The 52,744-nt window shown below is 65.3% G+C and carries 63 protein-coding genes and 1 tRNA gene (2 of these 64 running past the window's edge); 25 read left to right on the forward strand and 39 right to left on the reverse strand.

Annotation, left to right across the window (positions count from 1 at the left end; all coding sequences use genetic code 11):
• Positions 1 to 203, forward strand: partial view of a histidine kinase N-terminal 7TM domain-containing protein gene (locus tag SM753_RS13540; protein WP_323191991.1) — the 3' portion only. 1,510 nt of this gene lie to the left of the window's left edge; the window shows 203 of its 1,713 coding nt (coding positions 1,511–1,713); its start codon lies beyond the left edge, outside the window; it ends in the stop codon at positions 201 to 203.
• Positions 204 to 229: 26 nt separating this feature from the next.
• Here the strand turns inward: SM753_RS13540 and SM753_RS13545 are convergent, their stop codons facing one another.
• Positions 230 to 394: a hypothetical protein gene (locus tag SM753_RS13545; protein ID WP_168192901.1), complete on the reverse strand. Its 165-nt coding sequence runs from the start codon at positions 392 to 394 to the stop codon at positions 230 to 232.
• Positions 395 to 507: 113 nt separating this feature from the next.
• Here SM753_RS13545 and SM753_RS13550 point away from each other — a divergent pair, with 113 nt between their 5' ends.
• A complete protein-coding gene (locus SM753_RS13550; protein ID WP_138797028.1) occupies positions 508 to 717 on the forward strand; it encodes a DUF2892 domain-containing protein in 210 nt (69 codons plus the stop codon).
• Positions 718 to 784: 67 nt separating this feature from the next.
• Here SM753_RS13550 and SM753_RS13555 read toward each other — a convergent pair whose 3' ends face one another.
• Entirely contained in the window at positions 785 to 1,315 is a 531-nt protein-coding gene (locus SM753_RS13555; protein WP_138797029.1) for an inorganic diphosphatase, read from the reverse strand.
• 244 nt (positions 1,316 to 1,559) lie between these two features.
• Here SM753_RS13555 and SM753_RS13560 point away from each other — a divergent pair, with 244 nt between their 5' ends.
• A complete protein-coding gene (locus SM753_RS13560; RefSeq protein ID WP_135533352.1) occupies positions 1,560 to 1,919 on the forward strand; it encodes a PadR family transcriptional regulator in 360 nt (119 codons plus the stop codon).
• Here the strand turns inward: SM753_RS13560 and SM753_RS13565 are convergent.
• Positions 1,916 to 2,476 carry a rnhA operon protein gene (locus SM753_RS13565; protein WP_323191992.1) on the reverse strand — a complete coding sequence of 187 codons (561 nt, stop codon included), beginning with the start codon at positions 2,474 to 2,476 and terminating at the stop codon, positions 1,916 to 1,918. The genes SM753_RS13560 and SM753_RS13565 overlap by 4 nt on opposite strands.
• On the reverse strand, positions 2,469 to 3,062 hold the full coding sequence (rnhA, locus tag SM753_RS13570; RefSeq protein WP_323191993.1) for a ribonuclease HI: 594 nt from the start codon (positions 3,060 to 3,062) through the stop codon (positions 2,469 to 2,471). Before rnhA ends, SM753_RS13565 begins: the two co-directional genes overlap by 8 nt.
• A 172-nt stretch (positions 3,063 to 3,234) precedes the next feature.
• Here rnhA and SM753_RS13575 point away from each other — a divergent pair, with 172 nt between their 5' ends.
• The 3 genes from SM753_RS13575 to SM753_RS13585 all read left to right on the forward strand — a co-directional run bounded on the left by SM753_RS13575 (position 3,235) and on the right by SM753_RS13585 (position 7,364).
• On the forward strand, positions 3,235 to 4,197 hold the full coding sequence (locus SM753_RS13575) for a transcription initiation factor IIB family protein (protein ID WP_121817701.1): 963 nt from the start codon (positions 3,235 to 3,237) through the stop codon (positions 4,195 to 4,197).
• 315 nt (positions 4,198 to 4,512) lie between these two features.
• A complete protein-coding gene (nreA, locus tag SM753_RS13580; RefSeq protein ID WP_135533349.1) occupies positions 4,513 to 5,769 on the forward strand; it encodes a DNA repair protein NreA in 1,257 nt (418 codons plus the stop codon).
• A 50-nt stretch (positions 5,770 to 5,819) separates the two neighbouring features.
• A complete protein-coding gene (locus SM753_RS13585; RefSeq protein ID WP_323191994.1) occupies positions 5,820 to 7,364 on the forward strand; it encodes an FAD-dependent oxidoreductase in 1,545 nt (514 codons plus the stop codon).
• 95 nt (positions 7,365 to 7,459) lie between these two features.
• Here SM753_RS13585 and SM753_RS13590 read toward each other — a convergent pair whose 3' ends face one another.
• From SM753_RS13590 to SM753_RS13600, 3 genes are all read right to left on the reverse strand, one after another.
• A complete protein-coding gene (locus SM753_RS13590; protein WP_323191995.1) occupies positions 7,460 to 7,897 on the reverse strand; it encodes a DUF302 domain-containing protein in 438 nt (145 codons plus the stop codon).
• Between the two features lie 56 nt (positions 7,898 to 7,953).
• Positions 7,954 to 8,541 (reverse strand): CPBP family intramembrane glutamic endopeptidase, encoded by a 588-nt coding sequence (locus tag SM753_RS13595; RefSeq protein ID WP_369335363.1) that lies wholly within the window; start codon positions 8,539 to 8,541, stop codon positions 7,954 to 7,956.
• Positions 8,542 to 8,632: 91 nt separating this feature from the next.
• Positions 8,633 to 8,926 carry a DUF5789 family protein gene (locus tag SM753_RS13600; protein WP_323191997.1) on the reverse strand — a complete coding sequence of 98 codons (294 nt, stop codon included), beginning with the start codon at positions 8,924 to 8,926 and terminating at the stop codon, positions 8,633 to 8,635.
• Between the two features lie 94 nt (positions 8,927 to 9,020).
• Here SM753_RS13600 and SM753_RS13605 point away from each other — a divergent pair, with 94 nt between their 5' ends.
• Positions 9,021 to 9,977, forward strand: coding sequence for a hypothetical protein (locus tag SM753_RS13605; RefSeq protein WP_323191998.1), 957 nt, complete (start codon positions 9,021 to 9,023; stop codon positions 9,975 to 9,977).
• A gap of 10 nt (positions 9,978 to 9,987) precedes the next feature.
• Here SM753_RS13605 and SM753_RS13610 read toward each other — a convergent pair whose 3' ends face one another.
• Genes SM753_RS13610 through SM753_RS13620 form a run of 3 tightly spaced genes read right to left on the reverse strand, consistent with a single transcriptional unit; the run spans position 9,988 to position 12,628 of the window.
• On the reverse strand, positions 9,988 to 10,425 hold the full coding sequence (locus tag SM753_RS13610; RefSeq protein WP_323191999.1) for a Mut7-C RNAse domain-containing protein: 438 nt from the start codon (positions 10,423 to 10,425) through the stop codon (positions 9,988 to 9,990).
• Positions 10,426 to 10,448: 23 nt separating this feature from the next.
• Positions 10,449 to 12,191 (reverse strand): DNA polymerase/3'-5' exonuclease PolX, encoded by a 1,743-nt coding sequence (gene polX / locus SM753_RS13615; protein ID WP_323192000.1) that lies wholly within the window; start codon positions 12,189 to 12,191, stop codon positions 10,449 to 10,451.
• On the reverse strand, positions 12,188 to 12,628 hold the full coding sequence (locus SM753_RS13620) for a DUF5788 family protein (RefSeq protein ID WP_323192001.1): 441 nt from the start codon (positions 12,626 to 12,628) through the stop codon (positions 12,188 to 12,190). Before SM753_RS13620 ends, polX begins: the two co-directional genes overlap by 4 nt.
• 87 nt (positions 12,629 to 12,715) lie before the next feature.
• Between SM753_RS13620 and SM753_RS13625 the strand changes: the two genes are divergently transcribed.
• The 4 genes from SM753_RS13625 to SM753_RS13640 all read left to right on the forward strand — a co-directional run bounded on the left by SM753_RS13625 (position 12,716) and on the right by SM753_RS13640 (position 16,828).
• A complete protein-coding gene (locus SM753_RS13625; RefSeq protein ID WP_323192002.1) occupies positions 12,716 to 13,666 on the forward strand; it encodes a rhomboid family intramembrane serine protease in 951 nt (316 codons plus the stop codon).
• Between the two features lie 6 nt (positions 13,667 to 13,672).
• Positions 13,673 to 14,440 carry an endonuclease V gene (locus tag SM753_RS13630; RefSeq protein ID WP_138797039.1) on the forward strand — a complete coding sequence of 256 codons (768 nt, stop codon included), beginning with the start codon at positions 13,673 to 13,675 and terminating at the stop codon, positions 14,438 to 14,440.
• 136 nt (positions 14,441 to 14,576) lie between these two features.
• Complete coding sequence (locus tag SM753_RS13635; RefSeq protein ID WP_323192003.1) at positions 14,577 to 15,464, forward strand: SDR family oxidoreductase; 888 nt, start codon at positions 14,577 to 14,579, stop codon at positions 15,462 to 15,464.
• Positions 15,461 to 16,828 carry a DUF4147 domain-containing protein gene (locus tag SM753_RS13640; RefSeq protein WP_323192004.1) on the forward strand — a complete coding sequence of 456 codons (1,368 nt, stop codon included), beginning with the start codon at positions 15,461 to 15,463 and terminating at the stop codon, positions 16,826 to 16,828. The genes SM753_RS13635 and SM753_RS13640 overlap by 4 nt, the downstream gene beginning before the upstream one ends.
• 25 nt (positions 16,829 to 16,853) lie before the next feature.
• On the opposite strand, the gene SM753_RS13645 is transcribed toward SM753_RS13640, so the two are convergent.
• Together SM753_RS13645 and SM753_RS13650 are read right to left on the reverse strand one after the other, a co-directional pair.
• The gene (locus SM753_RS13645; protein WP_323192005.1) at positions 16,854 to 17,948 is read right to left on the reverse strand and encodes a TRC40/GET3/ArsA family transport-energizing ATPase; all 1,095 of its coding nucleotides are present in this window, start codon (positions 17,946 to 17,948) and stop codon (positions 16,854 to 16,856) included.
• Positions 17,949 to 17,986: 38 nt separating this feature from the next.
• Positions 17,987 to 19,729, reverse strand: a complete 1,743-nt coding sequence (locus SM753_RS13650; RefSeq protein ID WP_323192006.1) for a septation ring formation regulator EzrA — start codon at positions 19,727 to 19,729, stop codon at positions 17,987 to 17,989.
• Between the two features lie 131 nt (positions 19,730 to 19,860).
• On the opposite strand from SM753_RS13650, the gene SM753_RS13655 reads away from it, so the two are divergent.
• The gene (locus SM753_RS13655) at positions 19,861 to 20,541 is read left to right on the forward strand and encodes a DUF47 family protein (RefSeq protein WP_323192007.1); all 681 of its coding nucleotides are present in this window, start codon (positions 19,861 to 19,863) and stop codon (positions 20,539 to 20,541) included.
• Between the two features lie 95 nt (positions 20,542 to 20,636).
• Here SM753_RS13655 and SM753_RS13660 read toward each other — a convergent pair whose 3' ends face one another.
• Positions 20,637 to 21,779 carry a pyridoxal phosphate-dependent aminotransferase gene (locus SM753_RS13660; protein ID WP_323192008.1) on the reverse strand — a complete coding sequence of 381 codons (1,143 nt, stop codon included), beginning with the start codon at positions 21,777 to 21,779 and terminating at the stop codon, positions 20,637 to 20,639.
• 153 nt (positions 21,780 to 21,932) lie between these two features.
• Between SM753_RS13660 and SM753_RS13665 the strand changes: the two genes are divergently transcribed.
• The 4 genes from SM753_RS13665 (at position 21,933) to SM753_RS13680 (ending at position 24,494) form a co-directional block, all read left to right on the forward strand.
• A complete protein-coding gene (locus SM753_RS13665) occupies positions 21,933 to 22,991 on the forward strand; it encodes a Glu/Leu/Phe/Val dehydrogenase dimerization domain-containing protein (protein WP_323192009.1) in 1,059 nt (352 codons plus the stop codon).
• Positions 22,992 to 23,062: 71 nt separating this feature from the next.
• On the forward strand, positions 23,063 to 23,419 hold the full coding sequence (locus tag SM753_RS13670; RefSeq protein ID WP_135533333.1) for a nuclear transport factor 2 family protein: 357 nt from the start codon (positions 23,063 to 23,065) through the stop codon (positions 23,417 to 23,419).
• 25 nt (positions 23,420 to 23,444) lie between these two features.
• On the forward strand, positions 23,445 to 23,966 hold the full coding sequence (locus SM753_RS13675) for a CinA family protein (RefSeq protein WP_323192010.1): 522 nt from the start codon (positions 23,445 to 23,447) through the stop codon (positions 23,964 to 23,966).
• 45 nt (positions 23,967 to 24,011) lie between these two features.
• The gene (locus tag SM753_RS13680) at positions 24,012 to 24,494 is read left to right on the forward strand and encodes a metal-dependent hydrolase (protein WP_323192011.1); all 483 of its coding nucleotides are present in this window, start codon (positions 24,012 to 24,014) and stop codon (positions 24,492 to 24,494) included.
• Positions 24,495 to 24,527: 33 nt separating this feature from the next.
• Here SM753_RS13680 and SM753_RS13685 read toward each other — a convergent pair whose 3' ends face one another.
• The 5 genes from SM753_RS13685 to SM753_RS13705 are packed head-to-tail and all read right to left on the reverse strand — an operon-like array spanning position 24,528 to position 26,819.
• Positions 24,528 to 25,334: a proteasome assembly chaperone family protein gene (locus tag SM753_RS13685; protein WP_135533330.1), complete on the reverse strand. Its 807-nt coding sequence runs from the start codon at positions 25,332 to 25,334 to the stop codon at positions 24,528 to 24,530.
• Positions 25,335 to 25,339: 5 nt separating this feature from the next.
• Entirely contained in the window at positions 25,340 to 25,522 is a 183-nt protein-coding gene (locus SM753_RS13690; RefSeq protein ID WP_135533329.1) for an RNA-protein complex protein Nop10, read from the reverse strand.
• Entirely contained in the window at positions 25,519 to 26,319 is an 801-nt protein-coding gene (locus SM753_RS13695) for a translation initiation factor IF-2 subunit alpha (protein WP_135533328.1), read from the reverse strand. Before SM753_RS13695 ends, SM753_RS13690 begins: the two co-directional genes overlap by 4 nt.
• On the reverse strand, positions 26,316 to 26,534 hold the full coding sequence (locus tag SM753_RS13700; protein WP_138797047.1) for a 30S ribosomal protein S27e: 219 nt from the start codon (positions 26,532 to 26,534) through the stop codon (positions 26,316 to 26,318). Before SM753_RS13700 ends, SM753_RS13695 begins: the two co-directional genes overlap by 4 nt.
• A gap of 3 nt (positions 26,535 to 26,537) precedes the next feature.
• Positions 26,538 to 26,819 carry a 50S ribosomal protein L44e gene (locus tag SM753_RS13705; protein ID WP_135533326.1) on the reverse strand — a complete coding sequence of 94 codons (282 nt, stop codon included), beginning with the start codon at positions 26,817 to 26,819 and terminating at the stop codon, positions 26,538 to 26,540.
• A 228-nt stretch (positions 26,820 to 27,047) separates the two neighbouring features.
• Between SM753_RS13705 and SM753_RS13710 the strand changes: the two genes are divergently transcribed.
• Positions 27,048 to 27,314 carry an HAH_0734 family protein gene (locus SM753_RS13710; protein WP_135533325.1) on the forward strand — a complete coding sequence of 89 codons (267 nt, stop codon included), beginning with the start codon at positions 27,048 to 27,050 and terminating at the stop codon, positions 27,312 to 27,314.
• A 32-nt stretch (positions 27,315 to 27,346) separates the two neighbouring features.
• Here SM753_RS13710 and SM753_RS13715 read toward each other — a convergent pair whose 3' ends face one another.
• The 5 genes from SM753_RS13715 to SM753_RS13735 all read right to left on the reverse strand — a co-directional run bounded on the left by SM753_RS13715 (position 27,347) and on the right by SM753_RS13735 (position 32,679).
• Positions 27,347 to 30,088: a DUF2298 domain-containing protein gene (locus tag SM753_RS13715; protein ID WP_323192012.1), complete on the reverse strand. Its 2,742-nt coding sequence runs from the start codon at positions 30,086 to 30,088 to the stop codon at positions 27,347 to 27,349.
• Positions 30,089 to 30,227: 139 nt separating this feature from the next.
• Entirely contained in the window at positions 30,228 to 30,797 is a 570-nt protein-coding gene (locus SM753_RS13720; RefSeq protein ID WP_323192013.1) for a cysteine hydrolase family protein, read from the reverse strand.
• Positions 30,797 to 31,639 carry a YqcI/YcgG family protein gene (locus SM753_RS13725; RefSeq protein ID WP_323192014.1) on the reverse strand — a complete coding sequence of 281 codons (843 nt, stop codon included), beginning with the start codon at positions 31,637 to 31,639 and terminating at the stop codon, positions 30,797 to 30,799. The genes SM753_RS13720 and SM753_RS13725 overlap by 1 nt, the downstream gene beginning before the upstream one ends.
• A 47-nt stretch (positions 31,640 to 31,686) precedes the next feature.
• The gene (locus SM753_RS13730; RefSeq protein ID WP_323192015.1) at positions 31,687 to 32,151 is read right to left on the reverse strand and encodes an MOSC domain-containing protein; all 465 of its coding nucleotides are present in this window, start codon (positions 32,149 to 32,151) and stop codon (positions 31,687 to 31,689) included.
• A gap of 135 nt (positions 32,152 to 32,286) precedes the next feature.
• Positions 32,287 to 32,679 carry a methylglyoxal synthase gene (locus tag SM753_RS13735; RefSeq protein WP_323192016.1) on the reverse strand — a complete coding sequence of 131 codons (393 nt, stop codon included), beginning with the start codon at positions 32,677 to 32,679 and terminating at the stop codon, positions 32,287 to 32,289.
• A 90-nt stretch (positions 32,680 to 32,769) separates the two neighbouring features.
• Between SM753_RS13735 and SM753_RS13740 the strand changes: the two genes are divergently transcribed.
• The 4 genes from SM753_RS13740 to SM753_RS13755 all read left to right on the forward strand — a co-directional run bounded on the left by SM753_RS13740 (position 32,770) and on the right by SM753_RS13755 (position 34,578).
• Positions 32,770 to 33,549: a glycosyltransferase gene (locus tag SM753_RS13740; protein ID WP_138797053.1), complete on the forward strand. Its 780-nt coding sequence runs from the start codon at positions 32,770 to 32,772 to the stop codon at positions 33,547 to 33,549.
• A gap of 4 nt (positions 33,550 to 33,553) precedes the next feature.
• Positions 33,554 to 34,018 carry a GtrA family protein gene (locus tag SM753_RS13745; protein WP_323192017.1) on the forward strand — a complete coding sequence of 155 codons (465 nt, stop codon included), beginning with the start codon at positions 33,554 to 33,556 and terminating at the stop codon, positions 34,016 to 34,018.
• 60 nt (positions 34,019 to 34,078) lie between these two features.
• Positions 34,079 to 34,153: transfer RNA gene (locus SM753_RS13750), tRNA-Met, on the forward strand.
• Between the two features lie 101 nt (positions 34,154 to 34,254).
• Positions 34,255 to 34,578, forward strand: a complete 324-nt coding sequence (locus tag SM753_RS13755; RefSeq protein WP_323192018.1) for a hypothetical protein — start codon at positions 34,255 to 34,257, stop codon at positions 34,576 to 34,578.
• A 75-nt stretch (positions 34,579 to 34,653) separates the two neighbouring features.
• Here the strand turns inward: SM753_RS13755 and SM753_RS13760 are convergent, their stop codons facing one another.
• The 13 genes from SM753_RS13760 to SM753_RS13820 all read right to left on the reverse strand — a co-directional run bounded on the left by SM753_RS13760 (position 34,654) and on the right by SM753_RS13820 (position 45,583).
• Positions 34,654 to 35,340, reverse strand: coding sequence for a type 1 glutamine amidotransferase domain-containing protein (locus SM753_RS13760; RefSeq protein WP_135533316.1), 687 nt, complete (start codon positions 35,338 to 35,340; stop codon positions 34,654 to 34,656).
• Between the two features lie 70 nt (positions 35,341 to 35,410).
• Positions 35,411 to 35,977, reverse strand: coding sequence for a hypoxanthine/guanine phosphoribosyltransferase (hpt, locus tag SM753_RS13765; RefSeq protein WP_135533315.1), 567 nt, complete (start codon positions 35,975 to 35,977; stop codon positions 35,411 to 35,413).
• 256 nt (positions 35,978 to 36,233) lie between these two features.
• Entirely contained in the window at positions 36,234 to 36,836 is a 603-nt protein-coding gene (locus tag SM753_RS13770; RefSeq protein ID WP_135534008.1) for a hypothetical protein, read from the reverse strand.
• Positions 36,837 to 37,006: 170 nt separating this feature from the next.
• Entirely contained in the window at positions 37,007 to 37,357 is a 351-nt protein-coding gene (locus SM753_RS13775; RefSeq protein ID WP_323192019.1) for a hypothetical protein, read from the reverse strand.
• A 78-nt stretch (positions 37,358 to 37,435) separates the two neighbouring features.
• Complete coding sequence (locus tag SM753_RS13780) at positions 37,436 to 39,196, reverse strand: Na(+)/H(+) antiporter subunit D (RefSeq protein ID WP_323192020.1); 1,761 nt, start codon at positions 39,194 to 39,196, stop codon at positions 37,436 to 37,438.
• Positions 39,196 to 41,046, reverse strand: coding sequence for a proton-conducting transporter membrane subunit (locus tag SM753_RS13785; RefSeq protein ID WP_323192021.1), 1,851 nt, complete (start codon positions 41,044 to 41,046; stop codon positions 39,196 to 39,198). Before SM753_RS13785 ends, SM753_RS13780 begins: the two co-directional genes overlap by 1 nt.
• On the reverse strand, positions 41,043 to 42,578 hold the full coding sequence (locus SM753_RS13790; protein WP_323192022.1) for a monovalent cation/H+ antiporter subunit D family protein: 1,536 nt from the start codon (positions 42,576 to 42,578) through the stop codon (positions 41,043 to 41,045). Before SM753_RS13790 ends, SM753_RS13785 begins: the two co-directional genes overlap by 4 nt.
• Positions 42,571 to 42,936, reverse strand: coding sequence for a cation:proton antiporter subunit C (locus tag SM753_RS13795; RefSeq protein ID WP_323192089.1), 366 nt, complete (start codon positions 42,934 to 42,936; stop codon positions 42,571 to 42,573). The genes SM753_RS13790 and SM753_RS13795 overlap by 8 nt, the downstream gene beginning before the upstream one ends.
• Positions 42,936 to 43,409 (reverse strand): MnhB domain-containing protein, encoded by a 474-nt coding sequence (locus SM753_RS13800; protein ID WP_323192023.1) that lies wholly within the window; start codon positions 43,407 to 43,409, stop codon positions 42,936 to 42,938. Before SM753_RS13800 ends, SM753_RS13795 begins: the two co-directional genes overlap by 1 nt.
• A complete protein-coding gene (locus SM753_RS13805) occupies positions 43,406 to 43,945 on the reverse strand; it encodes a DUF4040 domain-containing protein (RefSeq protein WP_135533309.1) in 540 nt (179 codons plus the stop codon). Before SM753_RS13805 ends, SM753_RS13800 begins: the two co-directional genes overlap by 4 nt.
• Positions 43,942 to 44,259 carry a monovalent cation/H(+) antiporter subunit G gene (gene mnhG / locus SM753_RS13810; RefSeq protein ID WP_138797059.1) on the reverse strand — a complete coding sequence of 106 codons (318 nt, stop codon included), beginning with the start codon at positions 44,257 to 44,259 and terminating at the stop codon, positions 43,942 to 43,944. Before mnhG ends, SM753_RS13805 begins: the two co-directional genes overlap by 4 nt.
• The gene (locus tag SM753_RS13815; RefSeq protein WP_135533307.1) at positions 44,256 to 44,543 is read right to left on the reverse strand and encodes a cation:proton antiporter; all 288 of its coding nucleotides are present in this window, start codon (positions 44,541 to 44,543) and stop codon (positions 44,256 to 44,258) included. Before SM753_RS13815 ends, mnhG begins: the two co-directional genes overlap by 4 nt.
• Positions 44,540 to 45,583: a monovalent cation/H+ antiporter subunit E gene (locus SM753_RS13820; protein ID WP_323192024.1), complete on the reverse strand. Its 1,044-nt coding sequence runs from the start codon at positions 45,581 to 45,583 to the stop codon at positions 44,540 to 44,542. Before SM753_RS13820 ends, SM753_RS13815 begins: the two co-directional genes overlap by 4 nt.
• A 283-nt stretch (positions 45,584 to 45,866) precedes the next feature.
• Here SM753_RS13820 and SM753_RS13825 point away from each other — a divergent pair, with 283 nt between their 5' ends.
• Entirely contained in the window at positions 45,867 to 46,289 is a 423-nt protein-coding gene (locus SM753_RS13825; protein ID WP_135533305.1) for a hypothetical protein, read from the forward strand.
• Between the two features lie 61 nt (positions 46,290 to 46,350).
• Here SM753_RS13825 and coaBC read toward each other — a convergent pair whose 3' ends face one another.
• Both coaBC and SM753_RS13835 read right to left on the reverse strand, forming a co-directional pair.
• Positions 46,351 to 47,544, reverse strand: coding sequence for a bifunctional phosphopantothenoylcysteine decarboxylase/phosphopantothenate--cysteine ligase CoaBC (coaBC, locus tag SM753_RS13830; RefSeq protein WP_323192025.1), 1,194 nt, complete (start codon positions 47,542 to 47,544; stop codon positions 46,351 to 46,353).
• A gap of 72 nt (positions 47,545 to 47,616) precedes the next feature.
• Positions 47,617 to 48,348, reverse strand: coding sequence for an FAD-dependent oxidoreductase (locus tag SM753_RS13835; RefSeq protein ID WP_323192026.1), 732 nt, complete (start codon positions 48,346 to 48,348; stop codon positions 47,617 to 47,619).
• A 133-nt stretch (positions 48,349 to 48,481) separates the two neighbouring features.
• On the opposite strand from SM753_RS13835, the gene SM753_RS13840 reads away from it, so the two are divergent.
• Genes SM753_RS13840 through SM753_RS13850 form a run of 3 tightly spaced genes read left to right on the forward strand, consistent with a single transcriptional unit; the run spans position 48,482 to position 51,933 of the window.
• On the forward strand, positions 48,482 to 49,012 hold the full coding sequence (locus SM753_RS13840; RefSeq protein ID WP_135533302.1) for a type II toxin-antitoxin system RatA family toxin: 531 nt from the start codon (positions 48,482 to 48,484) through the stop codon (positions 49,010 to 49,012).
• Positions 49,013 to 49,069: 57 nt separating this feature from the next.
• Positions 49,070 to 50,407, forward strand: a complete 1,338-nt coding sequence (gene trkA, locus SM753_RS13845; protein WP_323192027.1) for a Trk system potassium transporter TrkA — start codon at positions 49,070 to 49,072, stop codon at positions 50,405 to 50,407.
• On the forward strand, positions 50,404 to 51,933 hold the full coding sequence (locus SM753_RS13850; RefSeq protein ID WP_323192028.1) for a TrkH family potassium uptake protein: 1,530 nt from the start codon (positions 50,404 to 50,406) through the stop codon (positions 51,931 to 51,933). Before trkA ends, SM753_RS13850 begins: the two co-directional genes overlap by 4 nt.
• Positions 51,934 to 52,161: 228 nt before the next feature.
• Here the strand turns inward: SM753_RS13850 and mvaD are convergent, their stop codons facing one another.
• Positions 52,162 to 52,744: the 3' portion of a phosphomevalonate decarboxylase MvaD gene (mvaD, locus tag SM753_RS13855; protein WP_138797064.1), read on the reverse strand. It continues 401 nt past the right edge of the window; 583 of the gene's 984 nt are visible here — the last part of the coding sequence; the start codon falls outside the window, past its right edge — the gene reads right to left on this strand; its stop codon occupies positions 52,162 to 52,164.

Below are 52,744 nucleotides of genomic sequence, written 5' to 3' on the forward strand. Positions count from 1 at the left end.
GCCCCGGGATCCCCGAGTCGAAACTCGATCAGGTGTTCGAGAGCGGCTACACGACTGCTGAGGACGGCACCGGATTCGGCCTGGCGATCGTAAAACAGATCGCCGACGCGCACGGCTGGAACTGCAGCGCCACTGAGAGCGACCGAGGCGGAGCGCGGATCGAAATACGGGGCGTTACAGCCCGTTTAGACGAACAAAACTGATCCCGGACGACCGACGGCTATCGCACTCACTCGTGGTCAGCGAGCGGCCGACCGCAGCGGGGACAGTCCGTCGTCTCCAGGTCGAAGTTTTCGGGAACGACGGTAGGGTGATTCATGCCGACGTTATCGCCGCTCCGGGCGTCTGATTCGTCCGGAGCGCCGTGGGCATCGACGTCGCTAGTAGTAGCCATCGTGTTCGATACCAGTGGTCCCACCCTCAAAAAATTACTCATAATTATAACACATCCCGGATCGCGAGGCGATAACTCGAACGTATTTTGTTGCGGTGGAGCGAAGGGGCGGTATGCTCGAACGAAACGTCGGGGGTAACGACCGCCTCGCGCGGATCGGGTTCGGGTCGGTGTTCGCGTTCGTCGGCGTCGTCGCGGCGGTCGCGCTCCGGGAGCCGCTCGTCGGCGCGCTGGTTGCGCTCTTCGGCGGTGGTCTGCTCGCCTCAGGCGTCGCCTGTCGCTGTATGGTGAACGAACTCCTCGACATCGACACGGCCGAATAACGGGTCGGGTGTGTTCGCGGTCGTCAGAAACGTCCCCAAGAATCGCCGGTCGGTTCCGGCAGTGAGTTTAGAAGTTCTCCTCGTAGAGTTCCATCGCGTGCTCGATCGCGTCTTTCGCCGCGGCCTTGTCCTCCCAGCCCAGCGTCTCGACTTCCTTGCCCTCCTCGAGGTTTTTGTACGTCGAGAAGAACTCGTCTATCTCGTCGAGTCGCTGTTGCGGGATGTCCTCGATATCTTCGATGTGGTCCCAGCGCGGGTCCTCCGTGGGGACGGCGATGACCTTGTCGTCTTGCTCGCCGTCGTCGTCCATCTTCATCAGAGCGACGGGGCGGGCCTCGATTATACAACCGGGGAACGTCTGGTCTTCCACGAGGACGAGAACGTCGAACGGGTCCTCGTCGTCGTAGTACGACTGCGGGATGAACCCGTAATCCGACGGGTAGTGAACGTTGCTGTGGAGGACGCGGTCCAGAACGACGCCGGGTACGTCCTTGTCGTACTCGTACTTGTTCCGTTCGCCCTTGAGGCACTCGACGACGGCGTAGATCTCTTCCGGCGGGTTCGGTCCGGTTTCCATGTCTTCCCAGAGATTCGTCATACGGAGGCGAATCGAACCGGTGGCCAAAAAGTACTTTCGACACTCCCTCGGAGTTCCGACGACCCGACGGAAATCCACGTGACGCGTTCACAAACTGTTTGAGTGACCTGAGAGATACCCAGAGACACAATACCCAGTAATCGGTACGGATGCGTGTCGTTTTACTGTGCGGTGGGTCCGTCCTAAATAGTAACAAAGGTGATAGTTAAGAAGTGTTAAATAGTTGTGTGACATTTACCGACCTATGTCAGAGGCACAGACAATCACTGACGATTCGGGCATCGTTCGCGACCTAACCGCATTCCAACAGAACATTCTCGTAATACTGGCAGAGGAGCCACGGTACGGTCTCGCTATAAAACGGGAACTCGAGGATTACTACGGGTCGGAAGTGAACCACGGGCGTCTGTACCCCAACCTCGACGAACTAGTCGAGATCGGGCTGGTCGAAAAGAGCGAACTCGACAAACGTACCAATGAGTACGGTCTGACAGACGTCGGACATGAGGCGGTCCTCGACCAGCTAAACTGGACGCTGTCGAAGGTCGTCACGGACGACGAGACCGCAAACGAGATTCAGGATCTCGTCGACGAAAAGCGCTAGAAATCGGTTCCGGGCATCCGTTTTTCTTCGACGTCGAACGCGATCTGTAGCGACTGCTCTACGACCGCCGCCTGTGCCTCAGTCGGCCACACGTTTCGCGGATAGTAGTCGTCGAGGAACTCCCGGATCTCTTCGTCCGTCGCCGACTCCAGCGGACGCGCGTAGTAGTTCCCCATAAAATCCGCAAACGCACGAACGTTCGCCGCGTGATCGTCCCCGTGTGCTTTACGGACCCGTTCGACGACCTCCGCGTTGTGTTCCTCCACGGCGTCCCAATCGTCCGGATGGTCCGCGCCGTCGAGTTGGATCTCCACTGCGCGGTCGGTGTCTTCGATCCGGTCCGGATGGATCTTCCCGTCCGAAACCCACTCGTCGGGGTGGAGAACGAGGACGTCTCGCGCGTCCTCGTTTCGGACACGCGCGTGGAAGTCATGCTCCGCGAGTCGTTCGTCGCGGTCCTCGCGGTAGGCGTCAGCCTCGCTCTCGTCGATAGATTCGCGCGCACGGCGAGTCAACCGCGTTGCGTTCTCGATGACGCTATCCGGTAGTTCAGGCATCGTCGAGCGCCTCGTTTGCGAGTTGGTCCGCTCGCTCATTTACCTCTCTCGGAACGTGCTGGAGCGACCAGTCTTCGAACCTGTCCAGCAGTTCGCGGACCGTAACGCGTCGCTCGCGCAGGTCAGGGTCGTTCGTATCCCACTCGCCGCGAACCTGTTTGACGGCCAACTGGGAGTCGACGCGCACGTCGACGGTGTCGAACCCGTACTCCCGCGCCGCTTCGAGCGCTCGGATCAGTGCCTCGTACTCCGCGCGGTTGTTCGTCGTCTCACCGATCCGGTCATTCCCCTCGGCGATGATACCGTCGCTCGTAACGATCACCCATCCGACCGCCGCCGGACCGGGATTCCCACGGCTCGCACCGTCCGAGTACACGTGCGCGCGGCCCCCTTCGTCGCGCAGGACCGCTTCGATGTCCTGCGGGTCGGACCCCTGTATGACTATCTTGTCCTCGTACGCGATCGCCGTTGCGCCCCCGTGTGACGCACGCCACCGTTCGTGATCGGTGTTTCCCTCTTCGACTTTTGCACCCGCGTCGAGCAGTGTTTCCCGCGCGGCCGCCACGTCACACTCGATAACCGGCATTGACCGAAGGTGAAGCGATCCCGAATTTAACGGTTCCGGTATCGAGAGATGACGGCGAATACACCCCGTCGTATTCCCGCGATTCCCGTTATACACCGATCTAGACATTTCATGAAATCTAGGGGACTAACCGAGGGTTTAAGTCCGTTGGTCATACTACTATAAAAGTGCGATGACACGGTCCACCCGCCAGCGGGAGCGCGAGCTTGAGACGGAGGAATCTGAGGAGCAAGAGGGTGTACGAGAGTGCCCCGAATGCGAGTCCGAAAACCTCGTCAAGAGCTCTGATAGGGGAGAACTCGTCTGCGAGGACTGCGGTCTGGTCGTCGAGGAGGAGAAGATCGATCCGGGTCCGGAGTGGCGGGCGTTCAACCACCAGGAGCGTCAGGAGAAGTCCCGCGTGGGAGCACCCACGACACAAACGATGCACGACAAGGGACTGACGACGACTATCGACTGGAAGGACAAGGACGCCTACGGACGCTCTATTTCCTCGAAGAAACGCAGTCAGATGCACCGCCTGCGCAAGTGGCAGGAACGCATCCGGACCAAAGACGCCGGCGAACGCAATCTGCAGTTCGCACTGAGCGAGATCGACCGCATGGCGAGCGCACTCGGTGTGCCGCGCTCGGTTCGGGAGGTCGCAAGCGTCATCTACCGACGCGCGCTCAAGGAGGACCTCATCCGCGGCCGCTCCATCGAGGGCGTCGCGACGAGTGCCCTCTACGCGGCGTGCCGCAAGGAAGGAATTCCCCGAAGCCTCGAAGAGATATCGGAGGTATCCCGCGTCGAACGAAAAGAGATCGGCCGTACGTATCGTTACATCTCCCAGGAACTCGGTCTGGAGATGAAACCCGTCGACCCCAAGAAGTACGTTCCCCGTTTCTGTTCCGAACTCGAACTCAGCGAGGAAGTACAGACCAAGGCAAACGAGATAATCGAGACGACAGCCGAGGAAGGCCTGCTCTCGGGTAAGTCGCCCACCGGTTACGCGGCCGCCGCCATCTACGCGGCGTCGCTTCTGTGTAACGAGAAAAAGACCCAGCGCGAGGTCGCCGACGTCGCACAGGTAACTGAGGTCACTATCCGGAACCGGTATCAAGAGCAGATCGAAGCGATGGGCATCCACAGCTAACTTCGCCCATCGTCGTCGCTTCCAGTTCTCAAGGACTTGCTACCGGCCGGTCAGTGCTCGCTGATTCCCGCTGTCGGTCGACGCAGACCACAGGTTTATCTTCGAAAGCGGGACCAGACGACCCGTGACGTAACCGTCGACGCGAGGCGATCAGCGGTCGTGCGGTGCCGTCGCCTCGCGGAGCGTGGCACCGCCTGTTCGCCACATCAGTACTATCGACTGTAACTGCGCGCTCGTCGTCACCGTCCAGACTACGGTCAGGGACTGACGGCAGACGGTAAAGATTCATGGTCGTCAGTCGCCAAGGACCGGTGAATGCGGCTTGACGATTTCATCGAGGATCTGGAACCTGACGCGGCCGTCCGAAAGCGTCAGCTCGCCGAGGAGAAGTCCTACGAGATCACGGACTATCTGGAGGGGTTCGAATCTCGGTTCGAGGAGACGATTCAGGGCGACGCGATGTTCGGTAGCACTTCGCCGTCCATCTTCGTCGGCCGCTCGAACTATCCGAGCGTCTCGACTGGGCTCCTCTCGCCCGTCGACCACGAGACGGACGCCGAGGAGTTCGTCACCGACGCCAACTGGTACGAGCAACGCTACGGTATCGATGACGTGTTCCAGCGCCGCACTAACCTGCTCAACTCCCGTCGACAGTCGAAGGTCGACGTCGAGGACGTCTGGGACGGGTTCGTCGGAACCCAGCGCGAGGTCGCTATCGCGGACAGACCGGTCGACGTGGAGATCGGCCTCGACGACCGTCCCGAGATAGATTTCGACCTCGGCGAGGGCGTCGCCACGCCGACCGGGCCGAACGCCAGCGCCGAATCCGTCGACCTCGCGGAGAACCCGCACGTCCCGCGCGCCGTCGAGAAGACTCTCGAAGACGACGACTGGCAGGCCCAGGGCGCGATGACCTATCTCTATCGCCGAGGGTTCGACGTGTACGAGATAAATACGATCCTCTCGGCCGGCGCGCTCGGCCGCGGCGAGAACCGCCGTCTCGTCCCGACCCGATGGTCGATCACGGCCGTCGACGACACCGTCGGGCAGTATCTCCGGGGCCGGATCCGAGACGCGCCGAGCATCGACAAGCCGCAGGTCTGGGAGAACGAGTACATGGGCAACCGGTACTGGGTGCTCCTCGCGCCCGGTCAGTGGGAGTTCGAACTCGTCGAGATGAAGGCACCGGGAAGCATCTGGAACCCGGATCCCGAAGGAGACACCTGGATGGCCAGCGCGTCGGAGGGGTACGAGGGCCGATCGGGATACGTCGACGAGACGGCTGGCGCGTACTACGCTTCCCGTCTCGGCGTCCTCGAACACCTAGAGTCTATCGGCAGACAGGCGAAATGCCTCGTCCTCCGCGAGGTGTCCGACGACTACTGGGCGCCCGTCGGCGTCTGGCAGATACGTGAGAGCATACGAAACGCCTTCGACACTGAACACGGCGAGGCCCAGACTTTCCACGAGGCTGTCACCGCCGTCGCGTCGCAACTCCCGGTGTCACTCGGTGCACTCCGCCGCAAGTCGGAGATGGTTGCGGGCCTGCAGGCGACGCTGTCGGACTTCTGAAACCGGTCTTTATCGGTTCACGTGGACTATCTTGTGTTCGGGGGATTTCAATGGGTGCTACCGACGAAGAGGACGAACTCGAATCGCTACCCGGGGAACCGCTGTCGCTATGGCTAGATACCACGCCGGAGACCGACTTCGATCCGCTCGACAGCGACGTGCGCGTGGACACGGCGGTCGTAGGTGGCGGCATCGCAGGGATCACCACAGCGACGCATCTGCAGGAAGCAGGACAGTCGGTCGCGGTCCTCGAAGCCGACCGTGTCGTGAAGGCGGTAACTGGCCACACGACAGCGAAGGTGACGTCCCAGCACGGCCTGATCTACGACCATCTCGTCTCGGACGTCGGCGTGGACGCGGCGCGCACCTACGCGGAAGCGAACGAGGCCGCAGTCGAGGACATCGCGTCGCGCGTCGACGAACGAGACATCGACTGCGACTTCCGGCGACAGTCGGCCTACACCTACGTCACCTCGCCGGAGAAGCGCAGATCAGTGCGAGAGGAAGTTTCGGCCGCGAGGCGAGCCGGGATCGACGCCGAGTTCGTGGAGGACACTCCCCTTCCCTACGATGTCGAGTGTGCGGTTCGCTTCGACGACCAGGCGCAGTTCCATCCGCGGAAGTACCTCCTCGATCTCGTCGAGGACGTTCCAGGCGACGGAAGCCACGTCTTCGAAGAGACGCGCGTCACCGACGTGAACGACGGAGACCCCTGTACGGTCGAGACGGAACGCGGAACCGTGCGCGCCGAGTCGGTCGTCGTCGCCACACATTTCCCCGTCTTCGACCACAACTTCTACTTCGCTCGGCAGTTCCCAAAGCGGTCGTACGTCCTCGCTGCGCGCCTGAATGAATCGCCACCGGAAGGGATGCACTACCGCGACGAGGAGCCGTATTTTTCCGTCCGGACTCAACCCGGCGGCGACGAGGCGTTCGTGTTCGTCGGCGGACAGAATCACAAAACCGGCCAGGGCGGCAGTACGGAGAAGCGATACCGGGAGCTCGCTAGCGAGGCGCGCGAGCGGTTCGACGTTCGCTCGTTCGAGTACCGGTGGTCGACACAGGACTACCGAACCGCGGACCGGATCCCGTACATCGGCCCGCTCGGACCGAACACCGACGACCTCTACGTTGCGACGGGGTTCGGCGGGTGGGGGATGACGGGGAGCACGGTCGCCGCGATGATCCTCTCGGACATGATCACCGGCGAGCCGAACCCGTGGGCCAACGTTTTCGATCCCTCGCGGGTCGACGTGCGCTCGCAGGCGAAAGAACTCGTGACAGAAAACGCGGCTGTCGCGAGGGAGTTCGTCGGCGACTGGGCGACGAAACCGCTGACGAGCGTCGTCTCGCTTTCGCCGGGCGACGCGACGGTCACGCGAGAGGGCGGCAAGGTGGTCGGCACGTACCGCGACGGAGACGGAGATGAGTACAAAGTGTCCGCAGTCTGTCCGCACATGGGCTGTCTACTGGAGTGGAACGACGGCGAACGGTCCTGGGACTGCCCGTGCCACGGTTCTCGGTTCACCTACGACGGAGTGGTGATGGAGGGGCCGGCCAACAGCGACCTGCCGCGCCCCGACCGGAACGAGTAGCGGTCCGCCCGGAACCCACGGGGACTGTTGGAAGTCAGTTCGATAGTTCGCGGGTCACGTCGGCGAATCCCGGTCTACGGTTACACCAATCCCTATCAGAGGTTCGCGAACGCTTCGTCGACCATCTCGCCCGTGTCCGCGACGATGTCGGCCCAGGCTTCGTCGTCGGGAGCCATCCCGACGAGACGTGCTATCTTCATGATGCTGACGTGGTACACCTGCTGGACGCCCGAATCCCGTTCCCAGACGATCACGTTACAGGGGAACAGCCCGCCGATCTCCAGCGTCTCGTCTAGCGCGCGGTCGGCCATCTCCGGATTGCACGCACCGAGAACGTAGTAGGGGTCGCGGTCCGCATCGACTTTCTCGTTCAGTAGCTCAGACGGCGAGAACTCCGCGGGGATCCCGAACCCGGCGTCGGTGAACGTCTCGCGGACGTGCTCGACCGCCGCCTCGTGGTCCATCTCCAGTGTCGCGCGCTTGCGGCCGATGTCCTCGTCGGTCAGCGTCTCTGGGTCGTACGGAAGCGTCATAGACGACCGTTGGCGGGCCACCGGCAAAACGACGGCGGGAGCGACGCGGTGCCCGGCTACAGCGGCAGCGGTATCCACCGAAGCCACCGCACTACCGTCTCAGGCGGGAGAAGCGGCGGATGAAGCACCAGCCAGTCGAGCAAGACGAGGCCGGCACCGTGGGCCACCACCGACGGGAGAATGGAGTTGCTCTTGTAGTCGACCGCACCGAACAGCACGTCCGTCGGTCCGGAGAGGAGGAACTCGATCGGCGGCTTGTGAAAGTGATGGAGCATGTACACGACGGGGCTGATGAACACGCTCGCAAATCCGATGTCGCGCACGCCGACACAGAGCAGACCGCGGTAGTACGTCTCGGCGGCCAGCGCCAGGACGAACAGTTTGATAGCGTGCGGGAGGAACTCCCCCGGTGCGGTCGTCGTCTCCCACATCGGGTAGAACCCGCGTATCGATGGGAGCGAGGACCCGACGAGATAAAACGGGAGCACGAACGCCGCGAGCAGCGCTGTGTTTCGAAGTGCGGTTCGGTCGACGCGCCAGCCTATCTGCCGGCCGTGACTCAGCCCCAGAGCAAGGGGGCCGACGATGAAAAGCAGCGTGTCCAGCACGACGCGCCTGTTTATCCCGGGCTCGACCGTCTGCATCCACGCGACGGTCAGTACGGCACCGAACAGCAACGACTTCTGCACCCAGGAAAGCGAAACGGCGAAGCGGCGGACGGCGTCGACGCTCACGTTACTCGTCGGCGGTTGGAACGGGGCCGGTACCGACGACGCTCTCTACCTCGTCGACGAACCCCTGCCGTCGGTCGTAGTACGTCGTCGACGTCTCTGGGAGGACGTCGGAAAGCGTCTGCGGCCCGTCCGGCGTCCGGATGGTGGTTTCGCCCTCTAGGCGGTCTATCTCGCTACGCTCTTTCGGCCAGGTCAGTCGCGAGGCGACGCGGGCTATCGGAGCGCCTTCCACGGGTTCGCCGTCACCGAGTTCGACGGCGGGCGCTTCCTCTTTTTCCTCGTCGTCGTCAGCCATGTTCCTGCGTTCGAAAGCGCAGCGATTAGTCCTTTCGCTTCCGTCGACAGATGTCTGACGTAGTGTTTTGTGTGAGGCGTGTAAATAGGGTGATATGGCTAGCCTCGAAGATGTCTACGAGGGGCACGTAGGGGAGGTACAGAGCGTTCGTCGCCTGTATCTGGGGACGGGACTCTTTCTCGTGGGGGCGGTACTCGCTGTCGTCGGCATGGTCGTCGGTGCGGCGAACCCGCTCTCCGGGGTCGGCGTCTCGCAGTTCCAGAGCAGACTCATCGCCGGCGTCCTCGGCGGCGTCGGCTTTCCGACCGTCGTGTTGGGCGTGTTCACCGTCCTTCCGGCGGAGACGCGCATCCGCGCCGCAGCGGCCATCGGCGCGAGCGTCACCGCCCTCGGCGTTGCCCTGTTCTGGTACGCGTATCCGGACCACTGGGCCGGGTACGGCGACGACCTCACCCTGCACGTCACTACCGTCTACTTCCTGGGCGTGATCACCCTGATCGGCTGTCTGTTCGCGGGTATCGCGACGCTCAAACGGCGGAACGACCCCGGCGGAACGGTACAACTGGAAGTGACGAAACAGGGCGAGACGAAAGTCGTCGAGGTCGACCGTTCGGAACTCGACGGCGGACTCGGCGGCGTCGGGATGCTCGGCGGGACACCGGACGGCGACGTGGAGACGCAGACGAACCGGACCGCCTCGACGCGCACGGGTGGCGAGACGACCCGATCTCGGGGGTCCGGAACTCGAAATAGCACCGGTGCCGGCGCGACCCCCACGAGCGACGGCGGGTCGGCCGCCAGTGATATCACGTCACCGCTCGACGGCGGGTCGACTACCACCAGTTCCGGGCGTGCCGGCAGTCCCGCGGCTGACGATGGCGAAGTGATGGACGACGGGCCGTCGCCGACGGAACTGACGGACACCTACTGCGGCAACTGCGAGCACTTCGAGTACGTCCGCACGGGGCAGGGGATGCAGCCGTACTGCCAGTATTACGGGGAGCGGATGGACGACATGGAAGCCTGCGACCAGTGGGAACCGAACAACTAGCTCCCGTCCCCTACAGCGACGCCAGCGTGTTCTCGACTCGATCCCAGTGGCTCCCTTTCCAGAAGCACTGGCTACAGACCGTACACTGCCAGACGCGCTCTTCGTCCGGGGGCGGCGCGTACTCGGGAGTGTCGTCCTCGACTCGTTCGAGACGACCGTTACACCGGCCGCACCGCTCCGGCACGTCCGTGAGCGCGAGGTCGACGCCCGCCGCGTCGAGTTCGCGCAACTGTTTCTCGACGGCCGTCTCGCGAAGCAGGAGGGAGTCGCCGGCGCGTTCCGCAAGCGTGACATCGCGAGTGACGAGCGTTCGCTCCTCCGCCCGGGCAAGCGCGAGTAACCGGTCGTCGCACTCGATACCGCGGTCGAGTGCGTAGGCCGTATCGTGTCCGCACATCCGGAGATAGGACCTGAGACCGCCACACATCACGTCGAGAGCGAGTCGCATAGTTGATCGGATCCGGCGTCGCGTCAGTCCAAGAACTCACGCAGACCGTCCGCATCGCGTGCGTTGAGCACGTCCCCAGGTTCGGCCCATCCGCGACGGGCGGTGTGGACGCCGTAGCGGACCAGGCCGAACTCGCCGGGACTGTGGGCGTCCGTGCTGACGGCGACAGTCGCGCCGGCGTCGACAGCCTGCTTGACCGCGGCGTCCCACAGATCGAGGCGCGCGGGGTTACTGTTCACTTCGAGCGCGACGCCGTTCTCCGCGGCCGCTTCGACGACGGCGGGCACGTCGAACTCGATGCCGCTTCTGCGGTTTATCATCCGTCCGCTGGGGTGCCCGATCACGTCGGCGGAGGGGTGTTCGATCGCGGCCACGAGCCGGTCCGTCGCGGCCGGTTTCGCCTGGTCGAGCGCGCTGTGGGGCGACGCGACGACGAGGTCTAGGTCCGCGAGTACGTCGTCCGCGACGCTGATCCGGCCGTCCGCGTCGATGTTCGCTTCGACGCCTGCTAGCACGTCTATCTCCGCGTCCGCCGCGACGTCCCGGATCTCGGCCATCTGCTCGCGCAGTTCCTCGTCTGAGAGGCCGACGCCACCGACCATCCCCGCACCGGTGGCGTGGTCGGTGACGCAGTGGTACTCGTAGCCGCGCGCGGCGGCCGCCTCGACCATCTCGTCGACGGTGTTTGCCCCGTCGGACCAGTTCGTGTGCGTGTGCAGGTCACCGCGAACGTCGCCGACGGTGACGAGGTCCGGGAGGTCACCTGCCGCCGCGGCCTCTATCTCGCCGCGGTCTTCGCGGAGTTCCGGCGGTATCCAAGGGAGGCCGAGCGACTCGTACATCCCCTCCTCCGTCTCGCCGGCGACGCGTTCGCCCGCTCGCTGGTCGGAGTCGTCCTCGGTCTGGGAGATATCGAACGCCCCGTACTCGTTGAGTTTCAGGCCGCGGTCGATCGCGTAGTTCCGCAGGCGGACGTTGTGTTCCTTGCTCCCGGTAAAATACTGGAGTGCGCTTCCGAACTCCGCCGGGTCGACGACACGGAGGTCGATCCGAACGCCCTCGGCGCGGACGCTCGCCTTGATCGACCCGGCCTCGATGACCTCGCTGGCGCGGGGCCAGTCGACGAACGCGTCGACCACGCGCTGGTCGTCCTCGCTTGCGACCAACACGTCCACGTCACCGATCGTTTCCTTCCAGCGCCGGATCGACCCGGCGACCTCGCACCGGCCGGTCGCCTCGTGGTCTCTGAGAAGTTCGAGCACCTCGTCGGCGAGCGGTCGCGCGTCGCCGACCCGCTGGCGCTCGGTCGCCGACCGGGCGAAGTCGATGCCGTTCAGGATGTTCTGTTCGGTCTTCTCGCCGAATCCGCTCACCTCGCGTATCTCGCCCTCGCTCGCCGCGCGTTCGAGGTCGTCGAGCGTCTGTACGCCAAGGGCCTCGTAGAGCGTTCCGACGGTTTTCGGCCCGACGCCCTCGACGCGCGTCAGTTCGTTCATCTCGACGGGGAGCTCGTCGCGTAGTTCGTCTAGTTCCTCGATGCTGCCCGTCTCCCCGTACTCGACGACCTTGTCGGCGAGGGCTTCGCCGACGCCCTCGATCTCCTGTACCGCGTCGGACCCCTTGGCGGCCAGTTCCGCGACGGGTCGCGGATGGTTACGGATGTTCTCCGCGCCTCGCCGGTAGGCCCGGGGCTTGTACTCCACGTCTCTGGCTTCGAGCAGGTCCGCCATCTCCTCGAAGCGGGCGGCTATCTCGTCGTTTCTCATAGGTTACTCCGTCGCATGTTGGGATCTTTCTGTCCTAACGCCTGCTTGAGGAAGTTCATCCAGCGTTTCCGGTCGGCCATCTCCTTCGTCTCCTCTTCCTGTTCGAGGTCGGTCGGCGAGAGGCTTTCGAGGGCGTTCAGCGCCCGGTCGATACCGATGATGCTCTCGACGAGTCGCTCTCCCTCTTCGTAGGATATCTCGTCGTCTTCGAGGCGCTGCTTTCGCTGGAGTCGCTCGCGCCGGAGGTTCTTCTTCGCGCGGTCGACACGCTCGCGCTCGCCCGCTGGGATCGTCTCGCGGCGTTTGATCTCGAAGACGAACTCGCGGAGGTCTATCTCCTCGCCCTGGACCGCGATGCGGTCCGGAATGTCCGCGCCGACGGTCGCTCCCTCGCGGTCGACCGTCGCGAGGAGCTGTTTGCGCTCGAACTCTTTCACACGTTGGCGTAGGGGCCGCGACCGGCAAAAACCTACGTTTCGGCCGTACCCAAACCCCTTTTGTCGGCCCGGACTAACCCCTCCACAATGGCGACGTGTGATCAGTGTGGTAAAGACGAAAATATGCCGTATAACTGCCGGCACTGCGGGGGGACGTACTGCGCCGACCACCGCCTGCCGGAGAATCACGGCTGTCCGGGCCTGAACGACTGGGGCGATCCGGACGGCGTCTTCGACAGCGGTTTCGACGACAGCGTGCAGGGCCAGAGCGGTGGCTCGAAAAGTATCACCGACCGGCTCGGTCTGAACACCGGTGTCGGCGGCCCGATGAGCTACTTCCGGGGCAACATGACGTTCGTCTTCCTGGGGCTGATGTGGATCATGTTCGCAGCCCAGAAGATCACGGAAGCGATGCTCGGACCGGCAGTCTGGATCCGGGGTACCGAAGAGTTCGAACTCTATCGGTCGATATTCACGCTCACCTCCCAACACCCCGAGTACGTCTGGACCTGGTTCACCTCGATCCTCTCTCACGGCGGCCTCTACCACATCGCGGTCAACAGCATCGTGATCTACTTCTTCGGCCAGCACGTGGAGCGCTACGTCGGGTCCCGGGATTTCACCCTGCTGTTCGTCGTGAGCGGCATCGCCGCCGGCATGGCACAGGTCGGACTCGGGATCGTACAGAACACGCCGACGGCGGTTCTCGGCGCGAGCGGTGCCGGCCTCGCCATCATGGGCGTGTTGACCATCCTGAACCCGGACATGCGCGTCTACCTCTACTTCCTTATCCCCGTCCCGATCTGGGTGATCACGGGCGGCTACGCGCTCATCAGCGTTCTCGGCATCGTCGGACCGAGCCTCGCCGGCGCGAACGTGGCGAACGCAGCGCACCTCGTCGGCTTGGCGATCGGCCTGACGTACGGCCAGCACGTCAAGGGCAAAGGTGTGACACAGCCGAGTCGGATGCGGTTCGGCGGCGGCGGGCCGGGGGGTCCGGGCGGTCCCGGCCGCGGCGGCGGTCGCGGCCCGTTCTGACCCACGATGACTCCAGTTCGCCCCGAGTTCGTCCCCGACGCATCGCTCTCCCGTGAGGAGATGGAAGCCCTCCAGCGCGACATCGCTGACGCCGCCGTCTTCGCGGACGACCTGCCGTTCGACCCGGCGACTATCACCGAGGGACCGCTGGCGACCGCCGGTCAGGAGCCGCCCGTCGTCGTCGGCGTCGACCAGGCGTTCCTCGACGAGCGCGCGGTCAGCGCCGTCGTCGCCCTCCGCGGCGGCGAGGTCATAGAGCGTGCGTACGCCGCGACGCCGCTCGAGATCCCGTACATCCCCGGTCTGCTCTCCTTCCGCGAAGGCCGGTCGATCCTCGCCGCCTTCGAGGAACTGTCCGTCACTCCCGACCTCGCGCTGTTCGACGGTAGCGGCCGGATCCACTTCCGGCAGGCCGGCCTCGCCACGCACATCGGGGTGACGCTCGACCTGCCGAGCGTCGGCGTCGCAAAGAGTCTGCTCTGTGGCACGCCGCGCGGACCAGTCGACGGCCTTCCGGAGGGGACCCGCGTCGCCGTCGAGGCCGACGGGAACGTCGATGCCCCCGACGGTACGGTCGTCGGCTACGCCGTCCAGTCCCGCCAGTACGAGTCCGGAAACGCGTCGATCAATCCGCTGTACGTCAGCCCGGGCCACCGGGTCAGCGCCGAAACGGCCGCCGACTTCGTCGAAGGGGTTGGCGGCGAGTACAAACTGCCGGAACCGACGCGACTGGCCGACAAGTACGCCGACGAGGTCAAAGACGAGGTTCGGTGAGCGGTCAGCGATGTGCCGCGTCGAAGGGGACGGAACGGGACCGGGAGCGGCCACGCGAACGGCACTGTCGCGAACAACCGGGCCGAGCGCCACAGAAACCGCCTAGTTTTACTGTTTTCCGATAGACACTCCGTCCATGGCAAGCGAGGACGTAGACGAGTCCGACGCGGTCGTCGACGAGTCCATCACGCGGGAGGAAACCGTGCTCATCACCGGTTGTTCGTCCGGAATCGGACGGGCAACGGCGAAGATCTTTCTGGACGAGGGTTGGCGAGTGTACGCCACGTCGCGAGACATCACGGACGTGACAGACCTGGCCGAGGCCGGGTGCCAGACGGCCGCCCTCGACGTGACCGACGACGACCAGATAGCGGCCGTCGTCGAGGAGATAATAGACGACTGGGGTCGCATCGACTGTCTGGTGAACAACGCCGGATACGCACAGATGGGGCCGGTCGAGGACGTCTCGGTCGAGGACGTTCACAGCCAGTTCGACGTGAACGTGTACGGCCCGCACCGGCTTGCCCGGCAGGTGCTCCCCCACATGCGAGAGCAGGGCGACGGCACCATCGTCAACCTCTCCAGCCTCGCCGGCCGCGTCTCGTACCCCGGAAACGGCGTCTACTGCGGGTCGAAGTTCGCACTGGAGGCGATGAGCGACGCGCTCCGAGCCGAGGTATCGTCGTTCGACGTCGACGTAGTGCTCGTCGAACCCGGTCCGGTCGAGACGAACTTCTCCAAACGCGTCGAGGACGAAGTGGACACGCTGGAGCGAACCAGCGCGTACGACTCCCTCTATCGGATCCTTGACGACACGGAGGCGATCGGCGGCGGCGGCCCGGCAGCGGTACCGCCGCGGCGCGTCGCGGAAGTGATCCTCAACGCCGCGAGTTCGACCGAACCGGCGGCGCGGTACCCCGTCGGGCCGTTCGCGAACTTCTTCGCGTACGCCGGCGTCTTGCCGGCCAAGTGGCGCGACGCCGCGTACCGCCTCGTTTCGAAACTGGCCGGAGTGCGGTCGTGAGCGGGGGCGGCGGCCGACCCGCGATCCGCGGACGCGACGGTCTGGCGACGACGGAGGCTCGTGACCTCGCTCTCGACTGCGTCGAGGCGGGAATCGAGGCGGGCCACCCCGCCACCGTCGTCAGCGACGCGGTTTCGCTGGACGGCGACGCGCTACGGGTCGCCGACGAAACGTACGACATCGGCGAGTACGACGAAGTGGTCGTTCTCGGCGGCGGCAACGCCGCTGCGCACGTCGCGGCGGCGCTCGAAACGACACTCGGCGACCGCATCGACCGCGGCGTCGTCGTGACGGACGACCCGACTGGGACCGAGTCCGTGACGGTCCGCGAGGGCGACCATCCCGTCCCGAGCGAACGCGGCGTGGAGGCCGCACGAGAAGTGCGTGCGCTGGCCGACGAGGCCGACGAAGAGACGTTCGTTCTGGTCGCCGTCACCGGCGGCGGCAGTGCGCTCCTGCCCGCGCCCGCCGAAGCCGTCTCGCTTGCTGACCTCCGGTCCGTCACCGACGCGTTGCTCGACAGCGGCGCGACGATCAGCGAGATAAACGCCGTCCGCAAGCACATCTCGAAGATCAAGGGCGGCCGGTTGGCCCGCCGCGCCGCCCCGGCGACTGTCGTGTCGCTGATCTTGAGCGACGTGGTCGGCGACGACCCGAGCGTCGTCGCGAGCGGCCCGACCTCGCCCGACGGATCCACGTTCGAGGAGGCGCTGTCCGTGCTGGCGCGTTACGACGTCGACGCTCCGACGGCGGTCACCTCCCGCCTGGAACGCGGAGCGGCGGGCGACACCGCCGAGACGCCCGGTCCTTCCGACCCGCTGTTCGCCCGCGTGACGAACCACGGTATCGCGGACGGGACGACGGTGCTCGACGCGGCCCGCGACGCCGCGAGAGAGCGCGGCTACGGGGCGCTCGTTCTCTCCTCCCGGGTCCGCGGCGAGGCCAGAGAGGCGGCAAAGACCCACGTCGCTATCGCGGAGGAGGCGCTGGCGACCGGCGATCCCGTCGAACCGCCGGCCGCGATCCTCTCTGGCGGCGAAACCACGGTGACGGTCCGGGGTGACGGCGAGGGCGGCCCGAACCAGGAGTTCGCCGTCAGCGCGGCGCTGGAACTCGACAGTGTCGCGACTGCCCAAAGCGAGAGCGGAATCGCTGTCGCCGCAGTCGACACCGACGGGAGCGACGGGGCGACGGATGCGGCCGGCGCGCTCGTCGACGAGGCAACGGTTGAGGACGCGGCGTCCGCGCGGGCGGCCCTCGCCGGGAACGACGCGTATCCGTATCTCGATGCCCGCAACGCGCTTCTCGTGACGGGGCCGACCGGGACGAACCTGAACGACCTGCGGGTGCTGGTCGTCGAGTAACTGGTCGTTCTACCGGCCCGGACTGCTAGTCCAGACAGGCCGCGACGATACGCAGCATCTCCTCTCCGCGAACTTCGTCCGCGAACAGCGGAACGCGCTTGATGTCGTGGCCGCGGAACACGTCCTGTGCCGAGGCGAGCGCGTCCTGTTGAACGTCCCAGCGGCGCTGGCAGAACTCGCAGGAGTCGAGGTCCGGCGAGACGAACTGCGCGGCGTCCACCTCGCTCGTCACGTCAGCGAGGTCCTCCATCACCTTGTTGACGACGACGGTACCGACGGGGATCTGGAACTCGTCTAACTGTGCCAGCAGGCGCTCGGACTCGAAGACGCTCATCTCCTCCGGAACCATCACGACGCGGAAATCGGTCTGCTCCGGGTCCCGAAGCGTCGCGCGCAGTCGTTCGATCCGCTCCGATAGCTTTCGGAGGTCGTCCACACCGTCCTCGACGTCTTCCTCCTCGACGCCGCCAGCGCCGAACATTCCCTTGACGCCGTCCATCATCCCGCCCAGGCGTTCGCGGAGCGAGAGCATCCGGCCGACCATCGTGTCCATCACCTCGGGCAGTTCGAGCAGTCGGAGCGTGTGGCCCGTCGGCGCGGTGTCGACCACGACGCGGTCGAAGCGCTCGTCGTCCAGATACTCGATAAGGGTCTGCATCGCCGCCGCCTCGTCCGCGCCGGGCATTGCGCCGCCCATCAGCGACTCCATCGGGCCGCCCTCTCCGCCCAGCATCTCGCCCAGTCCGCCGAGTGGCTGGTTCCCGTCGCCGCCGGCGAACGCCGCGGTCCCGTCCTCGATGGCGGTGTCGGGGTCTATCTCCGCGGCGTACAGCGGCACGTCGTCGCGGATCCGCGCCGGGCGAGACGGGACATCGGCCTCGTAGGTGTCCGAAAGCGAGTGCGCGGGGTCCGTCGAGACGACGAGCGTCGTCGTGCCGCCGCGAGCGCTCGCCAGCGCCGTCGACGCGGCCATCGTGGTCTTCCCGACGCCCCCCTTACCGCCGTACAGCACGTAGTCGGCGTCCGGGTCGAGCGTCCTGGCGGTCGCGTCCTCGCGTTCGCGGACGTCGCCGCCCTCCTCCTCGACGTCGTCGACGGGCTCCACGTCGATAGAACTCATACCGGGCGGTAGCCGTCGAACGCTTGTGTACTTCCCGGTTACTCGTCCAGGTCGGACTCCCGCTTTACCGTCGGCCCGCCGGACCCGGAGAGCGGGTTCTCGTCGTCGCTCTCTTCCAGCAACTGCTGGAACTGTTCGTCCAGGTCGTTCTCTGGCTCGTCCTCATCGACGCTCTCGGCCGCTGTCTCGTCGGTCCGAGCCTCCACGTCGTCGAGGCGGTTGCCCAGCGCGGACACTTCTGTGTCGAGTTCGAGCAGCGTCTTCTCCATGCGGTCGAGTTGCTCCGGGTCGATGGCGTCCGACTCGCCGCGTCCCGTTTCCGCGGCCGGTTCCAACTCGTCGAGTCGGTCGTCGAGCGCCGTAACCTCCTCCGCGACGCGCTCGACGGTCGGGGCCAGCGAGGCAACGCTCCGCTCGTCGTCCGCGTTGCCGACGCGGTCCTCGACCGCGACAACCCTCTCCTCGACGGTGGCGACGGTCTCTTCCAGTGCGGCGATCCGGTCGGTCAGGTCCCCGACGCGGTCCGCCGTCTCGTCTACGCGCCCGGACACGCCGTCAACGTCGCCAGAGAGGTCATCCACGGCGTCCGTCACCGTGTCGACGTCAGCTGAGAGTTCGTCCACGTCGCCGCTCACTTCGCCCACAGCATCTGTCACCTCGGCCACGTCGCCGGAGAGGTCGTCCACGCGACCGGAGACGGTGTCCATCCGCTCGGAAATCTCGCTCGCGGTGTCGGACACGCCGTCGACGCGTTCGGCGGTAGCGTCGACGCGTTCGGTCGTCTCGTCGACGGTGTCCGCGACCGCGTCGACCTCGTTCCGGACCGCCGCGGTTTCGTCGGCGACGGTTTCGCGCACGTCGTCTACCGCCCCGTCGAGCGTCGCCAGTCGGGTCTCCGCCTCCGCGACCGCGGATTCGACCTCTCCGAAGCGGTCGTCGAGCGCGGAGAGTTCGGCCTCGACGGCGGAGAGGCGGTCATCGAGCGCGTCATCGCCGGTGCCGTCGCTTTCGGATTCCCCGACGGCCGCGACCTCGTCGGCCAGTCCGTCGAGTCGGTCCTCTATCGCGGCGAGACGGTCTGCATCGGCCGTGTCGACGTCGGCAACTTCCTCGCTGACCTCGTCGACACGCGCGTTCAGGTCGTTAATACGCTCTCCCAGCGCAGTCGCGTCGGGCACTGACTCGGACAGCGACGCCAGTTCCGTCTCCACGTCGGCGACCCTGTCGGCGGTGTCGTCCGCGGTCGTCAGGCGCTCGTCGACATCGTCGAATCGGGCGTCCATCTCGCCGAGTCGCCCCTCGATCTCGTCGTACTGGCCTTCCATCTCGCCGAGCCGTCCGTCGATTTCGTCGAACCGCCTCTCCGCCTCGTCGAACCGCTGTTCAAATCCGTCGAAGCGCTCGCGTAACGCGTCGAATCCGTCGTCGACGTCGGCGAGGCGGTCGGACAGGTCGTCCATGCGTTCGACGTCCGCCGCCACGTCGTCGACCCGTGACATCTCGGCTTCGAGGTCGTCGATCCGGTCCGCCACGTCGTCGAAGTCCGCGGTGTTCGCCGATAGCTCGTCGACCGCCGACCGAACCGCGTCGAGCGATTCGTCGGTCTCGGCGGCGTCGGACGCGGCCGCCTCCGCGTCGGCGATGCGGGTTTCCAGTTCGTCGATCCGGTCGGCCTCAGCAACGTCTCCCAGTCGACCGTGCGTCCGGTACGCGAGGCCGAGACCGGCCAGGCCGACGAGGAGAACGAGCGCCAGAAGCGCCACTACGATCGGGTCAGGCATCGGATACAACCAGCGAGGTCGGGGGCTTAAGCGTTGTCACGGTGACGGCTTGGATGACAACTATTCCCAACCGGTGCGGCCCGGACTGGTAATATAAACGACGAGGTACGTGCCGGCCGCTCTTTCGTGTGATGGCTGAGACCGTCCACGCCGACGCACTTGCAGACACCGTCACCGAGTTCCTGAGCGCACTGGTCGACGGTACTGACCTGCTCCGGACCGCGGCCGAAACGTACGGCACCGACCCGGCGGCGTTCGACCGGGCGGTCGATCGCCTCTGTCGCCTGGAGTCGCGTTGCGACGAACTCGTGGCCGACATCAGGCGGTCCGTCACGGACGAGATGCCGCCGTCGTTCGCCCGACCCTACCTGTTCTCCGGTGGCCTCGTGGAGGTAGTCGTCGCGGCGGACCGCGTCGTCTCCACGGCCGAGACGGTCGCGAAGGAACTGTCGGCGATGCGGCCCGACCTCGACGACGCCGTCCTCGCGGGCCTCCGGCAGATGTCGTGGCACGCACACGACGCCACGCGGCACCTCGCCGCGGTGTTCGAGGGGTCCGTCTTCGACGACCCCGACGAGACGGAGTTCGAGAAAAACTCGGTCGCTGACGTTGAAGACACGCTCTCCGCCGTCCGGCGGTTGGAACGCGACTGCGACGCGACCAAGTACGATCTGATCCGGCGGGCGTTCGACGGCGGGACCACGGCCGAAGCGCTAGCGGTCCGCGAACTCGTCGTGACGATGGACGAGGTCGCTAACGCGGCCGAGGACGCCGCCGACGACCTGGCCTCTCTCCGCGCAAAGGCAGTCTAATCGGAGCGACCCTCTCAAAGGGCCGTTCGAACTGTGTACCGGTATTCGCCGACGCCGGGTCGGCGAACTCCCGAACTGCTTTCCAGCAGTTCCTCTCAGTCGAAGTACTCGGCGAGTCGCTCCGCGGCCGCCTCGACGTGCGGCGTGACCAGCGCGAAGCGGATCCACTCCTCGCGGCGCGTGCCGAACGTCTCGCCGGGCATCCCCGCCACGCCCGCCTCGTCTATCAGGCGCTTCACGTTGTCGACCGTCCCGGGGAAGCCGTCGAACCGAGCCATGACGTAGAACGCACCGTCCGGACGGGTGTAGTCGGCACCCGCCTCGTCGAGCGCCGCGGTGAACGTCCCTATCCGTCCTTCGAGCGTGCGGCGGTTCTCGGCGTAGTACTCCGCGGGAGTTTCCCGGAGCGCGTGGAGGACGGCGTACTGAGCGGGACGGCTCCCGGCGACGTTGACCAGCATGTGCCGTCCCTTGGCCCGGTCGACCATATCGTGCGGGAACACGGCGTAACCGACCCGGAACCCGGTGATCGCCATCGACTTCGAGAAGGCGTTAGTGACGATGCGGCGGTCGGAGTCGTAATCGAGCGCCGTGGTGAACTCGCCCGAGTAGTCGAAGTGGTCGTACACCTCGTCACTGATCAGCGTCGCGTCGACCGCCTCGGCGATGTCGACGAGTTCGCCCATCGTCTCGGCGTCGTAGACGCCCCCGGTCGGGTTGTTCGGCGAGTTGACCAGGATCAGCGCCGTCTCCTCGCCCGCCCGTTCGCGCACGGCTTCGGGGTCGAGAGTGCCGTCCTCGTCCGCCGGCACGTACGTCGCGTCCCCGCCGAGCATCGTCGTCTTGCCGGGGTAGTACGGGTACACCGGGTCCGTGAGCAGGACTTCGTCCCCGTCCGCGACTTCGAGCGCGGCGGCCATCGCGAGGTAGTTGGCCTCGCCCGCGCCGTTGGTGATGACCACCTGTTCCACGTCGACGTTCCGCCGGGCGGCGACCTCCTCTCGCAACTCCCGCAGGCCTTCGCTCGGCGGGTACTGGAACCGGTCGCCGCTCAGGTCGGCGTACTCGTGCAGGCCCTCGCGGAGCGCCGCGGGCGGCTCCCAGTCGGGATTCCCGCTCACCATGTCGATAACGTCGGCGGCCGCGGCATCGCCCGCGGCCGTCCACGTCCGGTCGCTCGCCTCCGCGTCCGCGGCGTACTGCATGATGTGGAAAAACAGCGGCGTTTCGTACTCCATAGCGATCATGCCACCTCCGACGGGTTCATAGTTCGATACAGGCCAAGAGGCGACAAACCGCTTGCGGAACCCCCCAGTAACGATCGCCGGAACGCACCTGAGAGACGATGGAAGTCGGTAGAATTTTTACGGTAAGCGAAACGATTATATGATATGGTATTTGATTCGATCGGCGACGCCGGCCACGAACAGGTGTCGTATTTCTCCGACCCTGAGACGGGATTACAGTGCATCATCGCCGTTCACGACACGACCCTGGGGCCGGGTCTCGGCGGGACACGGATCCTCGATTACGACACCGAGGAGGACGCGCTAACCGACGTACTGCGACTCTCGGAGGCGATGACCTACAAGGCTGCCGCCGCGGACCTCCCGCTGGGCGGCGCGAAAGCGGTGGTCATCGGCGACCCCGACGAGATAAAGACCGAGGACCTCCTCGAAGCGTACGGCCGGGCCGTCGACTGCATGGGCGGTCGCTACCTCACCTCCGTCGACGTCAACACGACGGTCGAGGACATGGACGTCGTCGCGCGAACGACGAACCACGTCGTCGGCGCGAGCGACGGTCTCGGCACCGCCTCGCCGATCACGGCACACGGCGTGTTCCACGGGATCCGTGCCTGCGCGGAACACGTCTACGGAACGGAGACGACGGCCGACCTCGACGTCGTGGTTCAGGGTCTCGGGAAAGTGGGCCGCTCGCTCGCCGAGGCGTTGCTCGAAGACGGCGCGTCGGTGACCGTCTCGGACATCGACAGCGAGAACGTCGAGGCGTTCGCGGACTCACACGACGTGGAGACGGTCGCATCCGACGCGGTGTACGAACAGTCGTGTGATATCTTCGCCCCCTGTGCGATCGGTGGCGTCGTCAACGACGAGACGATCCCGCAACTCGACTGCGACATCGTCGCCGGCGCTGCGAACAACGTCCTCGCCGAACGACGACACGCGAGCGACCTCCGGGATCTGGATATCCTGTACGCCCCTGACTACGTCATCAACGCGGGCGGGCTAATCACCGTGGCCAAGGACCACTTCGGCGGCACGCGCGAGGAAGCGTACGAGGAGGCGGCCGCTATCGGCGACCGTCTGTCGGAGATGATCGAACGGGCGGAGGCGCGCGAAACGACGGTGCTCGACGCCGCCGAGGAGTACGCCGAGGAACGGATCAACGCCGTCGAGACGACGACGCCGTCGCTTTCCGCCGAGTAACTGAGACACCGGGAACCCACGGTCTGGGGCCGTCCGTGGCATCTTTACCCTCCGCAGTCGACTGTCGGACCATGGGAAACGCACGGCCGGAGCGCGTCCGAGAGTACTACCGCTACGTCGACGACGAAGCGTACGAGGACCTATTCTCGCTGTTCGCGGACGACATCAGATACGACCGTCCCGGGAACGAACCGATCGAGGGGATGGAGGAGTTCCGACGGTTCTACCTCGACGAGCGAGCGCTGGAAAACGGGACCCACGACGTTCACGCTGTCGTTCCCGATGGCGATATAGTCGCCGTCCGCGGGCGGTTCGAGGGAGAACAGGGCGGGGACACCGTCGAATTCGGGTTCGCGGATTTCCATCGGTTCGACGGTCAGGGGACTATCGTCGAGCGATGGACGTACACCGACCGGGACACCGTTTAACTGCCCGCCCGCCGACCACTCACGCATGAGCGAGCAGTCGATCGAGCAACGCCTGGGCGACCGCCTGCGCGAGGCCGACCACACCGTCGCGACGGCGGAGTCGTGTACGGGCGGTCTCGTCGGCGCGGCGCTGACAGCCGTCCCCGGCGCAAGCGACTACTTCGAGGGCGGGATCATCGCGTACGCGTACGACGCGAAACGGCACTTGCTGGGCGTTTCACGCGAATCACTGGACGAACGCGGCGCGGTCAGCGGGCGGGTCGCCCGCGAGATGGCCCGCGGTGTCCGCGATAAGACCGATACGACCTGGGGCCTCTCGACGACCGGCGTCGCCGGCCCGACCGGCGGAACCGAGGAAACTCCCGTCGGGACGGTGTACGTCGGCGTCGCCTACGCGGGTGAGTGGGGGACGGAAACCTCGTACGCCACCGCGACGCGCCACCGGTTCGACGGCGACCGCGCGGCGGTCCGCGAGTCGACCGTCGAGCAAACGCTCGCGGACCTGTCCGCGGAACTCGACGGAGCGGGCGGCAGATCCGTCGAGTAAGGGAAACGTTTGTACCCGTCCGGTCGTGACTCTCCGGGTACCGTCATGAACAAGCGAGGACACGTACTGAACGCGATACTTCTCAGCATCGGTCTCGGCTACCTGCTCGAACCGGTCGGCGACGAGCGGACGTTTATCACTATCGTCGAGGTCGGCATCCCGGTCGTACTCGGTGCGCTCTTCCCCGACGTCGACACGGCGTTCGGAAAACACCGCAAGACACTGCACAACCTCCCGGTGCTCGGCGGGTTCGTCGCCTTTCCGTACTTCTTCGGAAATCTGGAGTTCGTCTGGATCGGCATCCTCACGCACTACGTGTTAGACCTCGCAGGCAGCAAGCGCGGCATCGCCTTCTTCTATCCGTACACGAAGGAGTACGGCCTCCCGACGGGCGTCGCCGTCAGCAGCGACCACGCGGAGATAGCGACGGTGATCGTGACAGGCGTCGAACTCGTCGCTGCCGGGCTGATACTGTATCGCGTCCCCCAGGCCGGGTTAGAGCTGGGGCGACAGATAATCGGGATCTGAGAAACGGCGGCTGCGACCGTCGCGAACGGCGCTCTATCCGATGTACCGGAGGTCCTCGTCGGTCGGGACGTCCATCGACTGCTGTTGTTCCATCTCCTGGATCTTGCTGATGACTTCCTCCATCTCGTCGGCACGCTCCTCTAACGTTTCGTAGTCGAGTTCGAATCCGAGGAGCTCTTCGAGCGTTTCGAGGACGGCCCGGGCGCTCTTCGGGTCGACGAGGTAGCCGCTCGTCTCGCCCATCAGGCAGGCGGCGTCGAACTCGCGGCGACGGCCCAGTCCGAGCAGCAGGCCGGAAACGCCGACGATACCGCCGGCGGGTTCGTCCTCTCGGAACTCGACACCGACCCCTTCGAGGTCGTCTTTCAGGTCCTCGTTGGCTGCCGCGCCGAGGACGTCGTACTCCTCGATGAGTTCGCCGGTCGGGACGCCGCCGAGCGCGAACAGTTCGGAGACGCCGAACTCGTCGGCGATGTCGAGAAACGCCGACGACAGCCGATAGTGACCGATGTTGTCCTGCGCCTGGTGGTCGCCGGTGAGTACGAGAAGGTCCCGGCCCCCGATATCGCCGTCACCATCGTCCGCCTGCGTCTCCGACGCGTTCCCGACTTCGATGGCGTGGAACTCGGCGCAGGTCAGTTCGGCGATGCCCGCCTCGTCGATGTCGACTTGCGGTGGGAAATGTTCGGAGTACACCTGCCTGACGAGCGTGCTATCGAGCTCTTCGAGAAGATGCTCGGCGGCGAGTTTGCCGACGTGCCCGACGCCGGGCAGCCCTTCGACGAGTACGGGGTCCGATAGTTCGACCTCGTCGACCGTCTCGATATCGAGTTCGTCCATACGGCTTACTCGCGGGCGCGCCGCTTAAGAGCGCGTCGGTACTCGCCGTACCGGTCTTCGGGACTGAACGGCGCTGGCGCGGAGTTCACCGCGTCTGCTCCGCAGTCGGGACAGGTTTCGGAGAGCGTGTACACCGGGCGGTCGTGTTCGGTCTCCCAGGTCGAACACACCCGGATGTCGGACCTCATTCGTCGTCGGAGCGACGCTCGCGGTGGAAGCTACCCGTGCCGCCGAACTCGGACACTCTGTCGGCGGCGCGCTGTGCGCTCGCCTCTAGCTGGTCCTCGGCCGTGTTGTAGTTCGGGGCCTGAACGCGGATGCGGTACTCCGGCGCGCCGACGTAGGTGACTTCGAGGTCGACCTCGTCGGGGACCTCTCCGTTCCCTTCGGCGGCCTGGAGACTCTCCTTGATGGCGTCAACGCCGTCGCCGTCGGGACACTCGAGGTCGACGTACCCCGTCACCTTGACGTAGGGGACGGAGACGTTCTCCCGCGCCGTCTCGACTATCGCGTCCAGTTCGTCGTCGCTGAGGTCGGTCTCTTCGAGCGCCTCCTCGCCGTGGATGGCGGCCTGCTCGAAGCCCTGATAGAGGCTGCCGTGAGCCGCGAGCAGTTCGTTGGCGATAGCGCCGTACGTCTCGTCGTCGATGTCCTCGCCGAAGGCCAGTTCCATCCAGTTGTCGGCCTTCTGCTCGTTTTTCCACTCCTGTATCTTGTCGGAGTGCTGGTGGTCGTTGACGTCTTTCAGGGACAGGTCGATCTGCTGGGATTCCGTGTCGACGTCAAGCACTTTGCAGACGACGGTCTGGCCCTCTCGGACGTGGTCGCGGACGTTCTTGATCCACCCGCTTGCGACTTCGCTGATGTGGATGAGACCGCGCTTGTCCTCGTACTCCTCGAGGTCGACGAAGACGCCGAAGTCTTCTATCTCGTCTATCTTGCCGACGACGAGCTCCCCGTTTTCGGGCCAGCCGCTGAACTTCATCGTGCTTCGACCGCCTCGTCAGCGTCCGACTTGCTGCTCGACTCGCGGTGCTCGACGGTGTCGACGACCTCGCCCTCGTAGTCGGCCTTCCCGCCGGTCGGCCGTGCGAGCGTGTGACCGCAGACGGCACACGACACTTCGGTCGAGGCCTTCTCGAAGACGGTCTGTTCGTTCTCGCAGTCCGGGCATCGTACGGTGTGGAAGCTTCCTGGCATGGTTTAGTCGGTAAGTTCGAGTCGTCCGGCGCGCCATCCCTCGCGGAGGTGGGCCTGGCCGCAGTCGCCGCAGCGGTACTTCAGGTCCGTCTTCTTCGTGGGCTTGTCCCCACCGGGGACTTTCGAGAACCGACCGCGGTTCCCGATCCCTTTCTCGCCTTCCTTCTGCTTCCGGTCGTCCCACTTCATACCGGTGGAACGGCCGCCTCGGACCTTCTCGACTTCGTGTTCGTTGTGTTCGTTACAGTGCGGGCAATACGTGTTGAAACGTCGAGGCATCTCCATAGATATCTACCTTACGGGCAGTTACGGAGCGTCGTTTAAAACCCGTTTGGTTCGTGTCGGCCAACGGTGCAGACGTGTGGTCGCGTCGCCGTCAGGTGTCGGGCGTACAGTCGCGTTTTTACGCCTGATAGCACGATTGCGTGTGGACTGGAGTGTGACGAGTTGGAAACGCTCCTCCAATTGCGCCCCTTCGAAGCGCTTAATGGGATATCCTCCGAACACGTGCGCATGAAGCGACTCATCGTGTCGGGCGACCCGGGGATCCGCAAGGACGCCATCATCGAGTACGACGGCGAGGAGCAGATCGTCTTTCAGATCAACCGGCAGGGCGAGTGGCACGGTCCCGAAGAACCGCAGATCTGGTGTATCATCGGAACCGAGGACGAGCGAGAGGCCTTCGAGACGCGCGATTACATCCCCCACTGGCTCGACGTCGAACGGATCGAATCCGAGGCGTTAGACGTCGTGAAAGCCAAAAGCGACCTCTCTGTCTGAGCCGTTCGCTCGGTCGAAACAGCGGCGGCGTTCTACACTACGGAACTATCAGTGCTCTCTTGCAGTTCCGACTGGTCCACTCGGAAGATGACGACGAACGGGTACTCCTTCGCTTTCGTGATTCCCGGGTCTTCGTGGAGGTCCCGCGTCCCGTAGCGCTGGCGCTCCTCCGGACCCATGTAGATGTACGTGACGTCGTACTTCCGGAGGAGTGCGGCGCGGTCGGCGGCGGACCCAGTGTAGATCGTCTCGACCTCCACGACGCGCTGTCGGTACGGTTCCGCGCCGCGATAGCCGACCTCGTGGTTCCAGCCGGCGACGGTCGGGAGTCCGGTGAGACTCGACGCGGGGTTCGCCCACTCGTAGATGGACGTGCCCGGCGCGGAGACGATGTGGGGCTGACCCTCCCGCTCGTCGAGCCACGCGATGGCGGCCGCTTCTTTCGCGTGGTGGTCGGCGACGTACGCCGTTCCATCCAGCGTGGGGTCTTCGGTGCCGCTCTCGAACTGAGTATCGACGACGAAGCCGCTGTACAGCGACAGCGAAACCAGCAGGACGACGGCGAGCAGCGACGCCGTCGCGCCGCCGGCCGTCACCTCGACGGTTCGGCTGCCGCCGTCTAACGATTTTTCGGCCGATCCGCCGACCGAGCGGTCCGCTCTCGGAACGGCCATCGCCGCGCGGTGCCACAGAGCCCGGACCGTCGCCACCAGGGGTGCCCGGTCGGCGAGCATGACGCCCGCGGCGGTGCCCCAGAGTATCCACACCTGCACGTAGATCTTGAACACAGTGTTCAGCCGCCCGGGCCCGGCCTCCTCGACAACGTAGACGAACTCGACGAGCGTCGCCAGACCCAGTGCGCCGACGAGAAGGGCCGTCTCGTATCCGACGTCGCTCTCGGTTCGAAGCAGTATCCAGGCGACCAGCAAGACCGGACCGAACAGCGCCACGGCGGTCAGCTCGTACGGAGCCGTGACGAGAAAGAGGACGGCGACGGTCACCGCAAACAGCGTCGGTAACCGGTCCTCGATGCCGTCCCGGGCGAGCAGGTACGTCACGGTGACTGCGAGAAACGCCCCGTGGACGACCAACAGGCCCGCCGCGTTGCTCCGGTTCTCTGGGAGGAAGCCCACGCTCCGACCGCTCGCGGTCCCCGTGAAAAACGGAAGCGCGAACAGCACGCCCAGCGCCGTGACGGCGGCGGCCGCGGCGACGGCCGTTCCGACGCGGACCCCCTCGGAGCGGAGCGGGGAACCCCCGCGGAGCCGGTCGACCGCCGCCTCGGCGCGCCGGGGGAGTAGCGACGCCGGGTCGGCCGGCGCGAACGTCAGCGCTATCCACGTCAGGCCGCCCACTGCGGGGAAGCTCCACGTGTTGATGACGGCGAGTAGACCGCCGAACGCGGGCACGGCGAGAAAGACCAGCGCGCGGCGACGGCGTTTCTCCGCGGCCGGGGTGAGCCAGTACTGGAACAAAAGCGCCGCGATCAGCAACAGGAACGGCGTGCTGACCATGTGCGCGTGGAGGTCGCCGTTGCGGAAGGCAAAGAAGGGGAACTCGTTGATGAAATGCCACTGGTCGCCATCGACGACCCGCCGGTCGATGATCCGACTGGCCGTCCAGTAGTAGAACGAATCCGGGCCGGCGGCGACGCTCGGGCGCTGGGCAACCTCTAGACTGGCGACCGAGGCGAGCAGCTCTCCGGCCGCTCCCGGTAGTTTCCACACCAGCAGTCGGAGCGGCGTCGAGAGATTACTCGCCACCGCGACGAAGACGACGGCGAACGCACCGGCGGTCCGGGGCGAGCGTTCGCGTGCAGCCGCGATGGCGCGTGCGAGTCCGTAGACGGTCGCCGCGAGCGTCCCGTAGACGCCGGCGAGCGCGAGGTTGTACGCGTACCGCGCGGGCGTCGCCGTCAGTTCTGTCAGTAGCGCGGCGAGCATGTGGCCGCCGTAGTAGTATTTCACCGGTTCGCCGGCGAACCACATGTCCTCCGGCGGGAGCGCGCTCGACCGGAGGAGCGACTTCAGCAGTCCGAAGTCGAGGAACTTCTCGCCGCCGCCGGGTTCGATGACCGGGTTGACCCCCCGGAGAGCGACGAGGAGGCCGAAAGCCAGGGTGAAAACGACGACTATCTCCCCGTACACCCCCCAGTTTACCGTGACGCCCCGGTGCAATGCCACCGCGGAACCGACCCCGATGACGAGAATCCCGGCGGCCAGCGCGACCGGCCCGAACGTGACGTGTCCGACCCAGTAGCCGACCACGCCGAGGAGCGCCAGGGCGAACGGGAGAGCGATTCCCGCGCCTCGGTCGGCAAACCGGTCGAACACGAGCGCGGCGACCGGGAGCGCGAGTGCGCCGAGGCCGAGGAACGCGACGTACCAGCGAGCGACGTATCCGGTCTCTAGACGGAGGAAGTAGCGGGCGACGCGCTCGTCCGGCCACGCGCCGGCCAGTCCGGCGATAAGCGCGACGACGGCCAGTCCGACGAGCGCCGGTTGGAGGTGCCGTACCCAGTCGTCGAGCGCGTCCGTTCGCGCGGCCACGCCGGCACAGAGCGCGAGTACGCCGACGGCGGCGACGAACGCCGGCCACGCCAGAAGCGACAGGCCGAACCAGTAACAGAGCGCCGCCACGGCGACTGCACTCAGCGTCAGACCGGTCGCTTCGTCGTTCGACAGTCGCCGGTACAGCGCGGCGAACGGACGCCCGACGGCGACGCCGAGGGCGAGATAAACCGCAATCCACGAGAGGACCGCGACGTACTGCATCACTCCGGAGAATGTAGGCCTCCGTGTAAACCCTTTCTCTTAGTGGTCGGACCCGTGCCGATAACCGTACTCGCCGTCTGTCAGCGGGTGGTCTGTTCCGAACAGCGTCGGCCGAGTTCATCCGACCGGGCGGACAACGCTACTCCCGGTCGGAAACAGCCTCGACGACTGCGTCGGTCTCTGTGACGGACGCGAACTCCCCTTGCAAATGCGCGAGAGCCGTACGATGCACTGTTTCCGGGTCGAACCGCTCGCCGTCGAGCGTCCGCCCGAACGAGGCCGTCGCGTCACGCATCAGGTGTACGTCGAACCCGCGGTTCTCCGCCATGCGCGTCGTCGTTGATACGCAGTGGTCTGTCGTCAGCCCGCAGACGACGAGCGTTTCGTACCCCCGCTCGCGTAGCCACGATTCCAGACCTGTGTCGACGAACGCGCCGTTGACCCGTTTGACGAACTCGACCTCGCCGTCGCGCCGTTCGAGTCCTCGCTTGAACCGGAACCCGGGTTCGTCGCTGCGGAGCGGTGACGTCGGTTCCGCGGAATCGTGGCGGACGTGTACGACGGGGAGTCCGCGCTCGCGCCACGTCTCGAGTAACCGGGCGGCGTTTCTTTCGGCGTCCGGATTGTTGCGCGTCCCCCACTGCGAGTCGTCGAACCCCCGCTGGAAATCAACGAGGAGGAGAACCGGTTGCTCACTGGTCCCGAACATCAGTGGTCGCCCCCGGGAAGCGTTACGGCTTCAGACTGCCGAGCAGGGTCGAGCAACAACTCCGACTTCGGATGTTCGCGGGTGACGTCGATAGGACACTCGTCCGGTGCCTGGTCCGGGTCCTCTGACAGCATATACTGGGACCATTCGCGGTCCCCTTCCACGCCCCAGTCGCCGAGATCGGCGTGCGGACAGACGCCGTCGTACTCTTCGAGACGACCCTGGATCACGTCTCTGGCGTGTCGCCCCGCCTCCGTCTCTGGGGTTACGTTCAGCTGTTCGAACAGCGCCCGCGGCTGAAAGGTGATCTCCAGACCGACGGGACAGTACCGGCTGTTTCGCTTCTCGTAGAACGGCGCTCGGCAGGTCGGAAACATCGGCTCGCCGCCGAAGCAGAACTCCCAGTACGGGTCGTCGGGGTCAGTCGTGATATCCTCTGGCCACGGTTCCGGGTCGTGAACGTGGAGAAACTGCAGGATGTGCCACAGCCGCTCGTGATACTTCGCCTCCCCGAGTTCCCGTTCGGGCGGCTTGAAAAACGCGACCAGCGACGCACGGTCGCTGTGGTCCTGATAGGTGTCGAGATAGTCGAGCAGCGTCCGCCCCAGACCGAGTAGCGCGTCCTTGTGAGTCGTCGAGGGGACTGCAGTGTACAGCGGATCTCCGTTTTCGACTGACTCGACCCCGAAAAAGCAGGGAAACGGCGAACCGTTCCGCTCGCCCAACAGCCCGTCCCGGAACGAGTTCCAGTGGTCGGCGACCCAATCGGGAGCATCGCCGGTGTCGACGCGCTCGGCAACGGTTGCCTGGTCCTGTAGGCTACCGACTATCTGACCCGTCATAGTTGCCTGAAAGTGCTCTACCCGCATTTATTCGTCGGTTTTGACAGTTACGCGCTACAGGGGACAACGTCGTCGCCGACGCGAACCCGGCCGCCGTCGATGATCCGACACCGCAGTCCACCGCGGTGAACGAGCGCCTCGCGGACGCCCTGTGTTTCGAGGCGGCGCTCCAGATACGAGCACGGTTCGCACAGCTCTGTCCCGACGCACACCGCCTCGCCGACGCGGAACCTGCGGTCTACGAAGTGGTTGAGCCGAACGCCTTCGGTGGTAATATTCCGACGGTGCACTCCCGCTTCGAGTTCGATCCCGTAGTCGCGCTCGACGGCCGCGAGAGCCTCGTGTTCGATGAGCGTCAGGTTGCTTCCCGACCGCTCGGCGAACGTGCCTTCTTCGACGAAATATCGGTCGCCTCGAAGTCCGGCGTCGGCGACAGCCTCCGCTCGCTCGTGCGACTCCGGTTCGGCCCCTTGCTCCGGCGCAGTGTGAATCGACTGAACTCGACCACTCATACCAGTGATCGGTACGGGTCGATCTTATATCTGACCGTGAAAGGAGGCGTCGTCCGAACGGTACGCTACGGTAGCCACTGACAGTCGATGGAGATCTGATCGCACGACGGCTGGGCGGTCAGTGTATGAATCGTTTCAGTTGTTGCTACCCTGTCCGTGCTCCCGCCGCAGACCGTCGAGGACGTACTCCGCGGAGGTGCGCGTCGTCGCGAGCGGCGTGTCGTGGACGTCGCAGATCCGTAGCAACGCAGTGATATCCGGCTCGTGAGGTTGCGCGGTCAGCGGGTCTCGCAGAAAGATGATCGCGTCGATGCGCCCCTCAGCGACTTCGGCACCGATCATCATATCGCCCCCGAGCGGACCCGACGCCTTCCGTTCGACGTCGAGGCCCGTTTCCTCGATCACACGCTTGCCGGTCGTCCCGGTGGCGATCAGTTCGAACGATTCCAGCGTCTCGTCGTACTCAGTCGCCAGATCGATGAGTTCCGGTTTCTCGTCGTCGTGTGCGATGAGCGCAACGCGTGTCATACTGTCACAGTCGTTCGGGCGATAGATAGGCGTTCGGTGCTGGGCGTTTACCGAATCATTTTACTCATCCCGGCCGCCTCATGCTGGTAGATGCCTCCGTCCCTCGGCGTTGTCGTGCCGGCCTACCGCCCCGACATCGACGTCCTGCGGTCGTACGTCCGGGCGCTCGACGAGCGCCTCGACCCGGAGGTGCTCCGCGTCGAACTCGACGACCCCGACGCGGGAGTCCGGGACGCACTGACGGACCTTCCGGCGACGGTCAACGCCGTCGCTACGCGCCGGGGGAAAGGCGGCGCGATCACGTTCGGGTTCGAGCGCCTGAACACCGACATCCTCGCGTTCGCCGATGCGGACGGTAGCACGCCGGCGACCTCTGTCGCCGAGGTAGTCGAACCGCTTCGCGCGGGCGACGCCTCCCTTTCCGTCGGCTCCCGTCGCCATCCCGACGCCGACGTGCGCGGCCACCAGACGTTCGCGCGCCGCCGACTCGGCGACGTGTTCGCCTGGGTCGCCCGGCGGCTCCTCGCCGCCGACCTCTACGACTTCCAGTGCGGGGCGAAGGCCATCACGCGCGACGCCTGGCGGGACGTCCGAAGCCATCTGTACGAACCGGGCTTCGCCTGGGACGTGGAACTGATCGCGATGACCGCCGCTTTCGACCACCGCATCGTCGAGGTACCGGTCACGTGGGAGGACATGCCCAACTCGACAGTCTCGCCCGTCGGAACCGCGCTCGAACTCGGCCGCGCGCTCTTTCGCGCCCGCCACCGCGCTCGCCGCGTTCGGGGCGATAGCTTCCACGCCGCCATCGCACGCACGGTCGACGACCCTATCGCGCTCGTCGACCGGTTCTCGCCCGATAACGAGTGATCCCATGATCGATGCCATCCGCCCTCGCCTGCGTGCGCTCCGCTCGGGGGTCCGCTTCGGCCAGTTCGTGTCTGTCGGCGCGTTCGGAGCGGTCTGTGACAACGTCGTCCTCGGAACGCTACTCCATTTCGGTGTCGCGCCGGAACTGGCCAAACTCGCCGGCGCGGAGACGGCGATCGTTCTCATGTTTCTCGTAAACGAACACTGGACGTTCGCAGACCAGGGAGAGCCCGGTGTCGCGTCTTTCGTCCGCCGGTTCCTCACGTCTAATCTCGTCCGCGCCGGCGGCGTCGTCGTCGCCACCGCCGTCTTCTCGCAGCTATATCGGCGTATCGACGTGTCTATCGGGGTCGCAGGGGTCGAACTCTGGTTCCTCGTGGCTAACCTGTTCGGCATCGCCGCGGGCCTGCTGGTCAACTACGTCGCGGAGAGTCTCTTCACGTGGCAGGTTCGTGAGGGGGAAAGGTAGAAACTCCCACACGGCGACCGAAACACAACCCTTAACTAGCGAACCGCGTTACGAGAATGTAGCGGGATGGGATAGCCAGGAGATTCCGGCGGGCTCATAACCCGCAGACCGGTAGTTCAAATCTACCTCCCGCTACTTTTCCAGAATTCAACTCTCAATCGAGGCGTTTTATCGCCGAGCGACTCGTGAAGTCGCGGAGGCAACGGGCTTTTATCAACCACCTGTGATTACGAAGTATGGCTTCCGGACCTCCGTACCCCGTCTGGCTTTTCGGACTCGGGGTTGTGACGGCCGCTGTCGGACTCGTCTATCTGTTATACGTGGGCCTCCGTCAGGACCACGTAACGGGCGACTATCACTTCACGTGGGGCATCGGGGTCGTCTCTTTGTTCCTCCTGGGGTTCGCGCCCGGTCTCGTCGGCATCGGACTGTACGCGACTATCGAACGGGACTTTCCGATCCACTACCTGTTCATGTCGGTGCTCCTCGCAGTCCTCGTCGTCGCTGTGCTCGGATACAGCGTCTCCACTGCGTCGACGGCCACAGTCGGACTGTTGTGAGGCTGCCGGCGCGGTCGGAGCGTCGACACCGGGTCTTCAGACATAAAACCGCCGCTACCGTTCCGCTCCGCCGCGTCAATTCGCTTCGACGCCCAGACGCTCGATGAGCGCGGTTCCCGCCGCGTGCGAGGACTCGGGCCCGCGGCCGGTGATCAGGTCGCCGTCGTGGGTGACGCTCTCCTCGGCGTCGAGTTCGGCGTCCCAGTTCGCGCCGGCGGCTTTCACCTCGTCCTCGACCCAGTAGGGCAGTTTGCGCCCGTCGGGCATGTTGTCGTGTTCGTCGACGATGTCTTTCTCCCAGTCGTTCGGGAACCCGGTGACGTCGCGGCCCTCGACGAGGAAGTCACCGTCGCTGTCGCGCGTGAACGCGAGGATGGCGACGGCGTGACAGACGACCAGCGCGACGCCGTCATCTCTCTCGACGGTTTCGCGTAGCAGCGCGCGGGCGTGTCGGTCCTGGTTCACGTCCCACACAGCGCCGTGTCCGCCGGGGAACACGACTGCGTCGTACATGTCCGCGCTTGCGGTGGCGAGCGGTTTCGGATTCGCCATCCGGTCGTCGTTGTGAACGTCCATGACCTCCTCGACGGTGTCCTCGCCGACGGTGTCCGGGTCGATCGACCGGTCGTCGACGACCGGTTTCCCGCCGCTCGGCGTGGCAACGTCGATGTCGACGTCCCGGTCCGATAGCATCGAAAACGGCGTCGCGCATTCTTCCCCCCAGTACCCCTCCTGACTGACGACAAACAGTACCGATGTCATCGGGTGTACTACCACGGAGAAGCGAATAAGTCCCACGCAGGTTCGAACGGATTGTCGGCTTCTTTCGGTCCTAACTGTCCCCGTTGCCGTCGACGATGACGACTTCGCCGTCCTGCACCTCGACGTTTATCAGCGTCTTCACGTGGTGGTCGGTGTCGTCGAGTTTGTTCGGCCCGGCCTTCTTGATGACGGCGACCGTGTCGACGACGTCCGCGCCGATATCCTCCAGCGAGGTGAGGATGGCGTTCAGCGTGCCGCCCGTACTGAGAACGTCGTCGAGAACGAGAACGCGGTCGCCCTCGTCGACGTCGTTGATGTACATCTCGCTATCGCTGTACCCGGTTTCCTGAAACAGCGCCACTTCGCCGTCCAGGCCGTACTGGCGTTTGCGAATGACGACGAGTGGGATGTCTGTCATCAGCGACACCGCCGTGCTGATGTGGATCCCCATCGCCGCGGGGGTGACGATCTTGTCTACGTCTTCTAGATCGGCCTTCCGAATGAGTTTGATGACGATCTCCCGCAGTAGCCCGGGTTCGAGCATCGGAACCCCATCGCTGATAGGGTGAACGAAGTAGTGATATCCGTCTTTTTCGATGATCGGCGCATCGAGCAGGGACCGCCGTAACTGATCCATATCGGGGCTACTCGGCCACCCAGTAAAAAATACTGGATGTTGTCTTCGCAGAATCCGGTGAAACATCACTTCCCATACCAGTCCGTAAGCTCGGAATTTTCGCTTCTGCGCCGGTCTGAACGACGGGCGGCGGGAAGCAGGCAGAGACGGACGAAGCTATCGCGGTACAGGAGAAACGGTCGCGGCTATCGCGGTGAGAGACGGGAAAGCCGGATCACGACCGGACGGAACTGGCATCGATCCGGACGAACCTCGCCTAGTCGTCGGATTCGAATCCGAGTTCGGGCGGGACCTCCCGTTCGCCGAGACGCATGTTCCGTTCGTGGTAGATGTGTGCAACGGCGGAGAACGTGACGACGACCGCGATCACCGTCGCCCAGACGAGGTTCGAGACGAGCGTGAACGGATAGACGTGGCCCCAGAGCGCGGCGACGAGCGCACAACTGACCGCGCCGAGTGAGAGGTAGTACTCGCGCCAGGCGAACTCGTTGCCGGGCACTATCTCCAGATAGATGTTCAGATCGTCGGTCGTTTCGGTGCTCTCGATGGTGCCGCGCGAAGAGTCGTATTCGACAATTTCCGTCTCGTCCAGTTTCGGGAGGTGCGTCTGCTGGAGCGTCGTGTAGACGCGTTTTCGTTGCGCCGAAGTGACTTCGTCGATGGTCGTATTGTACTCCCACGCGGCGACCTGACTCGCCAGGTCGCCCAGTTCTACCGGCGTGTCGTTTCGCTTCAGATACTGGAGGACGTATCTACGCCGCTGGTTCCGAAGGACGTCGAATATCTCCGTTTTGGAGAGATCATTGTCGTCCTCGTCGGTGGACGAGTCGGACGGTGCTATCTCCGTGCCGCTACTCATCGATTCGCTTGCCATTGTTGTGTCGACACTATCGACGACCGGCGGCGGAGCGATCCGGGGAACGCCGAACAGTGTACCATACGTCCGACCAGTCCTTCCTCCTACATAAGCTATTCCCGTCAACAGATGTCACCATATTATCGCATTATCGGATGTGTGTAATATTCATATCACTCTTCTCGCTGATCGTAGCGGTTGTAGACCCGCCAGGCGAGAACGGCGATGAGGCCGCCGGCGAGAATCAGACGGCCGCCGAAATTCCAGTTCCCGCGGAAGGCGACGAACATGATTCCGAGACTGAACGCGAGTACGCACGCGTTAGCGAGTATGACGAGTATCCAGAACCACCACAGCAGGTCCGACGGAACGTCCTCGTACTCGGAATCGACGGACGGCACGTCCACCGACGGCACGTCAGGCCCGTCGACGGAAGGCAGGTCGGGACCGAGTTCCTCCTCTGGGGGCGGACCCTCTTCCAGTTCGAACGGGTCCTCGTGGTCGTCCCCGGAGTCGTCTAACATGACTCTCACTGGGATGCGGACACTGATAAACCACGCCGAATCCGGTCGAGAACTCGGCGACCGACCCGTCGAGACGGGTCAGACGAGAAGCACTGCGAGCACCGCCGTTAGTACGACAGTGAGGATCAAGACGCTGGTTCCGATAGTGGTGTCCATCGGGACGTGGCCCTGTTCGGGATCGAAGCCGATCTCCTCTCTGCCTGGCAGGTATCGCGTCGCCCGCCGCGGGTCGCGCGCGGTGTCCATCGCGGCCTCGGCGGCGGCGACGGCCGCGCGGTCGACCGCGGCGTACGTTTCGGTGACGAACCGGACCGTGGCGCGCGTGGCGTAGAACGTCAGCGGTTCGTACGCCGAGTCGACATCCGGCACGCCCGCCAGTTTCGCCAGCGGTTTCTTCAGGAGGAAGAACCCGACGAGAGCGATGACGGCGAGTACCAGCACTTCCTGGATGTGCGGGATCGTGTACGGGTGTGCCTCCTCCGCGCCGTGGCCTGGCAGGATGCCGAACAGCGCGTCGGGGTAGAGGCCATACGCGACACAGAGCGCGGCGATAGACAGCATCGCGGCCTGCTGGCCGCGGTTAGCGTCGGGAACGCTGTGGCTTCGCTCGCCGTGGTAGAACACGTAGTAGCCGAGTTTGATGAACGACATGAACGTCCCGACGCCTCCGATCAGGAGGAGATACCACAGCGCGTCGAGATGTTCGTGATGGGCCGCCGTGACAACCATCCCTTTGCTGACGAACCCGTTGAAGCCGGGGAACCCGGCGATAGAGAGCGCCGCGATGGTAAACGCGAGGCAGGTCAGCGGCATCTCCCGGGCGAGTCCGCCGACCTTCTTCAGGTTCTCCTCTCCGGTCCGGTAGATGACTGCGCCGACCGTCATGAACAGCAGGCTCTTGTAGAGGATGTGGTTGTACACGTGACCGAACGCTCCCGCGGTCGCGAGCGCCCCGCCGATACCGACGCCGGCGACCATGTAGCCGACCTGCGACTGGATGTGGTAGGAGAGCAGGCGGCGCATGTCGTTCTGGAGCAGCGCCATCGACGCGCCGAAGACGGCCATCGCGCCGCCCATGTAGGCGATCCAGAGGTGGCCGTCCGGGAAGGCGCGGTACATGCCGTACACCCCGGTTTTGGTGGTGAACACGCAGAGGAACACGCTCGCGGCGATATGCGGCCGCGGGTACGTGTCCGGCAGCCAGGCGTGCAGACCGACGAAGCCGACGTTGACGCCGATCCCGACGGCCGCGAGTACCTTCGGAACGACACCGGCCATACCCGCTGCGTGGTCTACTCCCCCGAGCGATCCGAACAGGAAGGTGCCGACTTCCGCGTAGTGCCAGACGATCGCGGCCATCAGTAGGCTTCCGCCGATGCCGTGCAACAGGGCGTACCGGAAGCCAGCCCGCACCGCCGGACCGCCGTAATCCCAGACCAGCAGCGTGCTGGTGATAGCCATCAGCTCCCAGAAGAAAATGAGCGTGAGCCAATCGCCGGCGAAGACGGCTCCGAGACTGGTTCCGACGTACGTCAGCGCGTACGCGGTCTGGACGTTCTCGGCGTCGCTGAAGTACGAGTACGTCACCGCGGCGGTGCCGATGAGACCGAAGATGATCCCCATCAGCCGCGAGAAGCCGTCCACGTTGAACAGGACGGCTTCGAATCCGAGAAACGTCACGTCGAGATACGCCCCCGCCGGGACGAGATACGTCCACGCCATCACGACAGCGGTGGCGAGCGCGCCGAGGGCGTGGCCGACCCGGCGCGAGAGCCAGGGGAGGAGGAGCGCAACGGCGAGTACCGGCACGGCGGGCGGAACGGCGGTGAACTCCACCATCAGCCCATCACCCCCGTCACGACCAGATCGACGATCTGCAGGAACACGGCCGTGTGCGGCACGACTCCCAGCGCGACTGCGCCGAGGGCCGCCGTCGAGATGGGACCGAGCATGAACCACGTGCTTTCGGTGCGAACGGAGCGACGCTCCCACCCGCCGACCGGCGGCCCGCCGTGGTGGTCGTGGTGGGCGTCAGAGTCCGTCTCGTCGTACCCGTGGTGTTCGCGACCGGCGTCAGGGCGCTCGTCGCTCTCGTCGTCGCGTTCCTCGCCCTGGCGGTCCTCCACCGCTCGCGGATCACTCTCCATATGGTCGCTCGGATACCGGTCGACGGCGTACTCCTCTTCACCGTCCGCGATCCCGGCGTTCGGGCCGTCGTCCGACTCGCCGTCGGAAGCGGGGCCGCTCCGCCGGTCGTCGTCCGACGACGGTCCCCCGTCCGCCACGGCCGAGGGCGTCGACTTCCCGCCGAACGGGTTCTCGATGAGCGGCTTGGTGTCCGCGTCCGCCGCGGTCTGGAAGAACGCCTGGTAGACAATGGGCCAGAAGTAAGCGATGTTCAACACGCCCGACAGCAACAGCGCGACGGCGAAGGCGGCGTACCCCGCCTCGACGCTTCCCAGCAACAGGTACCACTTGCTTACGAACCCGGCGAGTAGCGGAATGCCTGCCATCCCGAGGCTGGCGACGCCGAACGCCGCCATCGTCAGCGGCATCCTCCGGCCGATCCCGGCCATGTCGCTGATGTCGTCGGTGTGTGTCTCGACGTGGATGGCCCCCGCACAGAAGAACAGGGTGAGTTTCATGAACGCGTGGGCGGGAATGTGGAGCAGTCCGCCGGTCAACGCCAACCCCGTGCTGTCGTACGCCCCGACGCCGAGTCCGAGGACGATGTACGATAGCTGGCTCACCGTCGAGTACGCGAGGCGGCGCTTGAGGTTGTCCTGTCGCAGTGCGATGACGCTCGCCGTCAGCAGCGTAAACGCCGCGACGGCGGCCAGCACGACGCCGACCCCGAGGTCCGCGACAGTCTCCGGGCCGAACACGTCCAAGACGACGCGCGAGATGCCGAACACGCCGCTCTTGACGACGGCGACGGCGTGAAGCAGTCCCGAAACCGGCGTCGGCGCGACCATCGCGTCGGGGAGCCAGGAGTGCATCGGCATCAGCGCCGCCTTGACTCCGAACCCGCCCGCGAGCAGTGCGAACGCGGCGCGAGCGTACATCGGATCCGCGGCGGCCAGTCCGTCGATGCCGCCCGGCGTGAACGCGACGGTACCGGCCAGCCAGTAGACGAGCACGATGCCGGCGAGGACGGCGACGCCGCCCCCGAACGTGTACGTGAGGTACTTCCGGCCGGCCGCGCGGGCCTCCGCGTCCTCGTCGTGGGTGACCAGCGGGTACGTCGCGACGGTCAGTAGCTCGTAGAACACGAAGAGGACGAGCAGGTTCGACGCGAACGCCACGCCGACGGCGGCGGCGACGCTCGCCGCGAACGAGGCGAAGTAGCGCGTCTGGTTGTGTTCGTCGAGGCCGCGCATGTAGCCGATGCTGTAGAACGTCGTGATGATCCACAGGAAACTCGCGAGCAGCGCGAAGAGCGTTCCCAGCGCGTCGGCGTGCAGGGCGAAGTCGACGCCGAAGACGAACGTTCCCAGTTCGGTGACGTACACGTCCTCGGCGAGGACGCCCGGAACCATGCTGGCGACGACGCCGAACGTTCCGAGGGCGGCCGCGACGGACCACCCCTCGCGGACGTTCGGTCGGCGGTGCGACGCGAGGATTCCGACGATAGCGAGCGTGGACACGAGAACCGCGGCGAGCGGTCGGAGTGAGTGGATCTCAGTCATGGTAAGAGCAGTTCGGGAAGGGTCTGTTCGAGCATCTGTGCGAACTCGGTGGCGACGAATCCGAGCGCGACTGCACTGACCGCGACGATGGCGACGAGCGCGACGATACTGGGCGCGACGGCGGTAGACGCCGCGGCGTCACCACCGTCGGATCCGCCGTCAGCGACGGCCGCGTCCGTCGTCGGTCCGGGCGTCTCCGCCGTTTCGGGGGCCGTCGGCGGACTGCCGGCGAAGTACATCCGCTCGACGAGGCGCGCGAAGTACGCCAGCGTCAGGAGGGTGCTGGCGAGGATCACCGCTGCGATGAACCAGGACTCCGCCTGCACCGCCGCGAGCGCGATGTACCACTTGCCGACGAAGCCGACGGCCGGCGGGACGCCGACCATCGCAAGCGCGAGGACGGCGAACGAGCCGGCCAGGAACGGCCGCCGCGACGCCAGACCGCGGTACTCCGAGACGTGGCGCGCGCCGGTCGCCATCGCTATCGCGCCGGCGGCCAGGAAGAGGCCGCCTTTCATTATCGCGTGCCCGAGCAGGTGGATAGTTCCGCCGACGAGCGCCGACTCCGTCGCCAGCGCGAACGCGGCGACGACGAGGCCGAACTGAGAGACGGAGGAGTACGCGAGCATCCGCTTGACCTCGGTCTGAGTCACCGCGAGCGCGCTGCCGGCGACGACGCTGAGCCCGGCGAGGCCGACCACGATGTTCTGTGCGACCGGGTTCGCGACGAAGAAGCCGACGGTGAACACGGAGAGGATCATCCGCGCGATGGCGTACGCCGAAACGGTCGAGACCAGCGCCGAGATAAACGCGCTGACGCTGTCGGGCGCGCTGGCGTAGGCCTCGGGCTGCCAGGTGTGAAGCGGAAACAGCGCGGACTTGACGGCCAGTCCCGTGACGATGAGCGCGAACGCAGTCAGGACGAGTGGGTCCGAGTAGCCGACATCGGCCAGCTGCTCCGAGAGGTCGGCCATGTTCAACGTTCCGGTGGCGATGAACGCGTAGCCGACGCCGAGCAGGTACAGCGACGCGCCGACCGTCCCGATGAGCAGGTACTTCAGCGCCCCGACGGCCGCCCGGCCGGAGTCGCCGCTCGCGACGAGCGCGTAGGCCGCGAGGCCGGTGATCTCCAGGAATACGTACAGGTTGAACACGTCGCCGGTGACGCTCATACCGGAGAGACCGGCGACGAGCAGCAGGTACTCCGCGTGGAACGCCGGCGTGCGCGGTCCGGCGACTCGGGAGTAGACGAGGACGCCGAGCGAGACGACGGCGACGAGGAGAGCGACCGACGCCGACAGGCCGTCGACGACGAGTTCGATGCCGTACGGGACGCCGAAGTTCCCGACCTCGTACCGAACCGTCTCGCCGCCGAGAACCGTGGCCGCGAGCAGGCCAGCCATCCCGACCTGGACGGCGCTCGCCAGGAAGGCGACGCCCCAGGACACGCGTTCGTTCAACTGGCCGAGGACGAGCGCCGCGACCGCCGCCAGAATGGGCACGGCGACGAGCAGGGGGACGACGTCACTCATCGGCGCGCACCTCCCGGAGCACGTTCTCGTCTAACGTGCCGTACTCCGCGTAGATCCGGACGACGAGCGCGAGCGCAACCGCCGTCAGACTCACGCCGACGACGATAGCCGTCAGGATGAGCACGTGCGGCAGCGGGCTGACGTACGTACTGCCGTGGCTGCCGTGTTCGACGACCGGCGGAGCACCTCCCTCGACGTACGCAGACGTGATGAAAAACAGGAAGATGCCCGTCTGGAAGACGTTCATCCCGATCACCTTCTTCACGAGGTTGGAGTTCTCTATCAGCATGTACGTCCCGATGCCGAGCAACAGCACGACGACGACGTAGTTGTATCTCGTCAGTAGCAGTTCCTCTATCATAGCAGATCCTCCTCCTCTCCCTCCGCGGGGTCGAAGCCGGCGGAGATGACGAAGAACAGACCGATGATGACGCCCGTCACGATAGCGCCGATACCGAGCTCGACGAGTTCGATACCGTAGCCGCTGGCGTGATGGATCCCTAGCTGTTCGTAGGCGTGGTACTCCAGAAAGGCCCCGTCGAGCGCGACCGATCCGAAGCCTATCGCCAGGAACACCAGAACGCCGCCCGCGATGAGCCCGAGGATCGCGGTCGGGTTCAGCCACGCCCGGACGGCCTCGATGCCAAACGCGAACGCCAGCATCAGGATGACGGTCCCGACGACGACGCCGCCCTGGAAGCCGCCGCCTGCCGATTCCGCGCCGTGGAACATGATGAACAGCCCCAGCGTTAGCACGAACGGAGCGACGAACCTGACGGTGGTCATGATGATGGTACTCTCGACGTACGGAGGGCGGTCGTTCGAACTCATACGAACTCACCTTGTCGGAGGACAACGAGAACGGCGACGCCCGCCGCGAACACGACGACCGCCTCTCCGAGCGTGTCGAACCCGCGGTAGGCGGCCAGCACTGCGGTGACGACGTTCTCTACTTCCGTCTCACCGTACGCGTTGTCCAGGTAGTACTGCGTCACCTCGCCAGCGACGACCGGCGCGTCCGGGTCGCCGATAGCCGGCAGCGACGGCACGGTCGTCAGGAGGGCTGCGGCGAGCGCTCCGCCGGCGGTCGCGCCGCGCCACCCGACCGACTCTAACAGTTCGTCGCTCGGCGGCCGGACGGTGCGAACGAGGGTGAGCAGGAACAGGAGCGTCATCACGCCGGCGCCGACTGCCGCCTCCGTCAGCGCCACGTCGGGTGCCTGGAGGTACACCCAGAGGATGGCGATTCCCAGGCTGTATCCGGCGAACGCGATGATCGATCCGAGTACGTCCCGAAGGAGCGCAGCGGTGACCGCGCTCCCGATGACGAACAGCAAGATCGCAGCTTCGAGCAGTGTCAGCGTCACGCGTCACCCTCCTCGTCAGTGGTCCACGGTTCGATGTCTTGGTCCTCGGCCGCCCGAGCGATAGCGTGGGCGGCGGTCGGGTTCGTGAGGAACATGAACACGAGCAACAGGACGGTCTTGACCGTCGGTACGCCGGCACCGAACGCCAGCGCGGCCGCGCCGAGCGAGAGCACCGCGCCGAGCGTATCACTTTTCGACGCGGCGTGGGCGCGGGTGTAGAGGTCCGGCAGACGGAGCACGCCCACGGCTGCGACGATGGCGAAGAATATCCCGGCGACCGAGAGCGCGATCACGGCGATGTCGGTCGGCGTCATATGATCTCCCCCCGTTCGACGGTGAACTTGGAGATGGCGATGCTCATCAGGAAGTTCAACAGCGCGTAGATGAGCGCCACGTCGAGGAATCCGGGCTCGTCGAACGCCGCCGCAAGCAGTGCGATGATGACGACGGTGTTGCTCCCGATGACGTTGACCGCTATCACGCGGTCCTGCATCGTCGGGCCGCGAGCGACCCGATAGAGTACGACCACCGCGAGCGTTGCGAACGCGCCTGCGGCGGCGATGAGAACGTCGCTGACGAGCGGGGATAACCCGCTCATTCCTCGGTCACCTCCTCGTCCGCGCGGCGTTCGGCTGGGCTCTCGATGTTCGTGGCCTGACGGCCGTAGAAGACGAACCGAACGGCGCGCTCCAGACCCCCGTCTAGCAGGTCCTCACGAGCCGATGTCGTGAGCGTGTGGACGTGGAACCGTCGCTTGCGAACGTCGACGGTCAACGTGCCGGGCGTCAGGGTGATACTGTTCGCCAGCGTCGTCACGGGAACGTCGTCCCAGACGGCCGCTTTGAACTCCACCATCCCCGGATCGATAGGCAGGCGCGGATGGAGGACCACGTAGGCGATGGTGACGTTCGCCTTCGCTATCTCCCAGAGGAGATACGGCGCGTACACGAGCGCTCGAAGGGCCCGGAGCGGTGTCCGCGAGTCGGGTGCCTCGCTCAGCGAGATCTGCGATAGCAGTGCGGCCGTTACTGCGGCGCTGAACGCGCCGGTGACGTAGTCGAACGTGCCGGCGAACCCGCCAATGACGAGATAGAACAGATACGATGCGCCGAACACTGTCGCGAACTGCGCGAGGTCGCTGCCTCGAACCAGCCGCGCCCGTCGCGTCTTTCGCTCGACCGGTGCTTCTTCGATGGTCAAATCCGACCGGGACAGTTCGTACTCCAGCGGTTGCACCATCGGCGCGCTTCCGGCGGGCGTGTATTCGGGGTCGACGATGACCCGGTCCAGGTCGTTCTCCGCCGCGTAGTCGATCAGCGTCCGGGCGTAGTCGATCGGGCTGAACAGGTACACGTCGCTGGCCCGGACGGCGGTTTCTATTCGGACTTCGGCGCTACCGTCCTCGTCGCCGAGATCCTCCCGGGCCCACACTTCGACCCGATCGAGGAGCGATTCCGGGTCGTCGAACTCTTCGGGGTCGGCGACGCGTCCGGTGATCGGATAGACGAAATGAACGGTCGCCGCTTCGCCGGCCTCGGCGCACTCCCTGGCCTCGCGGACGGCGTAGGCGACCGTTTTTCGGAGTGTGACGGATTCGCCGATAGGAACGAGAATACGACCGCTCGGACCCGTCGTCATGGTACCCCCGGATCCGACGCTCTACTCCAGTGTCTCGGTTGCATAGTCGCTACTCGTTGTACCCTTACCCACCGGATGGAAAACTATTTTTATATTCTTCTACGCCGAGGGAGGCCCGATGGTCCGCCATCCCGCGTTTCAGGGCGCGTAATCCCCGCTTACTCCGCTAATCGTTCCTTACTTCGCCGATCGGCCGCATCGCGGGCTGAATGCGTTGGGATGTAACTGGTAAGTATCCCGCACGAAGAGCGCAAAATCATATATACACACCCGCTGGTAATCCGTGCTTAGTGAACACATGGTCGCCGTAACGATATCCGAACCACACGAAGCAACGTTCAAAGGAGATTTCGGACTCGCAACGTCTGTCTGTGTCCGGTACGACCAGCCGACCGCCGGCACCCGCTCGGCCGAGGGGTTCCGCGTCGACGAGGGCGATTTCTGGTTCTGGGACGACCCGGCGGGCAGGGAGTTCGAGGGGTTCGAAGTGCTCGAAGTCACACCGCAGGGCATCGTCGTGCGCTGGATCCGCGAGTCTATCTCCGACCGCGGCGACCGGGAGCGCAACCCGGACCACAAACTCGACTACGACCATCTGACGTACGAGTGGCTCGGTCAACTCGTCAGAAACGGGACGCTCCGGGTGTTCGGCCGCGACACCGGCTTCGAACACAACTCGCCCGTGCCGCACTCACGGTACGTCTGACGACCGTACCGAGGCGACGGTTTTACCCCGCGCGTTTCTCCCAGGGGTCACGGCCGCGGATTCACGATACCTCTTCTACCAGTTCGTCTGCCACTCGAACCCCTAAGCCCGCCTTACTGCCCGAAAACTCGTTCGTTTCGCCGCTCCGGACGACCAGCGCTCGCGTCTCGGACTCGCCCATCACGCTCGCGTCGTTGGCGACGACGAAGGCGAGCCCGACGCGGTCCAGCGTCTCGCGCGCGGCGGCGACCATCGCCTCGTCGTCGCCGCTCGTTTCGGCTTTGAACCCGACGACAGGGAGGTCCGGATTCGCGCTCCGAACCTCGTCGATGACCTTCGGCGTGGGGTCAAGTTCGAGCGTGATCGAGTCGCCGGAGCGGATCTTCTCGTCGCTAGCGTCGACCGTGAAGTCACCGACGGCGGCCGCCGAGACTAGGGCGTCAGCGCCGGCGGCGGCGTCGAGCGTCGCGTCGAGTAACTCGTTGGCGCTCTCGACCTCCCGGAGGTCCGCGTAAGGGATCCCGTCGCCCTCCACGCTTTCGGCAGTGACGGCGTGCGGACCGACGGCCGCGTGGACCAGCGTCACCTCCGCACCGCGAACGTGACACGCGCGGGCGACGGCGCGTCCGGTCCGGCCGGACGAGCGGTTAGTGAGTACCCGAACCGGATCGATGGCCTCCGCCGTCGCGCCGCTGGTGACGACGACGCTTTCGCCAGCGAGCGGGTTCGGCGTCGCGGCGCGAGCCGTCGCGAGCGCAATAGCGTCCTCGGTGGCGATCTTGGCTTTCCCCTCCTCGACGCGGGGTTCGACGAAATCGACGCCCCAGGACTCGACGCGGTCGATAGCGTCGAGAACGCCGGGATGGTCGTACATCGGCTCGTGCATCGCCGGTGCGATCACGACCGGCACGCCCGCGCCGAGCGCCGTCGTCGCACACGTCGTGACGGGCGTGTCGTCGACGGCGGCCGCCATCTTTCCGACCGTGTTTGCCGTCGCCGGTGCGACGAGGAAAACGTCGGCCCACCCGTCGCGGCCGCAGAGCGCGACGTGTTCCACGTCGCCGGTGATCTCCGTTACCACGTCGTTCTCGGTGGCGAACTCCACGGCCCAGGGGTGGACGATCCCCTGCGCGCTGTCGGTCATCACGGCGCGGACGCTCGCGCCGCGCCGGCGGAGTTCGTGCGCGAGTTCGACGGTTTTGACCGCCGCGATGGAGCCCGTGACCCCGAGCGCGACGTTGACTCCCGAAAGCATCGTCCCCGGTTTCGTGATACCGGCGGTTAAAACGTCAGGGCTCGGTCCCACTCGAAACGGGTCGTCTGACGTTCAGTCTTCGTCGTCGTCGACGCTCGGATGCATCGTCGGTTCCGCGTCCAGCGGCTCCGCGATGTACTCGCGCAGGACCTCGCGGCTCTCGGCCTCGCGCCCGCGACGCTCCGCTTCGTCTATCTCCTCCGTGGCCGGCGGCAGGTCGATACCGCGCTCGGTGAAGTAGCCCTCCGGGGCGACCCAGTCGTGGTAGAAGTTGCTCTCGGAGTCCTGGACGAGGGCGAGGCCGACTTTCGCCCCGTGGCCGGCGGCGACGATGGCCTGGTGAGGTTCGTCCGCAAGCCGGCCAGCGGCGTACACGCCGTCGACATCGGCTCGGCCGTACTCGTCTACGTCCGCGAACGCTTTGCTGCCGCGGTCGATCACCCCGACGTCTATCTCGCGCAGATACGATACGTCGGACCACGAGGCGGCGACGACGCGGTCGGCGGTGTAGCGGTCGCCGCTCTCGGCCGTCGCGGCGAACCCGTCCTCTCGCTCCGCTAGCTCGGTCACGCGCCCCTCCGCGAACTCGCAGCCCGCGCGTTCGGCCTGGTCCCGGGTCATGCGCAGATACAGGCGAGCGTCGATGCCCGCGGGGAACCCGGGGTAGTTCTCCAGATGGGCGTTACGTTCGAGGATCGACTCTCCGTCGGAGACGACGAGCGTGTTGAGGCCGGCACGGGCAGTGAAGATGCCCGCGGAGAGTCCCGCGACGCCCCCGCCGACGATCAGAACGTCTCTGTGCATGCGAGTGTGTGGGACGCGAGTAGGCAAGTAGAACCCGGATCGACGGTCGGACCGCCTCGCCCGCAGTCGGCTCTCCGTGGCCATGGAAGCGACCGGCGCAAGGCTTACTTACCGTTCTGCGGTAGCCGGTAGCGTGGATACAGTCGAGGTTAGTACGGTGATTCACCTGCCGCCCGAGGACGTGTTCGACTTCCTCACCGACTTCCCGCGGTACGCGAACTACTCGGAGTACCTTCGGGAGGTTCGCCAGCACGGCGACGGATCACCGGGGACCGAGTACGACCTGATGTTCGCCTGGTGGAAGCTGAGCTACACCGCTCGCTCGCGGGTCGTCGAAACCGACCCGCCGAACGGTATCGACTGGACCATCGTCGGGGATCTGGACGCGGACGGACGCTGGCGAGTCGAGGAAGTCGCCGACGAAGCGCCGGCCGACGCCGAAACCGCCTCGCGCGTGTTCCTGCGGGTCGACTTCGACGCCGACTCCGCACGCGGCGGGTCGCTCGGCCTGCCCCGGTTCGTCTCGTTCGACTGGCTGGTCGGGAAAGTCGCACCCAAGATAGAAGGTGAGGCCGAACGCGTGGTCGAACGCATCGTTACGGATCTTGAGGGAGAACGTCGTCCCGTGGATCTGCGGATCCATAGCGCACCGAGCGACGTATAGTAAATCTCTTGCGGCAGCCCCGGTAACGGATTCGAAAATGGTCTGGAGGCTCGATACGTGCGTGTGATCGTCATCGGCGCGGGAGAGGTCGGGTCGAGCATCGCCGCGAGTCTCTCGGAGTCGCACGAGGTCGTCGTGATCGACACCGACGAGGAGCGCGTCGAGTCGCTGACCTACGACCTGGACGTTCTCGCTATCGAAGGGGACGGGACATCTCTGGACACGTTGACGGAAGCCCGCGCGTCGGACGCCGACATGGTCATCGCGAGCACCGACAACGACGAGACGAACATCGTCGCGTGCTCGACGACCGAGACGATATCGGACGCGTTCACCATCGCACGCGTGAAGAAGACTTCGCTGCTGCGAACGTGGGAGAACTCACCCGGCGCGTTCGGTGTCGATTTCATGGTCAGCGTCGACCTTCTCACGGCCGAGACTATCGTCCGGATCGCCGGTCTCCCGGGCGCACAGGACGTAGACACGTTCTCGAACGGGAGCGTTCAGATGGCCGAGTTCGAGGTCGCCGACGATAGCCCCATCGCGAACCAGAGCGTACAGGAGGCAGACCGCTTCGAGTCGCTCACGTTCGCCGCCATTCTCCGAAACGGCGAGGTGACGATCCCCCGCGGTGATACGGTGATCGGATCCGGCGACCAGGTCGTCGTCATCGGAAGCCCGGGGAGCGTCCGCAAGTTCGCCGCAACGTTGACGCCCGAACCCGCTCTGGAGGAGGCCAACGAGATCGTCGTCGTCGGCGGCGGCGAGATCGGCTTTCAGACCGCCCGCCTGTTCGAACAGCGAGGGATCAAACCGCGTCTTATCGAGCGCGACCCGGAACGGGCCCGAGAGATCGCGGAGGCGTTGCCGGGTACCGTCGTACTCGAAAGCGACGCGACCGACATCGATTTCCTCGGCCGCGAACACGTCGACGAGGCGGACATCGTCGTCGCGGCGCTCGACAACGACGAGAAGAACTTGCTCGCCTCCCTGCTCGCGAAACGACTGGGTGCCGGTCGTACCATCGCCGTCGTCGAAGCGGGAAACTACGTCGACGTGTTCGAAGCAGTCGGCGTCGACGTGGCTGTCAACCCCCGCGAGGTGACCGCGGAGGAGATAACCCGGTTCACCCGCGAGGAACACACCGAGAACGTCGCGCTCATCGAGGCAGACCGTGCGGAGGTGTTGGAGGTCGAGATCGACGAAGAGAGCGTTCTCGTCGGGAAGCCGATCAGCGAGGCGACCGCGGAGTTCCCGTCGGGCGTCGTCGTCGGCGCCATCACTCGCGACGACGAGTTCATCACCCCGCGCGGGGATACGGTCGTCGAACGGGGTGACCACGTGGTCGTCTTCGTCGACGCGACGGTACTTGACGAGGTCTCTCCACTCCTATGAACGTTCGCGTCGACTGGCGGGCGAGCGTTAGTCTCGTCGGGACCGTCGTGAAGTATCTCGCAGTCGCTCTCCTACTGCCGCTACTGGTCGCTCTGTGGTACGGCGATGGGCTGGTTACGTTCGGAGCGACTATTCTCTTCGCCGTGTTGTTCGGTTGGTCACTGGAGCAATTCGACGACGACCCCGATCTCGGTGCGCGCGAAGGGTTCCTGATGGTCGGGCTGACGTGGCTTACGGTCGCGTTCGTCGGTGCCGTCCCCTACCTTATCGCAGGCAACGGCACCGTCGCGCAACCGTCGTATGCGCTGTTCGAGAGCATGAGCGGGTTCACGACGACGGGAGCGACCGTGATGGGGGACATCTCCTTCGACACCCACTCCCGAGCGTTGATGCTGTGGCGTCAGCAGACGCAGTGGCTCGGCGGAATGGGTATCGTCGTTCTCGCGGTCGCTATCCTCCCCGAACTCTCGGTCGGCGGTGCGCAGTTGATGGACGCGGAAGCGCCCGGGCCCGGTATCGAGAAACTCACACCTCGAATAGCCGAAACCGCCCGGGTACTGTGGCTCGTCTACCTCGGGTTCACGGTCGTGGAATTCCTGTTGCTGTACGGACTCCATCTCGCAGGCCACGCGCCGAACATGACGCTGTATAACGCAGTTGCGCACCCGCTGACGACGATGCCGACCGGCGGGTTCTCGCCGGAGGCACGAAGCATCGAAGCGTTCTCGGCGGTCGTCCAGTGGGTGATCATTCCATTCATGGTCGTCGCCGGAACCAACTTCGCGCTGTTCTGGCACGTCGTTCGCGGCGAGTCCTCGAACCTGTTCGGTGACAGCGAGTTCCGCTTCTACGCCGGCGCTATGGGTGTGCTCTCTGCCATCGCAGCGGTGATACTGTTCGTCGGGCCGACGCTGCTCGGTCCGTCGAACCCCGTCGAAGTCGCCGGCCAGGGGGAGTCGTCAGTACGCCACGCGGCGTTCAATATCGTCTCTATCGTCACGACGACGGGGTACGCGAGCATGGACTTTCAGGCCTGGAGCGGCCCGGCCAAGTACGTTCTCGTGTTCGCCATGTTCGTCGGCGGGAGCGCCGGGTCGACCGGCGGCGGGATCAAGATAATCCGCTGGCTGGTGATCCTCAAATCGATCCGCCGTGAGCTGTTCACCACCGTCCACCCGGAGGCCGTTTCCCCCGTCCGTCTGGCCGGGAAGGCGCTGGACGAGCGCGCCCTGCGAGGTATCTACGCTTTCACTCTCCTCTATTTCGTGCTCTTTTTGCTGGGCGCGTTGCTGCTCGCCGTCGACGCCTCCCGCGTCGGCCTCGAACTATCAGTAGTCGAAGCCGTCACGGCGTCGGCGGCGACGCTCGGGAACATCGGTCCGGGGCTGGGAATGGTCGGCCCGATGGGGAGTTACATTGATTTCCCTGCATCGTCGAAGCTGTTGATGGTCGGTCTGATGTGGATCGGACGGCTGGAGATAATCCCAGTTCTGGTACTGCTCACGTCGGGATACTGGCGGAGTTGATACTGTTAGCCATCCACCAGTTCCGGATCGATTGGACATCTCCGCGAACTGTAGTCGCCAGTGAAACGGTTCACACGGTGATCGCCGGATAGCAGACGTTCGAGTGTGATGGCTATCACTGGCTACCGTAGCTGAAACAGGGCCGCCGGCAGTCTGGTCGGAACGCCCCGACTGATGGAACGCAGTGACTGACCGAACGGCGTCCGTTGGCCGGGAGAAAACGGCCGTTCAGAAGAGGTGTTCGCTCTCCGCTAACACCTGTGCGGGGCCGCCGACCTCCCAGATGGTGGTCTGAACGCCGACGTCTTCGAGGACTTCTTTGACCTGTTCGGCGTACTCGTCAGTGGTGTTGACGTAGACCGATGCACCGGTGTCCGTCGAGAAGTAGACCGGAATGTCTTCCTCCTTGCGGAGTTCGCGGACGGCGTTGAATATCTTGAGCGTGGCCGGTTGCCAGTACACCCATCCGGAGGGACCGGTCATCGTGGTGGCCGCGAGCGAAAGGGAGTCGTGTTCCGCGAGTTCGAAGGTACGCTCGAAGTCTCCTTCGCGGAGCGCGTCCCGGGCCTCGCCGATCTGCTCGTGGATGTGCGCGAGGCGTGACTCGAACATGTGGCTGTCGGCGGCCTCTCGGTGAGCCTCCTCGGTTTCCTTGTACGACGGGACGAGACCGATGATCGTCTTTACCTCGTCCTCGAGTGGTGTTTCGATGCGCTCCGAGCGACAGTCGTCGTCGTTGAGTCCGGCGTAGAGGTGCGAGAACCCGCCCGTGACCGCGCGGGCCGCCGACGAGGACCCGCGGCGTGCGATG

Source organism: Halostella sp. PRR32 (genome assembly GCF_034808085.1).
Classification (GTDB): domain Archaea; phylum Halobacteriota; class Halobacteria; order Halobacteriales; family Natronoarchaeaceae; genus Halostella; species Halostella pelagica.

Excerpts from the sequence above, each read along its gene's own strand:
- SM753_RS13745 (WP_323192017.1), top strand. The coding sequence starts at position 33,554 with ATGATCGATGCCATCCGCCCTCGCCTGCGTGCGCTCCGCTCGGGGGTC.
- SM753_RS13725 (WP_323192014.1), bottom strand. The coding sequence starts at position 31,639 with ATGACGGGTCAGATAGTCGGTAGCCTACAGGACCAGGCAACCGTTGCC.
- SM753_RS13625 (WP_323192002.1), top strand. The coding sequence starts at position 12,716 with ATGGCGACGTGTGATCAGTGTGGTAAAGACGAAAATATGCCGTATAAC.
- SM753_RS13775 (WP_323192019.1), bottom strand. The coding sequence starts at position 37,357 with ATGTTAGACGACTCCGGGGACGACCACGAGGACCCGTTCGAACTGGAA.
- SM753_RS13760 (WP_135533316.1), bottom strand. The coding sequence starts at position 35,340 with ATGACATCGGTACTGTTTGTCGTCAGTCAGGAGGGGTACTGGGGGGAA.
- SM753_RS13740 (WP_138797053.1), top strand. The coding sequence starts at position 32,770 with ATGCCTCCGTCCCTCGGCGTTGTCGTGCCGGCCTACCGCCCCGACATC.
- hpt (WP_135533315.1), bottom strand. The coding sequence starts at position 35,977 with ATGGATCAGTTACGGCGGTCCCTGCTCGATGCGCCGATCATCGAAAAA.
- SM753_RS13600 (WP_323191997.1), bottom strand. The coding sequence starts at position 8,926 with ATGGCTGACGACGACGAGGAAAAAGAGGAAGCGCCCGCCGTCGAACTC.
- SM753_RS13685 (WP_135533330.1), bottom strand. The coding sequence starts at position 25,334 with ATGGACGAACTCGATATCGAGACGGTCGACGAGGTCGAACTATCGGAC.
- SM753_RS13800 (WP_323192023.1), bottom strand. The coding sequence starts at position 43,409 with ATGAGTTCGAACGACCGCCCTCCGTACGTCGAGAGTACCATCATCATG.
- SM753_RS13595 (WP_369335363.1), bottom strand. The coding sequence starts at position 8,541 with ATGCAGACGGTCGAGCCCGGGATAAACAGGCGCGTCGTGCTGGACACG.
- SM753_RS13610 (WP_323191999.1), bottom strand. The coding sequence starts at position 10,425 with ATGCGACTCGCTCTCGACGTGATGTGTGGCGGTCTCAGGTCCTATCTC.
- SM753_RS13720 (WP_323192013.1), bottom strand. The coding sequence starts at position 30,797 with ATGTTCGGGACCAGTGAGCAACCGGTTCTCCTCCTCGTTGATTTCCAG.
- mnhG (WP_138797059.1), bottom strand. The coding sequence starts at position 44,259 with ATGACGCCGACCGACATCGCCGTGATCGCGCTCTCGGTCGCCGGGATA.
- SM753_RS13560 (WP_135533352.1), top strand. The coding sequence starts at position 1,560 with ATGTCAGAGGCACAGACAATCACTGACGATTCGGGCATCGTTCGCGAC.
- SM753_RS13605 (WP_323191998.1), top strand. The coding sequence starts at position 9,021 with ATGGCTAGCCTCGAAGATGTCTACGAGGGGCACGTAGGGGAGGTACAG.
- SM753_RS13705 (WP_135533326.1), bottom strand. The coding sequence starts at position 26,819 with ATGGAGATGCCTCGACGTTTCAACACGTATTGCCCGCACTGTAACGAA.
- nreA (WP_135533349.1), top strand. The coding sequence starts at position 4,513 with ATGCGGCTTGACGATTTCATCGAGGATCTGGAACCTGACGCGGCCGTC.
- SM753_RS13730 (WP_323192015.1), bottom strand. The coding sequence starts at position 32,151 with ATGAGTGGTCGAGTTCAGTCGATTCACACTGCGCCGGAGCAAGGGGCC.
- SM753_RS13850 (WP_323192028.1), top strand. The coding sequence starts at position 50,404 with ATGAACGTTCGCGTCGACTGGCGGGCGAGCGTTAGTCTCGTCGGGACC.
- SM753_RS13660 (WP_323192008.1), bottom strand. The coding sequence starts at position 21,779 with ATGGAGTACGAAACGCCGCTGTTTTTCCACATCATGCAGTACGCCGCG.
- SM753_RS13815 (WP_135533307.1), bottom strand. The coding sequence starts at position 44,543 with ATGAGCGGGTTATCCCCGCTCGTCAGCGACGTTCTCATCGCCGCCGCA.
- SM753_RS13675 (WP_323192010.1), top strand. The coding sequence starts at position 23,445 with ATGAGCGAGCAGTCGATCGAGCAACGCCTGGGCGACCGCCTGCGCGAG.
- coaBC (WP_323192025.1), bottom strand. The coding sequence starts at position 47,544 with ATGCTTTCGGGAGTCAACGTCGCGCTCGGGGTCACGGGCTCCATCGCG.
- SM753_RS13680 (WP_323192011.1), top strand. The coding sequence starts at position 24,012 with ATGAACAAGCGAGGACACGTACTGAACGCGATACTTCTCAGCATCGGT.
- SM753_RS13630 (WP_138797039.1), top strand. The coding sequence starts at position 13,673 with ATGACTCCAGTTCGCCCCGAGTTCGTCCCCGACGCATCGCTCTCCCGT.
- SM753_RS13670 (WP_135533333.1), top strand. The coding sequence starts at position 23,063 with ATGGGAAACGCACGGCCGGAGCGCGTCCGAGAGTACTACCGCTACGTC.
- SM753_RS13565 (WP_323191992.1), bottom strand. The coding sequence starts at position 2,476 with ATGCCTGAACTACCGGATAGCGTCATCGAGAACGCAACGCGGTTGACT.
- SM753_RS13835 (WP_323192026.1), bottom strand. The coding sequence starts at position 48,348 with ATGCACAGAGACGTTCTGATCGTCGGCGGGGGCGTCGCGGGACTCTCC.
- SM753_RS13710 (WP_135533325.1), top strand. The coding sequence starts at position 27,048 with ATGAAGCGACTCATCGTGTCGGGCGACCCGGGGATCCGCAAGGACGCC.
- SM753_RS13820 (WP_323192024.1), bottom strand. The coding sequence starts at position 45,583 with ATGACGACGGGTCCGAGCGGTCGTATTCTCGTTCCTATCGGCGAATCC.
- SM753_RS13790 (WP_323192022.1), bottom strand. The coding sequence starts at position 42,578 with ATGAGTGACGTCGTCCCCCTGCTCGTCGCCGTGCCCATTCTGGCGGCG.
- SM753_RS13785 (WP_323192021.1), bottom strand. The coding sequence starts at position 41,046 with ATGACTGAGATCCACTCACTCCGACCGCTCGCCGCGGTTCTCGTGTCC.
- SM753_RS13590 (WP_323191995.1), bottom strand. The coding sequence starts at position 7,897 with ATGACGCTTCCGTACGACCCAGAGACGCTGACCGACGAGGACATCGGC.
- SM753_RS13735 (WP_323192016.1), bottom strand. The coding sequence starts at position 32,679 with ATGACACGCGTTGCGCTCATCGCACACGACGACGAGAAACCGGAACTC.
- SM753_RS13715 (WP_323192012.1), bottom strand. The coding sequence starts at position 30,088 with ATGCAGTACGTCGCGGTCCTCTCGTGGATTGCGGTTTATCTCGCCCTC.
- SM753_RS13650 (WP_323192006.1), bottom strand. The coding sequence starts at position 19,729 with ATGCCTGACCCGATCGTAGTGGCGCTTCTGGCGCTCGTTCTCCTCGTC.
- polX (WP_323192000.1), bottom strand. The coding sequence starts at position 12,191 with ATGAGAAACGACGAGATAGCCGCCCGCTTCGAGGAGATGGCGGACCTG.
- SM753_RS13550 (WP_138797028.1), top strand. The coding sequence starts at position 508 with ATGCTCGAACGAAACGTCGGGGGTAACGACCGCCTCGCGCGGATCGGG.
- SM753_RS13635 (WP_323192003.1), top strand. The coding sequence starts at position 14,577 with ATGGCAAGCGAGGACGTAGACGAGTCCGACGCGGTCGTCGACGAGTCC.
- SM753_RS13545 (WP_168192901.1), bottom strand. The coding sequence starts at position 394 with ATGGCTACTACTAGCGACGTCGATGCCCACGGCGCTCCGGACGAATCA.
- rnhA (WP_323191993.1), bottom strand. The coding sequence starts at position 3,062 with ATGCCGGTTATCGAGTGTGACGTGGCGGCCGCGCGGGAAACACTGCTC.
- SM753_RS13695 (WP_135533328.1), bottom strand. The coding sequence starts at position 26,319 with ATGAAGTTCAGCGGCTGGCCCGAAAACGGGGAGCTCGTCGTCGGCAAG.
- SM753_RS13770 (WP_135534008.1), bottom strand. The coding sequence starts at position 36,836 with ATGAGTAGCGGCACGGAGATAGCACCGTCCGACTCGTCCACCGACGAG.
- SM753_RS13555 (WP_138797029.1), bottom strand. The coding sequence starts at position 1,315 with ATGACGAATCTCTGGGAAGACATGGAAACCGGACCGAACCCGCCGGAA.
- SM753_RS13755 (WP_323192018.1), top strand. The coding sequence starts at position 34,255 with ATGGCTTCCGGACCTCCGTACCCCGTCTGGCTTTTCGGACTCGGGGTT.
- SM753_RS13690 (WP_135533329.1), bottom strand. The coding sequence starts at position 25,522 with ATGAGGTCCGACATCCGGGTGTGTTCGACCTGGGAGACCGAACACGAC.
- SM753_RS13585 (WP_323191994.1), top strand. The coding sequence starts at position 5,820 with ATGGGTGCTACCGACGAAGAGGACGAACTCGAATCGCTACCCGGGGAA.
- SM753_RS13780 (WP_323192020.1), bottom strand. The coding sequence starts at position 39,196 with ATGGTGGAGTTCACCGCCGTTCCGCCCGCCGTGCCGGTACTCGCCGTT.
- SM753_RS13655 (WP_323192007.1), top strand. The coding sequence starts at position 19,861 with ATGGCTGAGACCGTCCACGCCGACGCACTTGCAGACACCGTCACCGAG.
- SM753_RS13645 (WP_323192005.1), bottom strand. The coding sequence starts at position 17,948 with ATGAGTTCTATCGACGTGGAGCCCGTCGACGACGTCGAGGAGGAGGGC.
- SM753_RS13575 (WP_121817701.1), top strand. The coding sequence starts at position 3,235 with ATGACACGGTCCACCCGCCAGCGGGAGCGCGAGCTTGAGACGGAGGAA.
- SM753_RS13700 (WP_138797047.1), bottom strand. The coding sequence starts at position 26,534 with ATGCCAGGAAGCTTCCACACCGTACGATGCCCGGACTGCGAGAACGAA.
- SM753_RS13665 (WP_323192009.1), top strand. The coding sequence starts at position 21,933 with ATGGTATTTGATTCGATCGGCGACGCCGGCCACGAACAGGTGTCGTAT.